General features: G+C 73.5%; 47 protein-coding genes and 1 tRNA gene (2 of these 48 only partly in view). 18 read left to right on the top strand and 30 right to left on the bottom strand.

Annotated features, from left to right (window positions below; translation table 11 throughout):
* Window positions 1-2237: the 5' portion of a PKD domain-containing protein gene (locus tag ABD944_RS07330; RefSeq protein ID WP_345173581.1), read on the bottom strand. The gene continues 604 nt to the left of window position 1, outside the view; 2237 of the gene's 2841 nt are visible here — the first part of the coding sequence; it begins with the start codon at window positions 2235-2237; its stop codon lies beyond the left edge, outside the window.
* Window positions 2238-2636: 399 nt separating this feature from the next.
* On the opposite strand from ABD944_RS07330, the gene ABD944_RS07325 reads away from it, so the two are divergent.
* The 8 genes from ABD944_RS07325 (at window position 2637) to ABD944_RS07290 (ending at window position 14134) form a co-directional block, all read left to right on the top strand.
* Window positions 2637-4079 (top strand): hypothetical protein, encoded by a 1443-nt coding sequence (locus ABD944_RS07325; protein ID WP_345173628.1) that lies wholly within the window; start codon window positions 2637-2639, stop codon window positions 4077-4079.
* The gene (locus ABD944_RS07320; RefSeq protein ID WP_345173579.1) at window positions 4076-5302 is read left to right on the top strand and encodes a hypothetical protein; all 1227 of its coding nucleotides are present in this window, start codon (window positions 4076-4078) and stop codon (window positions 5300-5302) included. The genes ABD944_RS07325 and ABD944_RS07320 overlap by 4 nt, the downstream gene beginning before the upstream one ends.
* Complete coding sequence (locus ABD944_RS07315; protein ID WP_345173577.1) at window positions 5299-6162, top strand: sulfotransferase domain-containing protein; 864 nt, start codon at window positions 5299-5301, stop codon at window positions 6160-6162. The genes ABD944_RS07320 and ABD944_RS07315 overlap by 4 nt, the downstream gene beginning before the upstream one ends.
* A gap of 7 nt (window positions 6163-6169) precedes the next feature.
* Entirely contained in the window at window positions 6170-7645 is a 1476-nt protein-coding gene (locus tag ABD944_RS07310) for a GumC domain-containing protein (protein ID WP_345173575.1), read from the top strand.
* A gap of 89 nt (window positions 7646-7734) precedes the next feature.
* Window positions 7735-9846 carry a tyrosine-protein kinase domain-containing protein gene (locus ABD944_RS07305; protein WP_345173573.1) on the top strand — a complete coding sequence of 704 codons (2112 nt, stop codon included), beginning with the start codon at window positions 7735-7737 and terminating at the stop codon, window positions 9844-9846.
* Window positions 9833-11491, top strand: a complete 1659-nt coding sequence (locus ABD944_RS07300; RefSeq protein ID WP_345173571.1) for a polysaccharide biosynthesis C-terminal domain-containing protein — start codon at window positions 9833-9835, stop codon at window positions 11489-11491. The genes ABD944_RS07305 and ABD944_RS07300 overlap by 14 nt, the downstream gene beginning before the upstream one ends.
* Window positions 11475-12794, top strand: a complete 1320-nt coding sequence (locus ABD944_RS07295; protein ID WP_345173569.1) for a hypothetical protein — start codon at window positions 11475-11477, stop codon at window positions 12792-12794. Before ABD944_RS07300 ends, ABD944_RS07295 begins: the two co-directional genes overlap by 17 nt.
* On the top strand, window positions 12791-14134 hold the full coding sequence (locus ABD944_RS07290; protein WP_345173568.1) for an RCC1 domain-containing protein: 1344 nt from the start codon (window positions 12791-12793) through the stop codon (window positions 14132-14134). The genes ABD944_RS07295 and ABD944_RS07290 overlap by 4 nt, the downstream gene beginning before the upstream one ends.
* Window positions 14135-14147: 13 nt before the next feature.
* Here ABD944_RS07290 and ABD944_RS07285 read toward each other — a convergent pair whose 3' ends face one another.
* The 11 genes from ABD944_RS07285 to ABD944_RS07235 form a co-directional block, all read right to left on the bottom strand.
* A complete protein-coding gene (locus ABD944_RS07285) occupies window positions 14148-14999 on the bottom strand; it encodes a hypothetical protein (RefSeq protein ID WP_345173566.1) in 852 nt (283 codons plus the stop codon).
* Between the two features lie 93 nt (window positions 15000-15092).
* The gene (locus ABD944_RS07280) at window positions 15093-15989 is read right to left on the bottom strand and encodes a glycosyltransferase family 2 protein (protein ID WP_345173564.1); all 897 of its coding nucleotides are present in this window, start codon (window positions 15987-15989) and stop codon (window positions 15093-15095) included.
* Between the two features lie 81 nt (window positions 15990-16070).
* Complete coding sequence (locus ABD944_RS07275) at window positions 16071-17333, bottom strand: sulfate adenylyltransferase subunit 1 (protein ID WP_345173626.1); 1263 nt, start codon at window positions 17331-17333, stop codon at window positions 16071-16073.
* Window positions 17334-17395: 62 nt separating this feature from the next.
* Window positions 17396-18313 carry a sulfate adenylyltransferase subunit CysD gene (gene cysD / locus ABD944_RS07270; RefSeq protein ID WP_345173624.1) on the bottom strand — a complete coding sequence of 306 codons (918 nt, stop codon included), beginning with the start codon at window positions 18311-18313 and terminating at the stop codon, window positions 17396-17398.
* Between the two features lie 65 nt (window positions 18314-18378).
* Entirely contained in the window at window positions 18379-19317 is a 939-nt protein-coding gene (locus ABD944_RS07265; RefSeq protein ID WP_345173562.1) for a 3'(2'),5'-bisphosphate nucleotidase CysQ, read from the bottom strand.
* A 110-nt stretch (window positions 19318-19427) separates the two neighbouring features.
* Entirely contained in the window at window positions 19428-20903 is a 1476-nt protein-coding gene (locus tag ABD944_RS07260) for a sugar transferase (protein WP_345173561.1), read from the bottom strand.
* A gap of 399 nt (window positions 20904-21302) precedes the next feature.
* Window positions 21303-21878: an aminoacyl-tRNA hydrolase gene (gene pth / locus ABD944_RS07255; protein WP_345173558.1), complete on the bottom strand. Its 576-nt coding sequence runs from the start codon at window positions 21876-21878 to the stop codon at window positions 21303-21305.
* A 126-nt stretch (window positions 21879-22004) separates the two neighbouring features.
* Window positions 22005-22646 carry a 50S ribosomal protein L25/general stress protein Ctc gene (locus tag ABD944_RS07250; RefSeq protein ID WP_345173556.1) on the bottom strand — a complete coding sequence of 214 codons (642 nt, stop codon included), beginning with the start codon at window positions 22644-22646 and terminating at the stop codon, window positions 22005-22007.
* 281 nt (window positions 22647-22927) lie between these two features.
* Window positions 22928-23908, bottom strand: a complete 981-nt coding sequence (locus tag ABD944_RS07245; protein WP_141578287.1) for a ribose-phosphate diphosphokinase — start codon at window positions 23906-23908, stop codon at window positions 22928-22930.
* Between the two features lie 194 nt (window positions 23909-24102).
* Window positions 24103-25548, bottom strand: a complete 1446-nt coding sequence (gene glmU / locus ABD944_RS07240; protein WP_345173553.1) for a bifunctional UDP-N-acetylglucosamine diphosphorylase/glucosamine-1-phosphate N-acetyltransferase GlmU — start codon at window positions 25546-25548, stop codon at window positions 24103-24105.
* 166 nt (window positions 25549-25714) lie between these two features.
* A tRNA-Gln gene (locus ABD944_RS07235) sits at window positions 25715-25786 on the bottom strand.
* Window positions 25787-26164: 378 nt separating this feature from the next.
* On the opposite strand from ABD944_RS07235, the gene ABD944_RS07230 reads away from it, so the two are divergent.
* Together ABD944_RS07230 and ABD944_RS07225 are read left to right on the top strand one after the other, a co-directional pair.
* A complete protein-coding gene (locus ABD944_RS07230) occupies window positions 26165-27118 on the top strand; it encodes an acyl-CoA desaturase (protein WP_345173550.1) in 954 nt (317 codons plus the stop codon).
* Between the two features lie 17 nt (window positions 27119-27135).
* Window positions 27136-27918, top strand: coding sequence for a TetR/AcrR family transcriptional regulator (locus tag ABD944_RS07225; RefSeq protein WP_345173548.1), 783 nt, complete (start codon window positions 27136-27138; stop codon window positions 27916-27918).
* On the opposite strand, the gene ABD944_RS07220 is transcribed toward ABD944_RS07225, so the two are convergent.
* Both ABD944_RS07220 and ABD944_RS07215 read right to left on the bottom strand, forming a co-directional pair.
* The gene (locus tag ABD944_RS07220) at window positions 27910-28272 is read right to left on the bottom strand and encodes a VOC family protein (RefSeq protein WP_345173546.1); all 363 of its coding nucleotides are present in this window, start codon (window positions 28270-28272) and stop codon (window positions 27910-27912) included. The two genes, ABD944_RS07225 and ABD944_RS07220, sit on opposite strands and share 9 nt — an antisense overlap.
* 173 nt (window positions 28273-28445) lie before the next feature.
* The gene (locus ABD944_RS07215; protein ID WP_345173544.1) at window positions 28446-29234 is read right to left on the bottom strand and encodes a trans-aconitate 2-methyltransferase; all 789 of its coding nucleotides are present in this window, start codon (window positions 29232-29234) and stop codon (window positions 28446-28448) included.
* 115 nt (window positions 29235-29349) lie between these two features.
* Here ABD944_RS07215 and ABD944_RS07210 point away from each other — a divergent pair, with 115 nt between their 5' ends.
* Together ABD944_RS07210 and ABD944_RS07205 are read left to right on the top strand one after the other, a co-directional pair.
* A complete protein-coding gene (locus tag ABD944_RS07210; protein WP_345173543.1) occupies window positions 29350-30153 on the top strand; it encodes a patatin-like phospholipase family protein in 804 nt (267 codons plus the stop codon).
* 44 nt (window positions 30154-30197) lie between these two features.
* Window positions 30198-30686 (top strand): MarR family winged helix-turn-helix transcriptional regulator, encoded by a 489-nt coding sequence (locus ABD944_RS07205; protein WP_345173541.1) that lies wholly within the window; start codon window positions 30198-30200, stop codon window positions 30684-30686.
* Window positions 30687-30893: 207 nt separating this feature from the next.
* Here ABD944_RS07205 and ABD944_RS07200 read toward each other — a convergent pair whose 3' ends face one another.
* The 10 genes from ABD944_RS07200 to metG all read right to left on the bottom strand — a co-directional run bounded on the left by ABD944_RS07200 (window position 30894) and on the right by metG (window position 41439).
* Window positions 30894-32012, bottom strand: coding sequence for an amidase (locus ABD944_RS07200; protein WP_345173538.1), 1119 nt, complete (start codon window positions 32010-32012; stop codon window positions 30894-30896).
* Window positions 32013-32058: 46 nt separating this feature from the next.
* Complete coding sequence (locus ABD944_RS07195; protein WP_345173537.1) at window positions 32059-33822, bottom strand: ABC-F family ATP-binding cassette domain-containing protein; 1764 nt, start codon at window positions 33820-33822, stop codon at window positions 32059-32061.
* Between the two features lie 60 nt (window positions 33823-33882).
* Window positions 33883-34296, bottom strand: coding sequence for a hypothetical protein (locus tag ABD944_RS07190; RefSeq protein WP_345173535.1), 414 nt, complete (start codon window positions 34294-34296; stop codon window positions 33883-33885).
* A 90-nt stretch (window positions 34297-34386) separates the two neighbouring features.
* On the bottom strand, window positions 34387-34629 hold the full coding sequence (locus ABD944_RS07185; protein WP_345173534.1) for a hypothetical protein: 243 nt from the start codon (window positions 34627-34629) through the stop codon (window positions 34387-34389).
* 128 nt (window positions 34630-34757) lie between these two features.
* Complete coding sequence (locus ABD944_RS07180; RefSeq protein ID WP_345173532.1) at window positions 34758-35687, bottom strand: 4-(cytidine 5'-diphospho)-2-C-methyl-D-erythritol kinase; 930 nt, start codon at window positions 35685-35687, stop codon at window positions 34758-34760.
* A 21-nt stretch (window positions 35688-35708) separates the two neighbouring features.
* Window positions 35709-36881: a glycoside hydrolase family 26 protein gene (locus tag ABD944_RS07175; protein ID WP_345173531.1), complete on the bottom strand. Its 1173-nt coding sequence runs from the start codon at window positions 36879-36881 to the stop codon at window positions 35709-35711.
* Window positions 36878-37783, bottom strand: coding sequence for a 16S rRNA (adenine(1518)-N(6)/adenine(1519)-N(6))-dimethyltransferase RsmA (gene rsmA, locus ABD944_RS07170; protein ID WP_345173529.1), 906 nt, complete (start codon window positions 37781-37783; stop codon window positions 36878-36880). The genes ABD944_RS07175 and rsmA overlap by 4 nt, the downstream gene beginning before the upstream one ends.
* A gap of 58 nt (window positions 37784-37841) precedes the next feature.
* Window positions 37842-38666 carry a resuscitation-promoting factor gene (locus tag ABD944_RS07165; RefSeq protein WP_345173528.1) on the bottom strand — a complete coding sequence of 275 codons (825 nt, stop codon included), beginning with the start codon at window positions 38664-38666 and terminating at the stop codon, window positions 37842-37844.
* A 158-nt stretch (window positions 38667-38824) separates the two neighbouring features.
* Complete coding sequence (locus ABD944_RS07160) at window positions 38825-39649, bottom strand: TatD family hydrolase (RefSeq protein WP_345173526.1); 825 nt, start codon at window positions 39647-39649, stop codon at window positions 38825-38827.
* Window positions 39646-41439, bottom strand: coding sequence for a methionine--tRNA ligase (metG, locus tag ABD944_RS07155; protein ID WP_345173525.1), 1794 nt, complete (start codon window positions 41437-41439; stop codon window positions 39646-39648). The genes ABD944_RS07160 and metG overlap by 4 nt, the downstream gene beginning before the upstream one ends.
* 93 nt (window positions 41440-41532) lie before the next feature.
* Here metG and ABD944_RS07150 point away from each other — a divergent pair, with 93 nt between their 5' ends.
* Entirely contained in the window at window positions 41533-43149 is a 1617-nt protein-coding gene (locus ABD944_RS07150; protein WP_345173523.1) for a glycosyltransferase family 39 protein, read from the top strand.
* Here the strand turns inward: ABD944_RS07150 and ABD944_RS07145 are convergent.
* A complete protein-coding gene (locus ABD944_RS07145) occupies window positions 43146-44972 on the bottom strand; it encodes a hypothetical protein (RefSeq protein WP_345173522.1) in 1827 nt (608 codons plus the stop codon). The two genes, ABD944_RS07150 and ABD944_RS07145, sit on opposite strands and share 4 nt — an antisense overlap.
* Before the next feature lie 103 nt (window positions 44973-45075).
* On the bottom strand, window positions 45076-46431 hold the full coding sequence (locus tag ABD944_RS07140) for a glycosyltransferase family 2 protein (RefSeq protein WP_345173520.1): 1356 nt from the start codon (window positions 46429-46431) through the stop codon (window positions 45076-45078).
* Window positions 46432-47211: 780 nt separating this feature from the next.
* Between ABD944_RS07140 and ABD944_RS07135 the strand changes: the two genes are divergently transcribed.
* Complete coding sequence (locus ABD944_RS07135; RefSeq protein WP_345173518.1) at window positions 47212-48660, top strand: hypothetical protein; 1449 nt, start codon at window positions 47212-47214, stop codon at window positions 48658-48660.
* Between the two features lie 10 nt (window positions 48661-48670).
* On the opposite strand, the gene ABD944_RS07130 is transcribed toward ABD944_RS07135, so the two are convergent.
* The gene (locus ABD944_RS07130; RefSeq protein WP_345173516.1) at window positions 48671-48973 is read right to left on the bottom strand and encodes a hypothetical protein; all 303 of its coding nucleotides are present in this window, start codon (window positions 48971-48973) and stop codon (window positions 48671-48673) included.
* Window positions 48974-49111: 138 nt separating this feature from the next.
* Window positions 49112-49957: a 16S rRNA (cytidine(1402)-2'-O)-methyltransferase gene (gene rsmI, locus ABD944_RS07125; protein WP_345173515.1), complete on the bottom strand. Its 846-nt coding sequence runs from the start codon at window positions 49955-49957 to the stop codon at window positions 49112-49114.
* 97 nt (window positions 49958-50054) lie between these two features.
* On the opposite strand from rsmI, the gene ABD944_RS07120 reads away from it, so the two are divergent.
* The gene (locus ABD944_RS07120) at window positions 50055-51887 is read left to right on the top strand and encodes a dolichyl-phosphate-mannose--protein mannosyltransferase (protein ID WP_345173513.1); all 1833 of its coding nucleotides are present in this window, start codon (window positions 50055-50057) and stop codon (window positions 51885-51887) included.
* Between the two features lie 15 nt (window positions 51888-51902).
* On the opposite strand, the gene ABD944_RS07115 is transcribed toward ABD944_RS07120, so the two are convergent.
* Entirely contained in the window at window positions 51903-53111 is a 1209-nt protein-coding gene (locus ABD944_RS07115; RefSeq protein WP_345173512.1) for an MFS transporter, read from the bottom strand.
* 122 nt (window positions 53112-53233) lie between these two features.
* On the opposite strand from ABD944_RS07115, the gene ABD944_RS07110 reads away from it, so the two are divergent.
* From ABD944_RS07110 to bla, 3 genes are all read left to right on the top strand, one after another.
* Window positions 53234-54247: a LacI family DNA-binding transcriptional regulator gene (locus tag ABD944_RS07110; RefSeq protein ID WP_345173510.1), complete on the top strand. Its 1014-nt coding sequence runs from the start codon at window positions 53234-53236 to the stop codon at window positions 54245-54247.
* Between the two features lie 47 nt (window positions 54248-54294).
* Window positions 54295-55329: a magnesium transporter CorA family protein gene (locus tag ABD944_RS07105; protein ID WP_345173508.1), complete on the top strand. Its 1035-nt coding sequence runs from the start codon at window positions 54295-54297 to the stop codon at window positions 55327-55329.
* 107 nt (window positions 55330-55436) lie between these two features.
* Window positions 55437-56390 (top strand): class A beta-lactamase, encoded by a 954-nt coding sequence (gene bla / locus ABD944_RS07100; RefSeq protein WP_345173506.1) that lies wholly within the window; start codon window positions 55437-55439, stop codon window positions 56388-56390.
* 73 nt (window positions 56391-56463) lie between these two features.
* Here the strand turns inward: bla and ABD944_RS07095 are convergent, their stop codons facing one another.
* Window positions 56464-57671, bottom strand: partial view of a penicillin-binding transpeptidase domain-containing protein gene (locus tag ABD944_RS07095; protein ID WP_345173505.1) — the 3' portion only. Its footprint extends 442 nt past the window's final position; only the last 1208 of its 1650 coding nucleotides appear in the window; its start codon lies off the right edge, out of view; the stop codon is at window positions 56464-56466.

Here is a 57671-nt window from a genome sequence, read left to right as displayed (position 1 = left end):
GCCCCGCCGCGGTAGCCGATGTTCACCTGGTTCGACGCGACCGTCACGTCCTGGGACCGGGTGCCCTTGCCGCCGCGGTCGTCGGTCACCGTCAGCTTGACCGTGTAGGTGCCGGCCGCGGCGAACGCGTGCTGCGGCGCGACGCCCGTGCCGGTGCCGCCGTCGCCGAAGTCCCAGGCGTAGGAGGCGATCGAGCCGTCGGAGTCGGACGAGCCGGCGGCGTTGAAGGTGCAGGTGAGCCCGTCGCAGTCGCCGGTGAACGCGGCGGTCGGCGGCTGGTTCGGCGTCCCCGCGTACAGGAAGACCGTCCGGCCGCGCCAGTCGGCGGTGCTGACCTCGGTCGGCGAGCCGGACGGCACTCCCGCCGCGGAGAACGCGACCCGGTAGAGCCGGCCGTTGCCGTTGTTGACGTAGTAGAGGTTCGCGCCGTTGACGAACATGCCGCCGACCGAGCTCCAGCTCATGCCGGGCAGGTTGCCCACCGCGGTGAACTCCTGCGCGCCGACGACGTTGCTCTCCGGGTTGAACGTCCGGTAGTAGAGCGAGGACTGCCCGCGCGTGTAGTAGATCCGGCCCTTGGCGAAGAACATGCCGGTGATGTTCGGCACCTGCGAGTGCCAGGTCGTCATGGCGGTGAGCTGGTCGGCGGTGTCGATGGTGGTCGGCGTGCCGAGCGCCGTGCCGTCGAAGGACCGGCGCCGGAACGCGCCGTCCGACGACCCGTAGAAGAGCTCCCCGTTGACCATGAAGGCGCCGCGCGCGGTGCGCCAGTCGACGCCCGCCGTGCCGTCGTCGACCGCGGCGCCGGCGGTGGTGCCGTCGAACGAGCGGTGCCTCAGGTAGTTGGCGGCCCCGAAGCCGATGCCGCCGCCGGAGTAGACGTTCCCGGGCAGTTCACCGGTGCTGTAGGCGGGGATGACCGCGCCCCCGGCCACGGGGAACAGCGCGAGCTTCTGGTGGAACTCGCCGCCGACGTTGTCGGTGTCGCTGCCGATCCACAGGCCCTCGTCGGTGGCCAGCATGTCGAAGACGCCGACGCCCTTGTCGCGGCCGGGGTTCCAGCTGAACGGCAGGCCGCTGACCGGGTCGAGCGCGACGATGCCCTCGCGTCCGACGGCGCCCTGGCCGGGGTTGTCGCCCGCGAACGGGTTGTTCGCCCACCGGAAGTGGCCGCCGGTGTAGACGGCCGTGTCGGTGATCTCCACGGCGTAGGTGGTGTCGCCCCCGGTGTAGTTCACCCAGGTCGGCTGCTGGCCGCCGCCGGAGGCGGCGCTCTCCCAGCGGGCCTGGGTGTCGCACAGCTTCGCGGAGCCGCCGTACGCGCCGGTGGTCGTCACCACGAAGTACGCGCCGTCGGGAGAGAACTCGACGTCGCGCATGTACGTGTCGAACGACTGCGAGCACTGGTCGGCGTAGCGGGTGGTGTCCCAGTTCGCGAGCTGGGCGGACGGGCCGGTGAGGTCCACCATGACGATCTGGCGCCGGGTGCTGCCCGCGACCGAGCTGAAGTTGCCGATGCCGACGAGCTTGGAGCCGTCAGGGCTGACGTCCATCTTGTAGATCTGGGTGACGCCGTCGCCGGTCTGGGTGCCGGTGACGTCGAGGTTCAGGAAGTCGTCGCGGGCCCCGGTCTGCGGGTCGAGGGCGGCGAGGGCCGGCCGCGCGACGCCGCCGACGGTCGCGAAGGTGCCGCCGACGTACAGCCGGCCGCCCGCCAGCCGCAGGTCGCGGACCTTGGCGTCGAACTGCGGGTCGAACGAGGCGATGGGGGCGCCGGTCTGGGCGTTGATCCTGGCGAGCACGAAGTGCCGGACGCCGTTGATCTGGCCGAAGCTCCCGCCGACGTAGATCGACTGGCCGTCGGGGGCGGGCAGCAGCGCGCTGGCCTCGCCCTTGTCGAGGCTGGGCGCGAAGTCGGGGTCGATGGCGCCGGTGGCGGCGTCGAAGGCGAACAGCCGGTTGCGGACCAGCGTCGGCTTGTTGGCCCCGGGCTCCTTCACCTGGGTGAACGAGCCGCCGACGTAGATCTTGCCGCCGATCTTGATGATCGACTTGACCTCGCCGTCCAGGACGTTCGGCGTGTAGTTCGCCGGGTCCGCGTTGACGACCTTGCCGTGCGCGGGCTCGGATCCCCTCTGGTCCGCGCTCGCCGGGGCGCCCGCGGCGAGGCTCCCCGTCAGCGTCCCCAGCGCGAGCACCGCCCCCACGGCCAGAGGCCCCCACCTGCGTCTGCCCATCGACCCCTCCGTGCAAGATAGAAGTAAGCCGCCATGTTCCTCGTGAAGGCACATAGCGCCGCGCAATCGTAGCCAGCGGGCAGCCGGGACCGCCGTTTGATCACTAACTATTCGGTTTCGGCCACCGGCCCGCCCGATGATCGGCCTGCGGCAGGCCCCCCGGACGCGCCCCGGCGGGCACGCCCATCACGTCTCGCGAGGTACGCTGCGCACCTCGAAAGGACGCTTGCCGGGTCTCACCGGACGACCGGATCGCGTGGCCGAATTCGGCCATCATCCGCTGTCGCCCCTGGTAAGAGACAGGACGTCCTTCCATGGGCGACGTGCGTCCGGAACCGGACGGCGCGGTCCGCGCGCCCGCAGGCGCGTCCCACGGAAACGGAGCGGTGATTGGCCGGGATGCGAGGGATCGCGGGGAGCACACCTCTCGCGACGCCGCGGCTGCTGCCCTGGCGCCTGCGGCCGGGCTGGCCGCTCGCCGTCGCGCTCCTCGGCTTCCCCGTGTGGTGGATCCTCGGCCTGGCGAACATCGTGCTGCTGGTCATCAGCGTGCCCATGGCGATGACGCTGTGGCGGCGGCGCGGCACCCTGGTGGCGCCCGGCGGCTTCGGGACGTGGCTCTTCTTCCTGCTCTGGGTCGTGCTGGGCGTGCTGGTGCTGTGGGCCGACGCCCCCCTCGCCGAACCGGGCGGCGGGTTCAGCCGGCTCCTGGTGTACGGCTACCGGCTCGCCTGGTACCTGTCGTCCACCATCGTGCTGCTCTACATCGGCAACATGAGCGAGCGGGAGCTGCCGTCGGGCAAGATCGGCCGGCTCCTCGGCTACATGTTCATCGTGACGACCGTCGGCGGGCTGGTCGGGTCCTTCTTCCCCTCGATCCAGCTCACCTCGCCGGTGGAGATGGTGCTGCCGCACGGGCTGACCGCCAACTCCTTCGTCCGCGACATCGTCCACCCGAAGGTCGCCGACATCGAGTCGATCCTCGGGTTCGAGCAGTCCCGGCCGATGGCGCCGTTCGCGTACGCCAACACCTGGGGCTCCGCCTACGCCTTCTTCCTCCCGTACTTCCTGCTGACCTGGATCGTCCGCGCCGACATGCGGCGCCGCGCGTTCGGGCTGGCCGTCCTCGCCGCGTCGCTGTGGCCCGTCGTGTACTCCCTGAACCGGGGGCTGTGGGGGGCGCTCGGCGCGATCGGCCTGTTCGGCGTCGCGAAGCTGCTCCAGGTCGGCGGCCCCCGCGTGATCGCCTGGACGGCCGGGATGGCCGCGGCGGGCGCGATCGTCGTGGCGCTGTCGCCGCTGCCCGGCCTCGTCCAGGACCGCCTCGACAACCCGCACAGCAACAACCGCCGCACGCTGCTGGCCGAGGAGACCACCCGCAGCGCCCTGAGCGGCTCCCCGCTGGTCGGATTCGGGTCCACCCGCAACGTCCAGGGCGACCTCGGCCAGGTGTCCGGCGGCGACAAGATCGGCTGCAAGGCGTGCGGCTCCCCGCCGCTCGGCACCCAGGGCCATCTGTGGCTCCTGCTGTTCGCCAACGGCGTCGTCGGGACGATCGCGTTCTGCGCGTTCTTCGCCGTCCGGTTCCTGCGGCACTGGCGGGAGCGCGGCGCGTACTCGCTGGCGGGCTGCGCCGTCCTGATCGCCTGCGGCCTGTTCATGATCACTTACGACATGGTGGAGGTACCGCTGTACACGGTGATGATCGCTGTGGGGCTGATGTGGCGGGCGAGCAGGGACGCCCGCGCCGAGGCCCGGCCGCGCGCCCGTGCCCGCGTCGCGGCGCCGGCCGACACCGCCGAGGCGGCGCCCGCCGGCACCGCCGAGGAGGCGTCGCTGTGAGCGCCCCGGAGGAGACGCGCGCCGCCTGGATCGCGGCGGTGCGGGACCTGTGGCCGGACGCGCGGGTGGAGGCCGTCGGACCGGGACGCTCCGAGGGGGCGCGCCGGGAACTGGCGTTCCTGCCGGACGCGGAGCGGCCGCGGCTGCTCGTCCCGGCGGGGATGCCGCGCGCCACCGCGGCCGCGCTGCGCCGCTACAGCCACGACCTCGGCCCGAAGCAGCGCGCCTCCCGCGGCCTGACGGCGGCGGCGGTGCGCACCGGCCTGCCGGAGCGCACGCTGCGCGACCGGCTCAGCATCACCGGCGGCGGCCCCTCCATCGAGGACCGGCTGGCGGAGCTGCTCGGGCGGCCGGTGGTGGTCAGCGTGGGGCTCGGGAGCGCCCGCGCCAACCGCAAGCCGATCCTGCACGTGCTGACGCCGCGCGGCGAGCCCGCGGCCTTCGTCAAGATCGGCGACACCGGCACGGCCCGCGCCCTCCTGGAGGGCGAGGCCGCCGCCCTCACCTACCTGAACGCCCACCTGCCCGCGCCGGGGCCGGGCGGGCGCCTGCACGTCCCGCGGCTGCTGCACCACGGCACGTGGCACGGCCTCGACCTGCTCGTCCTCGAACCGCTCCCGACCAGCGCGCTCGGCTGGCGCCCGCGGGGGCGGGCCCCCGTCTCGGAGATGCGGGCGCTGTTCGAGGTCGGCGGCGTCGAGCGGGCGCCGCTGCGCGCCAGCGCCTACTGGGAGGAGATGGCCGCGAGCCCCGGCCTGGTCCGGGACGAGCGGCAGCGCGCCGTCTTCGGCGAGGTCGTCGAAGGCGTCGGCAAGGCGCACGGCGACCTGGTCCTGGACTTCGGCGCCTGGCACGGCGACTGGACGCCGTGGAACATGGCCTGGCACCGCGGCGTGCTGCGCCTGTGGGACTGGGAGCGGTTCTCGCGCGGCGTCCCGAACGGGTTCGACCTGCTGCACTACCGCCTCCAGGAGGCGATGCGCACCGCGTCCGGGCCGCCCTACGCCGCCTGGCCGGACGGCGCCGCCGCCCTCCTGGAGCCGCTCGGGCCGACGGGCCCCGCCGCGGAGGCGACCGTCCGGCTCTACCTCCTGGAGCTGTGCCGCCGCTACCTGCTGGCCGCCCAGGAGCCGATCGGCGGGCCGCTGCGCGCCGACACCGAGCGGCTGCTGACGCTCCTGCACACCACTCCACCGGACACGCCCTCGGGAGGAACCCCGTGATCTCACGCCGTGACGCCCCTCCGTGGGTCAAGGAGGCCGGACGGGCCGCGACCCGCGCCGGAGGGCGGCTGACCTCGGGCGCCCGGATGCTGCCCGACTTCCTCATGGTCGGCACGCAGCGCGGCGGCACCACCTCGCTGTTCCGCGCCCTGGCCGCGCACCCGGCGACCGTCCAGCCCAACTTCCACAAGGGTGTGCACTACTTCGACGTCAACTACACGCGCGGCCTCGGCTGGTACCGGGGGCACTTCCCGGTCCGCGCGCTCGCCGAGCGCCGCGCCCGGGACGCCGCCCCCCAGGCGTTCGAGTCCGCCGGCTACTACATGCACCACCCGCTGGCGCCGGAGCGGATCGCCCGCGACCTGCCCGGGGTGAAGCTCGTCGTCCTGCTGCGCGACCCGGTGGTGCGGGCCTACTCCGCCCACAAGCACGAGCTGGCGCGGGGGTTCGAGACCGAGCCCTTCGAGCGGGCCCTGGACCTGGAGCCCGAGCGGCTCTCCGGCGAGATCGACAAGATCAAGGCCGACCCCGCCTACGTGAGCCACAGCCACCGGCACCACTCCTACCTCGACCGCGGTCGCTACGCCGAGCAGATCGAGCGGCTGTTCGCCCTCTTCGGACGGGACAGGGTGCACGTGGCGTTCGCGGAGGACTTCTTCACCGAACCCGAGCCCTGCTACGACTCCATCCTGGAGTTCCTGGGGCTGCCGGCCTGGCGGCCCGCGTCGTTCGAACGGCACAACGCGCGGCCGGGCTCCCCGCTGCCGGACCACCTGCAGCGCCGCCTGGCCGAGTACTACGCCCCCTGGGACGACAAGCTCGCCGCGCTCCTCGGCGCCGAGCCCGCCTGGCGGCGATGAGGCGGCGATGAGCAAACGCACCCTCGGCCCGGCCAGCGTGCAGGCGGAACCGCCGCTCGCGCCGGACTCCGTCCCGGTCACCCGGTACGCGGGCGTCGTCCGCCGCCACCTGGCCGCGCTGCTCATCGCGCTGCTGGCCGGGTGCGCGCTCGGGGTCGTGAAGATCGTGCTGACGCCGACGACCTACACCGCGCAGATCTACGTGCTGGCGCCGCCGGTGGCGCTGCACCCCTCCATCGACATCGGCTCGGCGATCGACACCAACACCCGAGCCCCCCGCGAGACGACGATGGACACCGAGGCCCAGCTCGTCTGGTCCCGCCCGGTGCTGTCCAAGCTGGCGGAGCGGCCGGGCTTCGACGCGTCCGACGCCGAACTGCGCGACCGGATCGGCCTGACGGTGCCGTCCAACACCCACGTGCTCACGATCTCGGTGCGGGCCGGAACGCCGCGGACCGCCCAGGACGGCGCCCGGGTCGTCGCCGACTCCTACCTGGCGCTGCGGAACCGGATCCTCGGCCAGGTGCTGGAGCACAACCGCCAGGCGCTGGAGAACAACGCCGAGCTGCTGAAGAAGCAGCTCGCGGCGCTGCCCGGCGACGAGGACGAGCTGCGCCGGCTCACCACCCGCACCCGCCGCCAGGCGCTGGTGAAGCAGATCCGCGACGTGGAGAAGCAGGTGGCGGCCATCAAGAGCAAGCAGGAGCAGCCCGGCGAGGTGCTGCGCGGGGCCCCGCTCCCCCGGCGGGGCGACGATCCCGGACGCGACGTGGCCGTCGCGTCCGGAATCGGCATCGGCCTGCTCTGCTGGATCGCCTACGTGGTGGTCCGCGAGGTGCGGCCGCGCCGCATCCGGCGCCCCGCCGACCTGCGGCTGCACAGCCGGCTTCCGATCATGGTGGAGGGGGCGGCGCTCGGCGCCGGGCACCGCGAGGTCGCGCGGCGGCTCCGCAACCTGGTCTTCGACGCCGACGCCGCCACCGTGCTCGTCACCGGGGTCCCGGGATCGGCCGGCACCGAGGTGGCCTACGAGCTGGCCGAGATGTGCACCGAGGGCGGATCGGCCACGACGGTCCTGCGCATCGTCGCCGACGGCGAGCCCTTCCACGAGCCGCCGGCCGCGGCCGGGACCGGCCACTCGTTCACCGTCCGGCTGGTGCGCAGCGACGACGACCGCCAGCTCACCCGGGCCGTCGACAAGGCGGGCCGCGTGTCCCGCATCGTCGTCATCACCACGCCCGACATCAACGGCGCGGACACCATCGCCGCGGCCGCCGCCAGTGACATCGCCCTGGTGGTCGTCGAACGGGGACGGGCCCTGGACCGCGAGGTCGCGAGCGGGGTACTGGCACTCGACCAGGCGGCCAACCCCGCACGCGTGATCGTGCTGACCGCTCCCGTCCTGCGCGGGCCCGCGTCCCCGGCGCCGCGGCGCGCCGCCCGCCCGTCCCCGGTCGGGGTCGCCGCTCCTGGACAAGGTTGAGATGAACAGAACCGTCTTCTTGCAAGGCGCGGTTAAAGTCGAGATGAACACTCCGTCAAGAACGAGCCTGATCGATGAGGGGGATCGTCGTGGGAGCTGACCAGACGGCCGACGCCCAGGGGGGGCACCTGCTCGCCCTGGTCCGGCGCTATCTGGGGGCGCTGATCGGGCTCGCCGTGCTCGGCACCGCGGCCGGCGTCGCCCTGGAGATCGCCGTGCCGCCGCCGTTCAAGGCCACCGCGACGGTGCTGGTCAGCCCGCTGGAGGGCAACCCGTACTCCCCGGAGGGCCGCGGCGACGACCTGGTGAACCTGCAGACGGAGGCGCAGCTGGTCGCCACCGACAGCGTCGCCAAGATCGTCCAGAAGAAGCTCGGGCACGAGGCGGAGGGCGACATCGGGGTCTCGGTCCCGCCCAACACCCAGGTGCTCAACCTGACCTACACCGCGAACAGCTCCGGCAACGCCCGCGCGGGCGCGCAGGCCTTCGCCGACGCCTACCTGGAGTACCGCACGCAGCGCGCGCAGGCCGTGGTGAACAACCAGCTCGCGAAGCTGAAGGCGCAGTCGGCCAGGGTCGAGCACCTGCTGCAGCGGGCGAACAACGAGCTGGCCGCCTCCTCCGGCTCCCGGCGCTCCACCCTCCAGCAGCGCGTCACCGCCTACACCAACCAGCTCGGCGTCATCGACGAGCAGTCCAACGACATCGCCAGCACCCCCCTCGACCCCGGACAGGTGATCACCCCGGCGGACGCGCCGGCCGGGCCCGGCATCGTCCGGCCCGCGATGTACGGCGCGGGCGGCCTCGTGCTCGGGCTGGTCGCCGGGTTCGTGGTCATGCTGCTGCGGGAGCGGCTCAACCAGCGGCTGCGCAACGCCGAGTCGATCGAGGGGCTCGGCGTCCGGACGCTGTCCACCATCCCGGCGGGCGGCCCGCCCGGCGACACACTGGCCCTGGTCAGCGCGCCCAAGAGCCCGGTCGGCGAGGCGTACCGGCGGCTGCGCGCCGCGGTCGTGGCGACCGCGCCGCAGACCCCGGTGGCGTTGCTGATCAGCAACGCCACCCCGGGGGGCAGCGCCCGCATGGCCAGCGCCAACCTCGCGGTCTCGCTCGCCTTCGCCGGCGCCAAGACCATCATGATCGACGCGACCACCGAGGACGCCGACGTCAGCACCCTGTTCGGCGCGCGGCCCGGCGGCAAGGGGCTGTCGGACACCCTGCTCAGCGGCACGGACCCGGCGACCCTGCTGATCCACACCGACTCGCAGCTGCGGCTGCTGCCGCGCGGCCCGCGCGCCCGCGAGGCCGCGCACCGGTTCAGCGGCCCGCGGATGCGCGAGACCGTCAAGGTGCTGCGCCGCCGCAGCGAGTACCTCATCGTGAACGCGGCGAGCCTGCACGACGCCGACGCGCAGGCCCTGTGCACCTTCGTGGACGCGGTCGTGCTCGTGATCAACCAGGGCGTCACGACCCGCGAGGAGCTGCGGCAGGCGTACGTGGAGGCCGAGCGCGCCGGCGTCACGGTGCTCGGCGCCCTGCTGGAGCCGCCGGAGCCGCGGGGAGGGCGCGCGGCGCGGCAGGCTCCGCCCGCCCGCCAGCCCCACCCGCCTCAGGGCTCCGAGCCCCGCCAGCCGGAGGCGCGCGCCGGCCGGCGCCGCGCCCCGGAGGCCCCCCTCGCGTGGGCCGAGGACCCGTCGCGCGGCGGGCAGGACGAGCCCGACGAGGAGCCGGCCGACTCCGGGTCCCTGGTCACGCAGGCGCTGCCGCAGGTCAAGCAGCCGCCCCGCACGGGCGAGGCGCGGCCGGCGCCGTCCGGGCGGCGCGGCGCGCCGCAGCCGCAGCCAGAGCCGCGGCGCCGTCCCCTTCCGCCCGCGCTCGAACCCCCGGCCGGGCCGGGCAAGCCCGTCGCCCCCAAGCCCGTGTCCCCCACGGAGGTCACCCAGGGCACGGGGACGGCGCGTCCGCGCCCGGCGGCGCCCGCCGGCGCCGAGCCCGCCGAGCCGGCCGACGCGGCCGCCGACGACGGGCTGGAGTCGGCCGCGACGCGGACCCAGGAGGACATCTCCAAGTTCATGCCGCCGGATCTGCCGGAGGACGGCGCGGACGGCAAGCCCCCGGCGGGGCCGAAGGACGCCGCGCCGGACGTCTCGCCCCGCTACGGCAAGAGTCCGCACAAGGCCGGCCGGCATGCCGGCCCCTGATTCCGACGGAGCAGCGGCGGACGAGCCGAAGCCGTCCGGTCCGGGCGGGCCGAACCTGAACAGGCTGGCGAGGGGCGGCGCGCTGAACCTCGTCGGCGCCGCCGTCGCCGGCGTCCAGGGCCTCGCGCTCGTCTTCCTGGTCGCGCACCTGTACTCGCAGCGGATCGCGGGCACCTTCTTCGCGGCGACGTCGCTGTTCATCATCCTGCAGGCCGTGTCGGGGCTCGGCACCGACGCGGGCCTGCTGCGCTGGCTGCCCCGCCACCTGGCGCTCGGCGACCGCGGCGCGGCGCGCCGGACGGTGCCGGTGGCGCTCGTCCCGGTCGCGGCGACGGCGCTGGCCGCGGGTCTCGTGCTGGCCCTCACCGCGCCGTGGACGGCGGGCCACATCGGCGCCGACGATCCCGGCCAGGCCGTGGGCATGGTGCGGGTGCTGGCGCTGTTCCTGCCCCTCGCGGGGGCGCACGACGCGCTGCTCGCGGCGACCCGCGGGCACGGCTCGATGCGGCCGACCGTCCTCGTCGACAAGATCATGCGGCAGACGCTCCAGGTCGCCGGGGTCGTCGTGGCGGCGCTGCTGACCGACGACGCGGTGTGGCTCGCCCTGGCGTGGGCGGCGCCGTACCTGCCGTGCCTGGTCGTCGCCCTCCTCTGGTACCTGAAGATCAGCCGCCGGGGCCGCGCCGAGGCGCCGGTGGCCGCGGAGGCCGGGACGCCGTCCGGCTGGCGGCCCCTGGCCGGCGACTTCTGGCGCTTCACGGCGCCGCGCGCGTTCGCGCAGATCTGCCAGACGGCGTTCCAGCGCGCCGACATCGTGCTCGTCGCGGCGCTCAGCTCGCCGCGCGAGGCGGCGATCTACACCGCCGCGACCCGGTTCATCGTGATCAGCCAGCTCGTCACCCAGGCCGTGCAGAACGTCATGCAGCCCGCGGTGAGCCGGCTGATGGCGCTCGCCGACCGCGCGGGCGCGCAGCGGGTGTTCGCGGTGTGCGCGTCCTGGAACCTCGCGCTCGCCTGGCCGGTGCACCTGTCGATCGCGGTCGGCGCCCCGGTGTACGTGGGCTCCTTCGGCGAGGGCTACCGCGGGACCGGCGAGGTCGTCACGGTCATCCTGGCGATGGCGATGCTGGTGGCGACCGCGACGGGCGCCCGCGACGTGATGCTGCTGATGGCGGGCCGCAGCGGGCTCAGCCTGGTCAACCAGAGCGCCGCGCTCGGCGTGAACCTGGTGCTGAACGTGCTGCTGATCCCGCCGTTCGGGATCGCCGGGGCGGCGGTCGCGCGGGCGTGCGGGCTGCTCGTGCGGACGCTGCTGGCCCTGGTCCAGGTCCGGCGGATCCTCGACATGACCCCGGCGAGCGCCGGGCTGTTCTGGGCGGGCGGCTCCGCGCTGGTCAGCTTCGCGGCGGTGCCGCTGGCCGTCCGGCTGGCCGCCGGCTCCAGCGAGGCCGCCCTCGCCGGCGGGCTGATCCCGGGCGCGATGCTGTACCTCGCCCTGCTCTGGGCCGGCCGCGAGCGGCTGTCCCTCACCGCCTTCGCCTCCCTGCTGCCGGGGAGGCGCGGCCGTGCCGCACCCGCGGGCGCCGCCGCCGCGCCCGCCACCGAAACGACATCTGCCAGGAGCATGCATGCCCACGGGAATTGACCAAGTGCGCCGCAAGTCCCGCGCGGTGCTTCGCAAGAGCGGGCTCGCCCCGAGCGGCCCGGTGTACGGCCGGCTGGTCGACGCCGGGCGCTCGCTGCCGATCCCGGCCGCGGCGCGCGTCGCGGTGTCCACCGCCGTGCTGCGGCGCCCGTGGAAGGTCCCGGTCCGGTTCGACCAGCTCCTCGTCGGCGCGCAGGGCGGCTGGACGGCCCGCGAGTTCGCCGACCGCACCGGCGACCTGCTGTGGCCCTCGACCCCGTTCCTGGACGGCCCGCACGTCGGGCTGCTGCGGCTCGCCGACGAGCGGCCGGAGCTCACCGACGCCGAGATCCTGTCCAGCGCCTACGGCCGGCTCGGGATGCGCTGCATCGAGGCGGGCGGCGCCTACTTCGGCGGCACCGACGAGGCCGGCGTCCTCGCCGCCGCCCGCGCGTTCGTCGCGCGGTACCGCGGCGAGGAGGCGCCCGGCGCGGCGCCCCGCCCGCAGCAGAGCGGGCCGCAGGACCCGGTGCTCGTCGCCCCCGTCCGCGGCTCCGACCAGTACCAGATCCTCGACGGCCACCACCGGCTCGCCATCGCCGCGATGGGCGGCGCCGACGGCGCCAACGTCGTCGCCAAGTGGCTGCCCGTCACCACGCCCCTGCAAGACCTCCTGCTGAAGATGAGCTGGCTCGACGGCACCCACGAGCTCTACCAGCCGATCGACGCGCCCGAACTGAGGACCGGCTGGACCACCGTCCGGCAGTGCACCGACCGGCTCGGAAAGATGGACGCGTTCCTCGCCGAGCGCGGCATCGCCGGGGGCCGCTACCTGGACGTCGCGAGCTGCTACGGCTGGTTCGTCGCGAAGATGGCCGAGCGCGGCTTCGACGCCGAGGGCATCGAGCGCGACCCGCTGGCCGTCCCGCTCGGCCGGGCCGTCTACGGGCTCCCGGACGGCGCCGTCTCCACCGGCGACTGCGTCGACTTCCTCGGCGGGCACGACGCCGGCCGCTGGGACGTGGTGTCCTGCTTCAGCCTCCTGCACCACTTCGTCCTCGGCCGCGGCTCGGTGAGCGCCGAGGAGCTGATCCGGCTGCTGGACCGCGCCACCGGACGGGTCCTGTTCTTCGACACCGGCCAGGACAACGAGGCGTGGTTCGCCGAGTCGCTGCGCGGCTGGGACCCCGCCCGCGTCGCGGCGTTCCTGCGGGAGAACACCGGGTTCGACGAGATCGTCGACCTCGGGCCCGACGACGACGCCCGGCCGCCCTACGAGGACAACTACAGCAGGCACCTGTTCGCCTGCGTCCGCTCGGCGTGACCCACCGGAGGCGACCGGCGGCGCGCCGCCCGGTCGCCGCGCTCATCGCCCTCCCGGCGCTCCTCGCGGCGGCCGCGTGCGGCGGCTCGTCCGCTCCCGCGAGCGTGCCGCGGGTCTCCCCGCCGCCCGCCGCCGGCACCGCCGGCGCGCGCAGCGGCACCGTGTGGACGAGCGGGTTCAACTCCGACGGGCAGCTCGGCCGGCCGGGGCCGGCCGCCGACCCCCGGCTCGCCCCCGTCACCGGCGTCGGCGGCCGGGGGCGGCTCGACCGGGTCGTGGCCGTCGCCGGGGGCGCCCGCCACTCGCTGGCCGTCCTCGACGGCGGGCAGGTCGTCGCGTGGGGCGCCAACGGCGACGGCCAGCTCGGCGACGGCACCACCCGCGGCAGCGGCGTGCCCGTGCGCGTCCGCGCGCCGGACGGGCGGCCCGGCCGGCTGGACGACGCCGTCGCGGTCGCCGCCAACAACGACTTCTCCATGGCGCTGCGCCGCGACGGCACCGTCGTGACCTGGGGCGAGGGATCGTCCGGCCAGCGCGGCACCGGCGCGCGCACCACCCCTCCCGTCCCGACGACCGTGCGCGCGCCGGACGGGCGCGGCGCGCTCACCGGCGTCACGGCGATCGCCGCGGACGGGCACACCGAGCTGGTGCTGCGCGGCGACGGGCAGGTGCTCGCCTGGGGCGCCAACGCGGGCGGCATGGTCGGCGACGGCACCCGCGAGGACCGGGCCCTGCCCGTCCCGGTACGCGGGCTGGGCGGCGCCGCGCGGCTGGACGGCGCCGTCCGCATCGCGATCGGCGGCCAGCACGGGCTGGCGCTGCTGCGGGACGGGCGGGTCGCGTCATGGGGCCGCAACGAGCTCGGCCAGCTCGGTGACGGCACGCGCCAGGACCGGCTCACGCCCGTCCTCGTCTCGGGGGTGGGCGGCGAGGGCGTCCTCGACGGCGTCACCGCGGTCGCCTCGGCGGAGAAGCACAACTACGCCCTCCGCGGGGACGGCACCATCGTCGCCTGGGGCAACAACACCGCCGGCCAGCTCGGCGACGGCACGGTGAAGCCGCGGACCGCCCCGGTCACCGTCGTCGGGCGCAGCGCCCCGAAGCTGCGCGGCGCCGCCCGCGTGTTCGCCGGGGAGGCCTACGGCGCGGCGATCCTGGCCGACGGGACGCTGCTGACGTGGGGCGCGGGCGGCAGCGGCCAGCTCGGCTCGGGGAAGAGGGCGCCCCGCAGCCGTCCCGGCACGGCGCTGACGGCCGCGGGCACGGTGCCGGCCGACGCCCTGTCGGTGGGCGTCGGCGAGCGCCACCTGATCCTGCTGCTGGGGTCCGGAGCGCCGTAGCCCTCCGGAGCCTTCAGGACTCCTTGGGCGGTTCCGGCCTGGCGTCGCCGGGCCGGGGACCGTCCACCGGGGGCTGGGGCGCGGGAGGCTGGGCTCCGGGCGCGGGAGGCGCGGGAGGCGCGGCGGCCGCGCCCGGGGCCCCGGTCCCGCCGGCGGGAGCGGGGGTCGCGGAGCGGCGGCGCCACAGCAGGAACCCGCCGCCGGCGGCCGCCACGGCCACCAACCCGGCGCCGCCGAGCACGTACGGCATGGGCGATCCGTCGTCCTTCGGGGGCTCGTATCCGGCGGCGGGAACGGTCGGCTGCGACTGGGCGAGCGTGCGCTCCTCCTGCTCCTGCTGCTTGACCGACGCCTCCGGCGCGGGCTTGCCGTTGTTGCCGCGCTTGCCGGGCTTCGGCGGCGCGTACTTCGACTCCGGGAGCGTCTGCACGAAGCGCAGCAGCGCCAGGTCGGGCTTGCCCTTGCTGCCCTTCACGGCCCCGTCGTAGATGGACTTCACCCGGGCGCCCGGCAGCGCCGTGGAGGACACCCGGAGCTGGTCGCCCGCCAGCACCGCGTAGGTGCCCTTCCGCTTCATCAGGCCCGGCAGCCGGCCGAGGACCTGTCCGGGGTCGTTCCCGGGCGGCAGGATCGCGATGAACACCGCGACGGACCGGCCCTGCGCGCTGCGGAGCAGTTCCTGCGCGCCGTCCGACTGGTAGTACTTGGCGTGGGAGTCGACGTAGTAGCCGCTCTCGCTGATGCCCTCGGCGACCGCGTCGAGGTCGACGCCCGCGAAGGCGGGCGCGGCGGTCATTCCGAACGCCGGCACGAGGGCCAGCGCCAGCGTCCCGGACGCGACGATGCGGCGGGAGAAGTGGTTCACGGAAGAGGCTCCTTCAACGCTGGGATGGCCATCGACATTACCGGCGCCACTTGGGGAAAGGTGGCCAAAGCAGGGGAATCGGCATCGCCGCGGTCAGATGCCGCGGCCTCGGGTGTGCAGGGCCAGCAGGACGCGTTTGCCGGACACGACCCCCGACGCCACGGCCAGCGCGAACGGGACGCGGCGCTCGGCCGGGTTCGCCCTGAGGGCGCGCGCCGACCAGCGCAGCGCGTCCCTGCGGCGGCCCACGGTCGCGCAGCCGAAGGCGAGCTGCCCGTAGACGCGCCCGGCCGCGCCCGGCTCCTCGCCGATCTCCGGGTAGTGCTCCAGGAACCACTCCAGCGCGGCGACCTTCGTCTCCCACGCCTGCGCGTAGTAGGACGTCAGCCCCCACAGGACCCGCACGTACGGCTCGTCCACGTTCACCACCGGGTGGCGGCGGGCGGCGCGGAGCGCGAGGTCCCAGTCCTCGCCCTGGCTGCCGGGGATCGTCTCGTCCACCATGCCGATCTCGATGAGCGGTTCGCGGCGCGCCACGTAGGTGGAGGAGTGGACGCTCATCATCCGGTCGCGGATCAGGGCGTCGTAGGTCACCCGGTCCGTCCCGGCCAGCCGGGGCAGCTCCCGCCCGTCGAAGTCGATCAGGATGCCGGAGCTGCACAGCACGGCGTCCGGCTCGCTCTCCAGGGCCTTCACCTGCGCGGCGAGCTTGCCGGGCAGCCACAGGTCGTCGTCGTCGCAGAACGCGACCAGATCGGTGTCGAGGGCAAGGATCCCGGAGTTGCGGGCGCCCGCCAGCCCCGGCGCCCGGGTGTTGCGGATCACCTCGACGCGGTCCCCCGCGAGGGACGCGTCGGGCTCGGCCCGGTCGAAGACGACGACCGCGCGGACCTCGCCCTCGTACTCCTGGGCCAGCACCGACTCCAGCGCGCGGCGCAGCAGCTCCGGCCGGTCGTGCGTGGGAAGCACGACTCCGACGGATGGGGGCATCCAGGGCCTGCCTTGTCGTAGGGGGTCGGGAGGAGGCGGACCGGCGGCCGCCGCGGGGCCCGCCGGCCCCGCGGAGCCGGGTCAGCGCGCGCCGGTGATCATTCCGGCGGCGACGGTGTTGTTGGTGGCCTCGTCGATCAGGATGAAGCCGCCGGTGAGGCGGTTGCGGCCGTAGTCGTCGACGAACAGCGGCTGCGTCACCCGCAGCGAGACGCGGCCGATCTCGTTCAGGCCGAGGGAGGCCGCCTGCTCGTCGCGGTGCAGCGTGTTGACGTCCAGCCGGTAGTGCAGCTGCTTCACCATGGCCTTCGCGGTGCGGGTCGTGTGCTTGATGACCAGCTTCGAGCGCGGGGTGAGCGTGCGGTCCGGGGTCATCCAGCAGACCATCGCGTCGATGTCCTGCGCGACCTCGGGCCGGTTGTTCGGACGGGCGATCATGTCGCCGCGGGAGATGTCGATGTCGTCGGCGAGGCGCAGCGTCACCGACATCGGCGCGAACGCCTCGTCGACCGGCCCGCCCGGCCCGTCGATATGGGTGATCGTCGTGGTCAGCCCGGACGGCAGGTGCACCACCTCGTCGCCCGGCTTCAGCACGCCGCCCGCGACCTGGCCCGCGTAGCCGCGGTAGTCGTGCAGGTCGGGGTCGGTGGACGCGTGCGGCCGGACCACGTACTGCACCGGGAACCGCACGTCGATCAGGTTGCGGTCGGAGGCGATGTGCACGTGCTCCAGGTGGTGCAGCAGCGACGAGCCCTCGTACCACGGCATGTTCACGCTGCGCTCGACGACGTTGTCGCCGTGCAGCGCCGAGATCGGGATGAACGTCAGGTCCGTGACCTCCAGCTTGGAGGCGAACGCCGTGAACTCGTCCACGATCCGCTCGTACACGCCCCGGTCGTAGTCCACCAGGTCCATCTTGTTGATCGCCACGACCAGGTGCGGGACCTGCAGGAGCGTGGTGAGGAACGCGTGCCGGCGCGACTGCTCCAGGATGCCCTTCCGGGCGTCCACGAGGATGATCGCCAGGTCGGCGGTGGAGGCGCCGGTCACCATGTTCCGGGTGTACTGGATGTGCCCAGGCGTGTCGGCGATGATGAACTTGCGGCGCGGCGTCGCGAAGTACCGGTACGCCACGTCGATGGTGATGCCCTGCTCCCGCTCGGCCCGCAGGCCGTCGGTCAGCAGCGCCAGGTTCGTGTACTCCTCGCCGCGGTCGGCGCTGGTCTTCTCGACCGACTCCAGCTGGTCCTCGAAGATCGACTTGGAGTCGAACAGCAGCCGGCCGATCAGTGTGGACTTGCCGTCGTCGACGCTGCCGGCGGTGGCGAACCGCAGGAGGTCCATCTGCTTGGCCGGCCGGGCCTCGGCCGGCCGGTCCCCGGCGAGCCGGTCGTTCGCGCTGGCCATCAGAAGTAGCCCTCCTTCTTGCGGTCCTCCATCGCGGCCTCGCTGGTGCGGTCGTCGGCGCGGGTCTGGCCGCGCTCGGTGATCCGCGTCGCCGCGATCTCCTCGATCACCTCGTCGAGCGTCACCGCGTTCGACTTCACCGCGCCCGTGCAGGACGCGTCGCCGACCGTCCGGTACCGGACGGTCGCCGTGAACTCGGGCTCGTCGTCGCCGCGGTTCGCGAAGCCCGTCTCGGCGTCCAGGAGCAGCCCGTCGCGCTCGAACACCTGCCGGGTGTGCGCGAAGTAGATCGGCGGGAGTTCGAGCTCCTCGCGGCGCACGTAGTCCCAGATGTCGAGCTCGGTCCAGTTCGACAGCGGGAACACCCGGACGTGCTCACCCTGCACGATCTTGGTGTTGAACAGGTTCCACAGCTCCGGGCGCTGGTTCTTGGGGTCCCACTGCCCGAACTCGTCCCGGAAGGAGACCACCCGCTCCTTCGCGCGGGCCTTCTCCTCGTCCCGGCGGGCGCCGCCGAACGCCGCGTCGAACTGGTGCTCCTCGATGGCGTCCAGCAGCGGGGTGATCTGCAGCCTGTTGCGGGACGCGCGGCGGCCCTTCTGCTCCACCACCCGGCCGCTGTCGATCGCGTCCTGCACCGACGCCACGACCAGCCGGACGCCGAGCTCGGCCACCCGGCGGTCCCGGTACTCGATCACCTCCGGGAAGTTGTGGCCGGTGTCGACGTGCATGACCGGGAACGGGATCGGGGCGGGCCAGAACGCCTTCTGGGCCAGGCGCAGCATGACGATGCTGTCCTTGCCGCCGGAGAACAGCAGCACCGGCCGTTCGAACTCGGCCGCCACCTCCCGGAAGATATGGATCGACTCGGCTTCGAGGATGTCCAGCTGAGACAGTAGGTAATCGCGACGCTGCATGGTCATGGGGCTCTTTCACGCTGTTCTGGCAGTGGCAACCGATGGCACGGAGACGGGCGGACCGGTCAGGGCAGCGCGCCGCTCACTTCCCGAATGCCGGTCAGCAGCGTTGACGCCGACATGGGATGGCACACCAGGATATCCGGGAGCCGGGGGTCCTCACGGTTGTAGCGCAGCGGCGACCCGTCGATCCGGGACGCGTGCGCCCCGGCGCCGAGCGCGACGGCCGCCGGGGCCGCCGAATCCCACTCGTACTGGCCGCCCGCGTGCACGTAGGCGTCCACCTCGCCGAGCAGCACCGCGGAGATCTTCGCCCCCGCCGACCCGATCGGGACCAGCTCCACGTCCGGCTCGATCACCTCCGCCAGCCGCCGGACGAACTCCGGCGGCCGCGTGCGGCTCACGGCGATGCGCAGCTTCCCCGCGTCCGGCGCCGGGACGTGCAGCGGCACCTCGCGGGGCGGCGGCGTCCCGGCGGGCCCGGCGGTGACGGGGTCGGGCTCGGCGAGGTCGGTCCGGACGAGCGAGGCCCCGCCCACCGCGTCCGTGCGGAGCGTCAGGCCCTGCGCCGGCAGCGCGACGGCGCCGGCCGCCAGGCGGCCGGCGCCGGACGCGTCGCGCTCCCACAGCGCCACGTGCACGGCCCAGTCGCGGCGGCCCTCCTCGGAGAACTCGCGGGTGCCGTCCAGGGGGTCCACGATCCACACGCGGGAGGCCGTGAGCCGCTCCGCGTCGGCGGTGTTGCGGGTCGGTGCGCGGTCGTCGCCCTTGGACCTCTTCCCGGCGACCGAGGACCGCCCCTCCTCGGACAGGACGGCGTCGCCGGGACAGCGCTCGGCGAGCGCCGCCATCAGGTACTCGTGCGCCCGCAGGTCGCCGGTGTCCTTCAGGGCCCCCGCGTCGGCGAAGCCCATCTCGTCCCGCACGCCCAGCAGCAGCCGGCCCGCCGTCCCGGCGAGCTCGGCCGCGAGCGAATGATCGTCTCTGGCCCCTGGCTCGGTCATCTGAGATCACATTCCCGACTCGACTGGTCTGCTCGGTCTACTTTCTCATGCGGCCCGCACCGGCCACGGGACGAGGTCTCGCTCAGCGGCCCGCCTGCGGCGGCGGGCGCTCAGTACGCGCCGGAGCCCCGGAAGACGGCCGACCAGGTCTTCCACATGATCTGCAGGTCCAGGGCGAGGGACCAGTTGTCCACGTACCGCAGGTCGAGGCGGACCGACTCCTCCCACGACAGGTCCGAGCGGCCGCTCACCTGCCACAGGCCGGTCAGGCCCGGCTTGACGACCAGGCGGCGGTAGACGTCCCCGCCGTACTGGGCGACCTCGTCCGGCAGCGGCGGGCGCGGCCCCACCAGCGACATCTCGCCCCGCAGCACGTTGAACAGCTGCGGCAGCTCGTCCAGCGAGTACCGGCGCAGCCGGCGCCCCACCCGCGTGACGCGCGGATCCTGCCTGATCTTGAACAGCACGCCGTCGTGGTCGTTGGCGGCCAGCAGCTCCAGCCGGCGCGCCTCGGCGTCGGCGACCATCGTGCGGAACTTCAGCACCGTGAACTCCCGGCCCCCGCGCCCGACGCGCGTCTGCCGGAACAGCACCGGTCCCTCCCCGGACATCTTGATCAGGACCGCGATCAGCAGCAGCAGCGGGCTCAGCGCCACGATCCCGCCGAGCGCCGCCACCCGGTCGACCAGGCCCTTGAGGACCTTGCGGCCCCCGTCCAGCTCCGGGTGCTCCACGTGCAGCAGCGGCAGGCCCGACACCGGGCGGATCGAGATCCGCGGGCCGGTGACGTCCATCAGCGCGGGCGCCACGACCAGCTCGACGTCGTTGCGCTCGATCTGCCACGCCAGCCGGCGCAGCGCCACCCCGTCCATCTCCGGGCACGCCAGCACGGCCACCGAGTCGGCGCCGATCCGGTCGGCGACCGCCGCCGCCTGGCCGAAGTCGCCCAGCACCGGGACGCCCTCCACCTCGGCGACCGCGTCCTCGCCCGCCGCGAGCGCGGGCGGCAGGCACACGGCCACGATGTCCATGCCGTGGTAACGCTTCTTCTGCAGCAGGCGGATCAGGTCGGACACCGACGTGCGGTGCCCGACGGCGACGACCCGCCGCATGCACTCGCCGTGCCACCGCTTCTTGTGCAGCCACTTGCGCAGCCGGTACCGCGCCAGGAGCGCCAGGAACGTCCCGAGGGGCAGCGCCATCACCACGTAGCCGCGCGCGACGTCGGTCTTGGTGGCGTACGCCACGATCGCGACCACCGCCGTCAGGATGAACCCGGCGCGCAGCACCCGGTGGAACTCCTCGTACCCGACGCCCACGTACCGCGGCTGGTAGGCGCGGCACAGCATCAGCGTCGGAACCCACACCACCGGCAGGGCCACGGTCAGGACCACGTACGGCGCGTCCAGCTCCGTCGGGACGCCCGGGAACCTGAGCACGAAGGCGATCACACCGGCCATCAGCATGCTGGTGAAGTCGAGAACCCTCGCGATCCGCCGGTAGGAGCGGCTCCAGTTCTGCGACGCCGCGCGCTCGTGCTCATGGCGGATCGATGACTCGGCCTGAACCTTGTCAACGACGGCCATAAATCACTCACCAATCCTGTGTAACGCGCGCCTCGTCAGCGCGATTCACACCGAAGACGGCTGAACGTCGCCCGAGGTTCACATTGAACCTGAACCTCGATCGGCCTGCATCTTACGGTCGCTTTGCCATGGTCACGGACGGAACGCGGCCCCCACATGGACAACGCGCCCAAACCGCCCCGACCGCACACGAAAATGGCGCCACTGCGCCTTGATCACAGCCGTTCACCGATCGTGAGGCCGGATGCGGTCACCCGACCGAACGCAACCGGTCACCCCGGGTGAACGGATTTCCGGCCCGACACCGTCAGTTATGTCACAGTGACGCAATTGCAGGGCCGAAAAGGCGGGTCGCCCTCGATTCAACCCTCTTCACCGCCCGCCGCGCGGCGAAATCGGTCAACCCGCGTGGAACGTGTTCTGCGCGGCCGCCAGCCCCTCGGTCAGCAGCGCCTCGACCGCGTCCGCCGCACGGTCCACCTCGAAGTCGAGCTCCTTGCGCTCCCCCGCGGAGAAGTCCTTCAGCACGAACGCCGCCGGGTCCATACGTCCCGGGGGGCGCCCCACCCCGAACCGCACGCGCGGATACTCCTTCGAGCCCAGCGACCGGGTGATGGACCGCAACCCGTTGTGGCCGTTGTCACCGCCGCCCTGCTTCAGCCGCACCGCCCCGAAGGGGATGTCCAGCTCGTCATGGACGACGACCACCCGCTCCACCGGCACCTTGTAGAAGTCGCGCAGGCCCTTCACCGGACCGCCCGACTCGTTCATGAAGGTGCGGGGCTTCGCCAGCACCACCCGCTTCCCCGCCAGCCGGCCTTCGAGCACGTCCGCCCGCGCCCGGTGCGACCTGAACCTGCCTCCGGCGCGCGCCGCCAGGACGTCCAGCACCATGAACCCCGCGTTGTGCCGGTTCTTCGCATACGACGGCCCCGGGTTGCCCAGCCCCACCACGAGCCAGAGATCCGCGTCCACCCGCACTCCTCACACGCGAGCACGGCCCCCGCCGGTGCGCGCACCCGCGGGGGCCGTGGAAGTACCCTGCGGCCCGCCGTCCGGGGCGGCCGCGCGCCGGGCCTCCGAGGCCCGGCGGCACCGCCGTCACTCGGCGGCGGCCTCGCCCTCGGGGGCCTCGGTCTCGGCGGCGGCCGCGGCCTCGGCCGCCTCGGCCGCCTCGGCCGCGGTCTCGGTCGCGCCGGCTGACGCGGTCGCGTCGGCGATCTGCAGGACGAGGGCCTCCGCGTCGACCTGCAGCGTGACGCCCGACGGCAGCTTCAGGTCGCCGGCCAGCACCTGCGTCCCGACCTCCAGGCCCTCGATGGACAGGTCGACGGCCTCGGGGATGTGCGTCGCCTCCGCCTCGACCGACACCTGGACCAGCTCCTGCTGGACGACGCCGCCCGCGACGACGTCGCCGACCAGGTTGACCGGCAGGTCGACGACGACCTTCTCGCCGCGCTTCACCAGCAGCAGGTCGACGTGCTCCAGGAAGCCCTTGACCGGGTCGCGCTGGACGTCCTTCGGCAGCGCCAGCTCGGAGCCCCCGGAGAGGCCCTCGATGGTCAGCAGCACGTTCGGCGTCTTCAGGGCGAGCATCAGGTCGTGGCCCGGCAGCGCGATGTGCTGCGGGTCGGTGCCGTGACCGTAGAGGACGGCGGGCACCTTGCCGGCCCGGCGGGTGCGCCGCGCGGCACCCTTACCGAACTCGGTGCGCGGCTCGGCGGCAATGCGTACCTCGGACACGGCGAAAACTCCTCGTTGTTGCTTCCACGGCCGTCCGGCATCGGACGTCCGCTACGGACGATGCGTTGCGTTCCTCGCGCGCCGTCGAAGGCGGGCGCGCTCAAAGATTCGTTTGCGTTCCCCGGGGAGTGCGGGCCCTTCGCGGGCACCGCACTTGAACGTCCTGGGGCATACGCGGTTGCACAAGTCTAGCCCAACACGGCAACGCCCAACGCCACGGCCCTGCCGGCGCCATGGCCGCCGCCATGCCCGCCGGCACGCGCCGTGCCCGAGGTCGAGGTCTAGCTGTGGCCGCCGAACAGGCTCGTGACCGAGCCGTCGGAGAACACCTCGTTGATCGCACGCGCGACCAGCGGCGCGATCGACAGCACCGTGAGCTTGTCGAACTGCTTCTCCTCCGGGATCGGCAGCGTGTTGGTCAGCACCACCTCGGAGATCCGGGAGTTCTTCAGCCGGTCCACCGCCGGGCCCGACAGCACCCCGTGCGTCGCCGCGACGACGACCTTGGTCGCGCCCTGGTCGAACAGCGCGTCCGCCGCCTTCACGATCGTCCCACCGGTGTCGATCATGTCGTCCACCACGACGCAGGTGCGGCCGGCGACCTCGCCGACCACGTCGAACACCTTGACCTCGTTGGCCACGTCCGGGTCGCGCTTCTTGTGGATGATCGCCATCGGGACGCCGCCCAGCCGGTCGCTCCACCGCTCGGTGACCCGCACCCGGCCCGCGTCCGGCGCGACCACGGTGACCTGGGAGGTGTCCAGCCGGCTCTCGAAGTGCCGGGCCAGCAGGTCCAGCGCGAACAGATGGTCCACCGGGCCGTCGAAGAAGCCCTGGATCTGCGCGGTGTGCAGGTCCACGGTGATCAGCCGGTCGGCGCCCGCCGTCTTGAACAGGTCGGCCATCAGCCGCGCCGAGATCGGCTCGCGGCCGCGGTGCTTCTTGTCCTGCCGTGCGTAGCCGAAGAACGGCGCGACCACCGTGATCCGCTTGGCCGACGCGCGCTTGAGCGCGTCCACCATGATCAACTGCTCCATGATCCACTGATTGATGGGAGCCGTGTGACTCTGGACCACGAAGGCGTCGGAGCCGCGGACCGACTCCAGGAACCGCACGAACGTCTCGCCGTTGGCGAAGTCGTACGCGGACGTCGGCGTCAGCTCGACCTGGAGGTTGTCGGCTACTTCCCTGGCCAGGTCAGGGTGGGCTCGGCCGGTGAAGAGCATCAGCTTCTTCTGGCCGCTCGTTTTTATCCCACTCACCTCTGACAACTCCCCCTCAATGGAACCGTGCCCTGCATGTGGGTTGTCGTCCCCACTCCCGCGCACCAAAGAGCCGGCGCGCGGGTCGTCTTGTCGTCGAGCCGCTCTCCGGTCGGGCGGCCCTGTGTTGTTCCGGAAGACGCCGTCGTCCTCCACCTCCCCGCCCTGAGGCGGGGCAGTCCTCTTCGGGCGCGCTAAGTCGCGCTCTCCTCGCCGGCCCGGGCCCGGCGGGCCGCCTCGGCCGCCGGCGTCCCCGGCCGCTTCCGCTCGACCCAGCCCTCGACGTTGCGCTGCCGTCCTCGCGCGACCGCCATCGCCCCGGGCGGGACGTCCTGGATGATCACCGAGCCGGCCGCGGTGTAGGCGCCGTCCCCGATCGTCACCGGCGCGACGATCATGTTGTCGCTGCCGACCTTCACGTGCGACCCGATGACGCTGCGGTGCTTCTCCACACCGTCGTAGTTGACGAACACCGAGCTCGCGCCGATGTTCGAGCCGGCGCCGATCTCGGCGTCGCCGACGTAGGTCAGATGCGGCACCTTCGTGCCCTCGCCGATGTCGGCGTTCTTGGTCTCGACGTACGTGCCGACCTTGGCCCCGGCCGCGAGCGTCGTCCCGGGCCGCAGGTAGGCGTAGGGCCCGACCGACGCCTCCGGCCCGATCCGCGCCCCGACGCACACCGCGTTCGTCACCGACGCGCCGGCGCCGACCGTCGTGTCGGTCAGCGTGCAGCCGGGACCGACCCGCGCGCCCTCGCCGAGGTGCGTCCTGCCGTGCAGCTGCGTCCCCGGGTGGATCTCCGCGTCCGGTTCGGCGGTCACGTGCACGTCGATCCACGTGGAGGCCGGGTCGATGATCGTGACCCCGGCGCGCATGTGCGCTTCGAGGATGCGGTCGTTCAGCTGCCTGCGGGCCTGCGAGAGCTGGACCTTGTCGTTGACGCCCTGGGTCTCCACCCAGTCGGCGGCCAGGTGCGCCCCCGCCCGGTGGCCGTCGCCGCGCAGGATCGCCACCACGTCGGTGAGGTACTCCTCGCCGCCCGCGTTGTCGGTCGTCACCCGCTTCAGCGCGTCCGCCAGGAGCGCGCCGTCGAACGCGTACATCCCGACGTTGATCTCGTTGATCGCGCGCTGCTCCTCGGTGGCGTCCTTGTGCTCGACGATCGCCTCGGCGCTGCCGTCCGCCGCCCGGATCATGCGCCCGTAGCCGGTCGCGTCCGGCATCTCGGTGGTCAGCACGGTGACGGCGTTGCCCTCGTCCTCGTGCGCCCGGACCAGCGCCCGCAGCGTCTCGCCCCGCAGCAGCGGGTGGTCGCCGTTCGTCACGACGACCGTCCCGTCCAGCGCGCCGGTCTGCTCCAGCGCCATCCGCACGGCGTGGCCCGTCCCGCCCTGCCGCTCCTGCACGGCGGCCTCGGCGTCCGGGGCGTGCTCGGCGAGATGCCCGACGACCTGCTCGCGCCGGTGCCCGACGACCACGACGAGCCGCTCGGGCTCCAGTTCGCGGGCGGCGGCGAGCACGTGGCCGAGCATGCTGCGCCCGCACAGCTCGTGCAGCACCTTCGAGGTACGGGACTTCATCCGGGTGCCCTCGCCCGCGGCGAGGACGATGACGGCGGCCGGGCGGCTCGCAGCGCTCACAAGGAGGCTCCTCGGCATCGCGGACGGGGATCGGTCGCGGGCCCGCCCACCTGCGACATCACGACACGGCAGGCCGGGGCGAACCCGACACCGGCAGGATACCGCCCACCTCGCTCCTGTCACCCCACCGCCCACCCCGGGGGACCCGGTCGGGCGTCTCAGACAGCTCCGGCGCAAGGACTCGAACCTTGTCTAAGGGCACCAAAAACCCTTGTGCTGCCAATTACACCACGCCGGATCAAAGCAGACGGGTCCGGACAGAGCCGCGAACCGACCGGCCCCCACGATACCGACACGGGCCCGGGAGGGCCCACCTCATATGGCCATCCACCCGGACGCGCCCACCGTCGCCCTCCATGGTCGTTTTGTCCGGATCGGTTTAGAACGTGTATCACGGAGCAAGCACACTGCGTGCCGGTCGGCCCGGGCCCGGTCGAGCGGCCAGGGCCCACCGCCCCCGGCGGGCGGCCGACGACCCCCGTTACGCACGAGTGTTATGTGGCCAAAGGGGCAGTTTCCCGCTGATTTTACTGTTCGGATCTGCACAACCTACGGACTCGTAGGTTACGTTGGCGTAGGTAAGGCTGCCCCGAGTCACGGGAAGAAGTGATGACGCATGACGACAGCTCCGGCCATGGATCCACCTCGCCCGCAGCGGCGTCCCGAACTCGCGCCCCAGCAGCGCGGCAACGGAGAACGGGTGCTGATCGCCACGTTCACCGCGCTGCCCTTCCTGGCACTGTTCGCCGCCGTCCCGCTGGCCTGGGGACGGTTCCTCGGCTGGACGGACGTCGTCCTCACGGCCGTCTTCTACCTGGTGTCCGCGGGCGGCATCACGGTCGGCTACCACCGGTACTTCACCCACGGCTCCTTCAAGGCCACGCGCGGCCTGAAGATCTTCATGGCGCTGGCCGGGAGCCTGGCCATCGAGGGGCCGGTCATCACCTGGGTGGCCGACCACCGGCGGCACCACAAGCACTCCGACAAGGAGTTCGACCCGCACTCGCCGTGGCGGTTCGGCGACGACTGGAAGGCCCTCGCCAAGGGGCTGGCCTGGGCGCACTACGGCTGGCTGTTCGACGCCAACAGGACCTCCAAGCAGCGGTTCGCCAAGGACCTGCTCAACGACCGCGACATCCGGCGCATCCACCAGGCATTCCCCGGCCTGGTCGCGGTGTCGTTCCTGCTCCCGGCCGTGATCGGCGGCCTGGTCACCATGTCGTGGGCGGGCTTCCTCACGGCGCTGTTCTGGGCCGGCTTCGTCCGGATCACCCTGGTGCACCACGTGACCTGGTCCATCAACTCGATCTGCCACACCTTCGGCAAGGAGGAGTTCGAGGTCCGGGACAAGTCGCGCAACGTGTGGTGGCTGGCGATCCCCTCGCTGGGCGAGTCGTGGCACAACCTGCACCACTCGGACCCGACCTGCGCCCGGCACGGCGTGCTGAAGGGGCAGGTCGACATCAGCGCGCGCATCATCTGGGCGTTCGAGAAGATGCGCCTGGCCCGCGACGTCCGGTGGCCGAACCCCGACAGGCTGGCCGCGAAGCGCACGAAGCAGGCGGTTTGACCGCCACAATTGATCCCGTGACAGATCCCGCTCCCAGGACCCGCAGAAAGCGGATGACCGGCAAGGAACGCCGCGAGCAGCTCCTCGACATCGGCCGGACCCTTTTCGCCGAGCGCGGGCTGGACGGCACCTCGGTGGAGGAGATCGCGTCGGCCGCCGGGGTGTCCAAGCCGGTGGTGTACGAGCACTTCGGCGGCAAGGAGGGGCTCTACGCGGTAGTCGTCGACCGGGAGTTCGAGCGGCTGCTGAGCCTCGTCACCGACTCGCTGAACTCGGCCGTCCACTACCGGGGCAAGCTGGAGAAGGCGGCCCTGGCGCTGCTGGAGTACATCGAGGAGCGCCCGGAGGGGTTCCGCATCCTCGTCCGCGACTCGCACGGCGGGACGGGCACCGGCAGCTACGCCAGCCTGCTGAGCGAGATCGCCGGCGAGGTGGAGCACATCCTGGCGCAGGAGTTCGACCGGCACGGCTACGACGACAAGTTCGCGCCGCTGTACGCGCAGAGCCTGGTCGGCATGGTGGCGCTCACGGGCCAGTGGTGGCTGGACGTCCGCAAACCGCACCGGGAGGACGTGGCCGCGCACATCGTGAACCTGGCGTGGAACGGCCTGTCCGGGCTCGAACCGAGGCCGTCGCTGGACCCGCGCCGCCGCCGCAAGGAGATGGAGCGGCAGGAGAAGCGCGCGGAGAAGGCCGCCGCCAAGGCCGAGCGGGCCGAGGGGAAGGCCGCGGCGAAGGCGGAGAAGGTCCACCGCCGGACGCTGCGCGACTTCGACGAGATCGCCGACCCGTCAGCCTGAGGGCCGCAGGAACTCCAGCCGGTTCCCCACGGGGTCGTCGGTGTGGAAGCGGCGGTGTCCGGGGAACAGGTCGTCCGGCGTGACCTCGTGGCCGGCGGCCCGCAGGCGCGCCGCGAGGGCGTCGAGGTCGTCGACGAGCAGGCCCGGGTGGGCCTTGCGGGCGGGCCGGAAGCCGGGCTCGACGCCGAGGTGGATCTCGACGCCCGGGCCGCGGAACCAGGCGCCCCCGCGCTTGGCGAGCTCGGGCGGCTTGGCCACCTCCTCAAGGCCGAGGACGCCGCCGTAGAAGGCGCGGAGCCGGTCCTCGGCGCCGGGCGGGGCGGCGAGCTGGACGTGGTGGACACCGATGATCATGGTCGCCTCCGGACATGGCACCGGCGGCCGCCCGGAGTTCGTCCGGGAGGCCGCCGGCAGGGTCGCCGGTCTCGGGTCGCGAGCCGGGTTTCGCGGACGCCGCCCGTCCGCCGGAGATGGCACACCGCAGGGGAACGAGTCGCTTCCCTCGGGCGGGGCGGGCGGCATCCCGTCTAGGGGGTGGTGGCGATCACGAAGATCCTCCGGAACGGGAACACGGTGCCGTAGGGGGCGGCGGGGTAGGCGCGCCTGAGCCGCTCGCGGTACTCGGCGAGGAACTCGTCCGCCTCCGCGGGCGAGAGGGCGGTGAGGACGGGGCGCAGCGCGCTGCCCTTGACCCATTCGAGGACCGGGTCCTCGCCGTGCAGCACCTGCGCGTAAGTGGTCTCCCAGGCGTCGACGGCGCATCCGAGCCGGGCCAGGAGGTCCACGTATCCGGCCGGGTCGAGGACGGGGGCGTCGTGCTGGAGGTGGGCGAGCTTGCCACGCCACCGTTCGGAGCGGCCCATCTCGCGGAGCAGGACATGGCTCGGCGCGTCGAAGTTGCCGGGCACCTGGAAGGCGAGGCGGCCGCCCGGGGCGAGGGCGCCGACCCAGCGGGGCAGCAGGCGCGGGTGCTCGGGGAGCCAGTGCAGGACGGCGTTGGAGATGACGAGGTCGAGGGGCCGCTCGGGCTCCCAGGCGGCGACGTCGGCGACGCGGAAGGCGAGGCGCCCCGGGATCTCGTGCGCGCGGGCCGCCGCGATCATCTCTGGCGAGCTGTCGAAGGCGTCGATGACGGCGTCCGGCCAGCGGGCGGCGAGGGTGGCGGTGAGCTCTCCGCTCCCGCAGCCGAGGTCGGCGACGCGGGCGGGCGGGGCGCCGCCGAGCCGCCCGGCGAGCTCGGTGAAGGGCCTGGCGCGCTCGTCGCCGAAGACCCCGTACTGCGCGGGGTCCCACACGGCCGCAGTTTGTCTCGACATCAAGAAACATCATGCCCGGCGCATATCTTGATGTCAAGAGTCTTGGTGCGCGTGTCCCGCCGGCCGGTCGCCTGACGGATGCGCCCCCGCCCGCGGCGCTCCTAGGCTCACCGGCATGACGGACGACGAGAGCGGATGGGCGCTGGTGCTCGGCCCCGGCGGGCCGGTCGGGACGGCGTGGCTGATCGGGCTGGCGGCGGGGCTGCGCGAGGCGGGCGTGGACCCGGCGGCGGCGGGCCTGGTCGTCGGGACCTCGGCGGGCGCCATCGCGGGCGCGGCGATCACCACCGGCAGGGACCTGGCGGCGCTGGAGGAGCTGCCGCCGCGCGGCGGCCCACCGGCGCCGGCGGACGGCTCGGTGATGGCGCGGGTGTTCGAGGTCGGCAGCGCCCCGGGACTGGAACCGGACGAGGCCAGGCGGCGGATCGGGCGGCTGGCCCTGGAGGCGGACGCGCTTCCCGCCGAACGCCACCACGCGAGCATGCGGTACCTGGTCGGGACCGACACGTGGCCGGACGCACGGCTGCTGATCACCGGGATGGACGCCGCGTCGGGCGAACCGGTGCTGTGGGACGCGTCGAGCGGCGTCCCGCTGTCGCTGGCGGTGGCCGCGAGCAGCGCGGCGCCCGGCTTCGCCGAGCCGGTGCCGATCGGCGGGCGCCGCTACATGGACGGCGCGTTCGCCGGATGGTCGGAGGCGGAACTGGCGCGGGGAGCCGGGCCGCTCGTCGCGGTGGAGCCGATGCCCAACATGCGGGGCGGCGGCGGCCTCCGGATCGTCCCGGACGCGCGGGCACTGGAGGCGTTCGGGCCGAGCCTCGGGGACCGCTCGCGGTGGACGCCCGTCTACCGGGAGGGGCTCCGGCAGGCGCCGGAGGCGGCCGAGCGGATCACCGCCGCGCTGGCCGCCCACCGCTGATCACGCCCCGTCTTTCTCGATATCAAGACAGGTAGGGTGGCGGCATGCGCGATGAGGTCGACAGGCTGGTCGAGGCGTGGAACACCGAGCGCCCGGACCTGGACGTCCGGCCGCTGCAGGTCCTCAGCCGCGTGTCCCGCCTGGCCCGGCACCTCGACCGCGCCCGGCGCGCCGTGTTCGCCGACCACGGCCTGGAGCCGTGGGAGTTCGACGTGCTCACCGCGCTGCGCCGGGCGGGCGCCCCCTACCGGCTGAGCCCCGGCCGCCTCCTGCACGCGACCCTGGTGACCTCCGGCACGATGACGAACCGCATCGACCGGCTGGCGGCGGCGGGGCTGGTGGAGCGGCATCCCGACCCGCAGGACAAGCGCGGCGTGCAGGTCCGCCTCACCGAGGCGGGCCTGACCCGCGTCGACGCCGCCTTCGCCGACCTGCTCCGCCGCGAGCAGGCGATCCTGGAAGGCCTCTCCCCCGACCAGCGCGAAGCCCTGGCCGACCTCCTGCGCACCCTCCTCATCCCCTTCGACGCGTGATCTCCCAGGGGGGGCATCTCCCAGGGGGGCGACCCCCTGGAACCCCCGTCACGAGCCGGGCGATCCTCACGCCACGGTGCTGGTGTGCTGTGCCCGTGCGGGTTCTCGTCGTGTCGCTCCGGTCGCCCGGCTCGGCGGGTCGTGCGACCTCCAGGCGCCTAGAGCGCCTTCCGGCCGCCCGGCCCGCGCCCGGCTGAGGGCCCTGTTTCAGGGGGTCAGGGCGGCTTCCAGGGCGGCGGCCAGGGCGCAGAGGCGTTCCTCGCCTCCGGCGGGGCCGATGAGCTGGACGGACGCGGGCAGGTGCGAGCCGGGCACCGGGACGGGCAGGGCGAAGGCGGGGAGCCCGGCGACGTTGACCTGACCCACGAGCGTCGTGAGGACGAGGTCGGACTCGTCCGCCTCATCGGGCTCCGGGGGCAGGCACGGCAGGACCGGCAGGGCGATGGCGGCGTGCCGGGCGAGGATCGCGTCGAGCTCCGCCCTGATCGCCTTCCGCACGCCGAGCGCCCGGTCGAGCATCCCGGCGCCGGACACGTCGATCATGTGCTGGACGCGGCGCGCGATGCGGCCGCTCAGCTTGTCCGGCTCGGCGAGCAGGCGCCCGTTCCAGCGCGGGGCCTCGTCGCTGATGATCAGGCCGTTGGCGGTGGCGGCGCCGGCATAGTGCTCGGACGTGACGTCGGTGACGGGGCCGAGGCGGCGCAGGGCCTCGTCGACGGCGGCGTCGATCGCCGGGTCCACGCCGTCGACGCGGAGGCGCGCGACGGTCATGGACGGGTCGTAGGGGGCGGGCGTGAAGCCGGGTTCGAGCAGGCGCATGCCGAGCACCACGGCGGCGACGTCGCGGCCCATCGGCCCGACGACGTCCAGCGTCGGCGACAGGGGATACACGCCGTCCAGGGAGACGCGGCCGTTCGTGGTCTTCAGGCCCGCGATGCCGCAGCAGGCGGCCGGGATGCGGATCGACCCGGAGGTGTCGGTCCCGAAGGCGACGTCGGCCTCGCCGGTGGCGACGGCGACGGCGGAGCCGCTCGACGAGCCGCCCGGCACCCGCGACGGGTCGAGCGGGTTCACCGGCGTCCCCGACCAGGGGTTCACGCCGTCCGCGGCCATGCACAGCTCGTTCAGGTTGGTCTTCCCGGCGATGCGGGCACCCTGCGCGCGGGCGGACGCGACGGCGGGCGCGTCCGCGGCGGCGGGCTCGGCGCGCTCGGCGACGGCCCGGCAGCCCGCGGTGGTGGGCAGCCCGGCCACGTCGATCGCGTCCTTGACGGCGAGCCGCGGGCCGTCGCCCGGCTCGTCCGTCCTGATGATCCAGGTCGTCATTCAGGGATGATGCCCGGTGCGCCCGCGAACCGCCAGGAACGTCCTGCTAGCCGAGATCCTCGGCGAGCATGAGCCACTCCTCCTCGACGCCGGCGGCCTCGGCCTGGACCTCCTTGAGCCGGGCGTCCAGCTCCTGGAGCTTGGCGTAGTCGGTGGCGTGCGCGGCGAGCTGCTCGTGGAGGGCGGCCTGCTGACCGGCGAGCTTCTCCAGGCGGCGTTCGAGGCGGTCGAGCTCCTTGCGGGCCTTCCAGTCCTGGCCGCCCGCCTTGGGCTTGGGCGGCGCCGCGGCGGGCTCGTCGCGGACCGCGCCGGGCTTGGGCGCGGTCCCGGCGGCGCGGCGTTCGAGGTACTCGTCGACGCCGCCGGGCAGCAGCGACACGCGGCCGTCGCCGAGCAGCGCGACGACGTGGTCGGTGATGCGCTCCAGGAAGTAGCGGTCGTGGCTGACGACGACGAGGGTCCCGGGCCAGCCGTCCAGGAGGTCCTCGACCTCGGTGAGGGTCTCGATGTCGAGGTCGTTCGTGGGCTCGTCCAGCAGGAGGACGTTGGGCTCGGCCATCAGGAGGCGCAGCAGTTGCAGGCGGCGGCGCTCACCGCCGGACAGGTCGCCGACGGGCGTCCACTGCCGGTCGCCCGCGAAGCCGAGCCGTTCGAGGAGCTGGCTCGCAGTCCATTCGCGCTTGCCGACGGTGATGCGGCGGCGGATCTCCTCGACCGACTCCAGGACGCGCCGGGCCGGGTCGAGCTCCTCCAGGTTCTGCGACAGGTGCGCGAGCTGGACGGTCTTGCCCTGCACCACCGTGCCGGAGACCGGCTGGACGGAGCCGTCGAGGAGGCGCAGCAGGGTGCTCTTGCCGCTGCCGTTGACGCCGACGAGACCGACCCGGTCGCCCGGGCCGAGCCGCCACGTCATGCGCTGGAACAGGTCACGGTCGCCGAGGCGGACGCTGACGTCCTCGATGTCGTAGACGGTCTTGCCGAGCCGCGCGGTCGCGAACCGGGTCAGCTCCACCGAGTCGCGCGCCGGCGGCTCGTCGGCGATGAGGGCCTGCGCGGCGTCCACCCGGAACTTGGGCTTGGACGTGCGCGCCTGCGGGCCGCGGCGCAGCCACGCCAGCTCCTTGCGGAGCAGGTTCTGCCGCTTGGCCTCGGTGGCGGCGGCGATCCGGGAGCGCTCGGCCTTGGCGAGGACGTAGGCGGAGTAGCCGCCCTCGTAGCGTTCGACGCGCCCGTCGACGACCTCCCACGTGCGGTCGGTGACCGCGTCGAGGAACCAGCGGTCGTGGGTGACGACGAGCAGCGCGACCTTGCGGCCCCTCAGGTGCCGGGCCAGCCAGTCGATCGCCTCGATGTCGAGGTGGTTGGTGGGCTCGTCCAGCAGGAGCAGGTCGGACTCGGGGACCAGGAGCCGGGCCAGCGCGACGCGGCGGCGCTCCCCGCCGGACATGCCGGCCAGCGGCGCGTCCAGGTCGAGGTCGGCGAGCAGGCCGCCGAGGATGTCGCGGGCCCGGACGTCGCCCGCCCACTCGTGCTCGGCGCGGTCGCCGAGCACCACGGACCGGACGGTCGCGTTCTCGGCGAACGCGTCCCGCTGGGTCAGGTAGCCGAGCCGGATCCCGCGGGCGTGGGTGACGCGCCCGTCGTCGGGCTCGGTCTCCCGGGCGAGGACGGACACGAGGGTGCTCTTGCCGCCGCCGTTGCGTCCGACGACGCCGACGCGGTCGCCCTCGTCCAGGCCGAGGGACACGGCGTCGAGCAGCGGTTCGGGCCCGTAGGCCTTGGCGACGTTCTCAAGATTGATCAGATTCACGGCGCCTTCAAGCGTAGGGCCCCGCGCGCACCGCTCGCACGGCGCGCCCCGCTCAGACGATCAGTTCGGTGGCGCCATGCCCGAGGACCCGGGCTGCTCCGGCCGATCCGGCTGATCCGGTTGCCCGTACTGACCCGGCTGACCCGGCTGATCCGGTTGCCCGTACTGGCCGGGCTGGCCGGGCGGCCCGTACTGGCCCTGCTGCCCGTACTGACCGGGTTGGCCGTACTGACCGGGCTGGTCCGGCTGCCCGTACTGGCCCTGCTGGCCGTACTGGCCGGGCTGGCCCTGCTGGCCGTACTGACCCGGCTGCCCGTACTGGCCGGGCGGCTGCGGCGGGTACGGGGCGCCGGGCGGCCCGTACGCCGCGCCGGAGTTCTTGGTCTTCGACGAGTTCGCGGCGAGCACCACCACGACCACCACGACGACGCCGACGACCAGGAGCAGGAGCAGGAGGATCAAGGGGGTCAGCATGCCAAGACGCGCCATTTCGCTAGGTTCCGAAATCCGTGGGAGGCGAACCGATCGATCAGGGCGGCCCGGGTCTCCGGCCGCGCGGCGAGCCTACTGCCCGCCCGCCTCCCCCGGCACCACGGAGCCGGGCGCCACGGGCCCCGGCACGACGGGGCCCGGGACCCCGGGGCCCGGCACGGCGGAACCGGGCAGGGAGCCCGTTCCCGCGGAGGCCGCCACCACCTTGTCAGGGGCGTTGCGGCGCAGAGCCCGGTCGCGGCGCACCGCCAGCAGAACAAGCGTCGCCATCACGACGATCGCCACGAGGCTCAGCATCCCGGACAGATACGTCATCGCTCCACCTCGCCGGTCGGGTCAGTCCCGGAGGAACCGGTGTCACGCATAGAAGACGCGCTCTGCGACAGCAAGGTTCGCTTGTGTGACGATGGCAGCTACCGGGACAGGGGCGTCCCACCGTCCCGTCAGACGACTGTGGCCCCGGGGACGGGTCCGTGAGCCCGGACGATCTGCTCCGCGACGCCGGCCGAGTCCAGCGCGTCCGCCAGCTCCGCGGCGTCCTCGTCGGTCTCGGCGAGGAACGCGCAGGTGGGACCGGAACCGGAGACGAGCGCCCCGATCGCGCCGAGCTCGCGGCCGGCGTCGAGCGTGCGGCGCAGCGACGGGCGCAGCGACAGCGCGGCGGGCTCCAGATCGTTGGACAGCGCGGCGCCGAGGGCCTTGGCGTCCCCGGTGGCGAGCGCGGTCATCAGCGCCTCGGACACGGTCGGCCAGGCGGCCGCCTCCCCCGCCGCCAGGCGGAGCCGGTCGCACTCGCCGTAGACGGCCGGCGTGGACAGGCCGCCGTCGGCGGTCGCGAACACCCAGTGGAAGGCGCCGCGGGTGAGGGCGGGGGTGAGCCGCTCCCCGCGCCCGACGCCGACGGCCGTGCCGCCGAGGACCGCGAACGGGACGTCGCTGCCGAGGTCGCCGCCGAGCTCCATGAGGTCGTCGCGGGTGAGGACGGGCTCCTCGCGGTCGTCCCAGAGCCGGGCGCACGCGACGAGCGCGGCGGCGGCGTCGGCGCTGCCGCCCGCCATGCCCCCCGCGACCGGGATCGCCTTGCGGATCGAGAGCCGCACGGCCGTCTCGACGCCGAGGCGCGCCGCGACGAGCCGGGCCGCCCTGGCGGCGAGGTTGTCCTCGCCGGTGGGGACGCCGCCGACCGCGACGCGCGAGTGCGGGGCCGCCCGGACCTCCACCGCCAGCCGCTCGGCGGGCTCGGCCGTCACCTCGTCGAACAGCGACACGGCGTGGAACACGTTGACGAGGTCGTGGTAGCCGTCGTCGCGGATCGGCCCGACGCCCAACTGGAGGTTCACCTTGGCGGGGACCCGCACCGTCACTGCGTTCACTCGCGAAACCCTACGGGACCCTCAGCCGCCGCTTGTGACGGGGAGGTTGCGGGGGTTGAAGTACGGCGTCGTGGCGAGTTCGCGCAGCGCCGACATCGCGTGCGTGTCGCCGGTCACCGAGTAGGAGCGGCGCCTGTCGCGGGCGTTCTTCGCCTGCTCGTCGGAGTTGAAGTACACGACGGCCTTGACCTGCGGGTCCTGCAGGGTCTTGGCGGCCTCGCGGAGCCATTCGGCGCGGCGCGGGCCGTAGGACTTCGGCACCCCGAACTCGGCGATCATGATGGGCTTGTGGCGTCCCCGGGCCCACTCGGTGAAGAGCTTCAGCGCCTCCGACAGGTCGCGGTAGTCGTAGTCGGCGCCGGGCTGGGCGTCGGCGCAGATCCAGTCGACCTGGTCGTCGCCGGGGTAGTACGAGCCCGCGTTCGCGCCGTTGAAGCCGCGGGCGGTGGGGCACCACACCCAGGCGACGTTGTCGACGCCCTCCCGCTTGAAGATCGCCCGCAGGTGCTTCCACGCGGCCGTGAAGTCGGCGGCCGAGTGGACGCGCTTCTGCTCGGACGCCCTGTCCATGTCCCGCGACCAGCGCAGGAACACGGGCTTGCCGAGGGCCTTGACGGCGCGGGCGCGCTTGGCGATCAGGTCGTCGTGCTCGCCCTGGACGATCTCGCGGGCGTCGCCGCCGTCCCAGGTCAGCAGCAGGTAGCGGTTGCCGTCGGCGACGGACTTCTCCAGCGCGCCCGGGAAGTCGCTCTTCCAGCCGCGGTAGCTCTGCACGATGTCGAGCCGGCGGCCGAGCCGCTGCTCGAAACCGGCGACGGGCGCCATGCCCGGCTTGCCGGCGTCCTTCCCGGACGGCGACCCCGAAGGCGCCCCGGAGTCCGGCGGCGACTCCGACGGCGACTCCGACGGCGAGCCGGACGGGGACGGCGAGGCGGAGGCGGACGGCAGGCCGCCCTCCGGCGGCACCCACGCCCCGAAGTAGGCCCCCTGGCCCGGCGGGACCGGCGCCACGCCCGCCCGCGCCGTCGTCGTGATCTTGGGTGCCGCGCCGGCGCCGCCCCCGCAGCCCGCCGCGACCGTGGCGATCGTGCCCGCGATCGCGAGCAGTGCCGTCCCCACGATCGGCATCCGGGTCCGCGCCGCCCGCGAACGCGCCTTCACATCGACCTCCGGCTCGTGCTGATGCTGTCTCATCCCCCGCGGGGAGCTCTGGCCTCGGGGGGTCGAGAGAGATCACCCCGGCGAGAAGGACCATACTCGGCAATTCGGGCGAAGGCGGCCACGTCCAGCGCTTCGCCCCGGGTCCGCGGGTCGACGCCCGCGGCGCGCAGCGCCTCCTCGGCGGCGGGCGCCGACCCGGCCCATCCCGCGAGGGCCGCGCGCAGCGTCTTGCGGCGCTGCGCGAACGCGGCGTCGACCACGGCGAACACCTCCTCCCGGGTCGCCCCGGTCGGCGGCGGGTCGCGGCGGGTGAACGCCACGAGCCCGGAGTCGACGTTCGGCGCGGGCCAGAACACGGCGCGCCCGACGGCCCCGGCCCGCCGGGCCTCCCCGTACCAGGCGAGCTTCACCGACGGCACCCCGTAGATCTTGGAGCCGGGCGCGGCGGCCATCCGGTCGGCGACCTCGGCCTGCACCATCACCAGCGCGGACCGCAGCGACGGCAGCGTCGCCAGAAGGTGCAGCACGACGGGGACGGCGACGTTGTAGGGCAGGTTCGCCACGAGGGCGGTCGGCGCGGGCCCCGGCAGCTCCGCGATCCTCATCGCGTCGGCGCGCACGACCTCAAGGCGCCCCGCGAGGTCCGGCTCCCGGGCGGCGGCCGTGGCCGGCAGCTCGGCGGCCAGCACCGGGTCGATCTCCACGGCGACGACCCGCCGCACCTGCGGCAGCAGTGCCAGCGTGAGCGACCCCAGCCCGGGCCCCACCTCGATGACGACGTCGCCCGGGTCCAGCTCGGCGGCCCGGACGATCCGCCGGACGGTGTTGGCGTCGATGACGAAGTTCTGCCCGAGCGTCTTCGTCGGCCTGATGCCGAGCCGCCCGGCCAGCTCCCGCACGTCCGCCGGCCCGAGCAGGCCCCTGGTGTCCCCCATGCGTCAAGTCTCTCCTGTCATCGCGCGGGCCCGGTCCCCAGGGCCCCGCGGGCGCCGGTCAGGAGAACAGGAACTTCCCGCAGTTGGGCCACTGGCCCTGCCAGCGGCCGTTCACCCGCTTGTAGAGCAGCTGGGCCCGGTAGGTCTGCTCGGCCGAGCTGGCGTCCGACGGCTTCCCCGAGCCGCCGACCGACGCCCACGACGCCAGGGAGAACTGGTAGAGGCCGTAGTACCCGGCCGGGTTCACGGCCTTGGGGTTGTTGTGGGACTCGCAGTTGGCGAGGCCGTGCCAGTTCAACTGCGTCACCGAGCCGCTGTTCGCCGACTTCGGCCCCACCGCGATGATCTGCGCGACGGGCTTGCGCTTGACCTTCCTCGCGAGAACCTTCACGACCTTGCGGCCCTTGCGCCGGACGTAGGCGACCTTCACGATCGTGATGCCGGGACGGCCCTTGCGCAGCTCCTTCTCGCTCCACGGCGCGACGGACGAGCTCTTCTTGCGGACCGTCGGGGCGGTCGTCTTCACGACCTTGGTCACCGGCTCCGACAGCAGCCGCATGATCTTGATGACGTCGCCGGCGGGCTTGTCGGCGGCCGGCTCGACCAGGTCGTGCGGGCCGAGCGCGATCTTCGCCTGCTCCAGCACCTGGCCGACGGTCGCGCCGGTCGTCATGGTCTCGGTCTTCTTCGCGTCGACCACGATGACGATCTTGCGCGGCGCGGGGGCGGTGGTGCGCGGCGCGTCCGCGACGACGCCGCGCTTCGGGGCCGCCGAGCCGCCGTCCCCGCCGCACGCCGAGGCGAGCAGCGCGGACGCCAGCAGGACGGCGAGGGGCGCGAGCGCGCGGGCGGCGCGCTCGCGCGGCACGGATGGGGAAGGCACGGGGAGTTCCTCCAGGGAGCCGGGCTCGGGGGGCGCCCGTCCAACGGCCAGAGATTAGAGCTCCCCGCCCGTCTCCGCCACCGGAACGCCGCCACTCGCCCCATTTGCCCGATATGCCCACCCCGGGATCCGCTCCGCCCCGGCCGGACCCGCACCGGTCACCAGGGACCGAAGGCGCGCTCCCCGTTCGCGGCGATCGCGGCGCACAGCTCCGCCAGGTCGACGCCCTTGACCTCCGCCATCGCGCGGACGGTGTGCGGGATCAGGTACGAGGCGTTCGGCTTGCCACGGTGCGGGATCGGCGTCAGGAACGGCGCGTCGGTCTCCACCAGCAGCAGGTCGAGCGGCGCGGCGCGCAGCGCCTCCCGCAGGGGCTCGGCGTTCTTGAACGTGACGTTCCCGGCGAAGCTCATCAGGTAGCCGCGATCGGCACAGACCCGCGCCATGGCGGCGTCACCGGAGTAGCAGTGGAAGACGACCGTGTCGGGCGCCCCCTCCTCCTCCAGGATCGCCAGCACGTCGTCGTGTGCCTCCCGGTCGTGGATCACCAGGGCCTTGCCGGTGCGCTTGGCGATGTCGACGTGGGCGCGGAAGGAGCGGTGCTGGTCCTCCTTCGGCGCCCAGTCGCGGTAGTAGTCCAGGCCCGTCTCGCCGATCGCGCGGACCTTGGGGTGCGCGGCGAGCAGGGCGACGTCGGCCAGGACGGCGTCGCTGACGCCCGTCGTCTCGTTCGGGTGGATCGCGACCGCGGCGTACACGTCGTCGAACTCGCCCGCGGCGTCCACCGCGAACCGGGAGGACGGCAGGTCGCAGCCGATCGTGACGATCCGCGCGACGCCCCCGGCCTTCGCCGACCTCAGCTGCTCGTCCACCGGCGTCTCGACGATGTCGAGATGGCAGTGGCTGTCGAAGACGTCGACGGGCAGGCGCTCGGGCAGCGGCGGGTAGGAACGGGACGCCTGCCCGTCCCCCTCCTGGGTCACGCCTTCTCCAGCCGGGCGAGCTCCTCGTCCACCACGGACGTCTCCAGCTTCTTGAACAGCGGCACCGGCTTGGCCAGCGGGACGCCCGGCTTGATCGGCATGGACTCCCAGCGGGCCTCGGTCGCGTAGTCGCCGGTGAGGACGCGGTAGTCGGGGCCGCCCTCCTCCGACACCGTCTCCAGCCTCGGCATGCCGCTCCACACGCCCTGCCCGCCGAGCATCTCGTAGACCTTCTGCGAGGAGTTCGGCAGGAACGGCGTCAGGAGCGTCTTGGCGTCGTCGACGACCTGGAGGGCGGTGTGCAGGATCGACTTGACGCGCTCGGGGTCGTCCTTGAGCTTCCAGGGCGCCTGGTCCGACAGGTACTTGTTGGCGTCGCGGACGACGTCCAGCGCCTCGGTGATCGAGTTCTTGAACCGCGACCGCCCGAGCTCGGCGCCCACGGCCCCGAACGCGGCGCGGCTGCGCTCCAGCAGCGCCCGGTCGGCGTCGGTGAGGTCGCCCGCCTCGGGGATCGCGCCGAAGTTCTTCGCCGCCATGTTCACCGAGCGGTTCACGAGGTTGCCCCACGCCGCCACCAGCTCGTCGTTGTTGCGGCGGACGAACTCCGACCACGTGAAGTCGGTGTCCTGGTTCTCGGGGCCGGCGACCGCGACGTAGTAGCGCAGCGCGTCCACGTCGTAGCGCTCCAGGAAGTCCTTCACGTAGATGACCACCTGGCGGGACGAGGAGAACTTGCGGCCCTCCATCGTCAGGAACTCCGACGACACGACCTCCGTCGGGAGGTTCAGCGCGCCCAGCGAGCCGGGCGTGCCGCCCTTGTCGCCCTGGCCGCTGTAGCCGAGGAGCATCGCCGGCCAGATCTCGGCGTGGAAGACGATGTTGTCCTTGCCCATGAAGTAGTAGGACAGGGCCTCCGGGTCCTGCCACCAGGCGCGCCATGCCTCGGGGTCGCCGGAGCGCCGCGCCCACTCCACCGACGCGGAGAAGTAGCCGACGACGGCGTCGAACCACACGTACAGCTTCTTGGCCGGGTTGTCGCGCCAGCCGTCCAGCGGGATCGGCACGCCCCAGTCGAGGTCGCGGCTGATCGCCCGCGGCTGCATGTCGTCGAGGAGGTTCAGCGCGAACTTCAGCACGTTCGGCCGCCACTGGCCCTGCTTACCCCGCAGGTACCGGCCGAGGACCTCGGTGAACGCGGGCAGGTCGAGCATGAAGTGCTCGGTCTCGGTGAACTTCGGCGTCTCGCCGTTGATCCGCGACACCGGGTTGATCAGGTCGATCGGGTCGAGCTGGTTGCCGCAGTTGTCGCACTGGTCGCCGCGCGCCCCGTCGTACCCGCAGATGGGGCAGGTGCCCTCGATGTAGCGGTCCGGGAGCGTCCGGCCGGTGGACGGCGAGATCGCGCCCATCGTCTTGGTCGGGAAGATGTAGCCGTTGTCGTACAGGCCCTTGAAGACCTCCTGGACGACCGCGTAGTGGTTCAGCGTCGTGGTGCGCGTGAACAGGTCGTAGGACATCCCGAGGCCGTACAGGTCCTCGGCGATCACGGAGCTGTAGCGGTCGGCCAGCTCGCGGGCCGTCACGCCCTCCTTGTCGGCCTGCACCTGGATCGGCGTGCCGTGCTCGTCGGTACCGCTGACCATCAGGACCTTGTTGCCCGCCATCCGCTGGTAGCGGCTGAACATGTCGGCGGGCAGCGCGAAACCGGAGACGTGCCCGATGTGACGGGGCCCGTTGGCGTACGGCCATGCGGGCGCGGTCAAGATATGACGGCTTGACGAGGACATGGAATCAAGGGTAGTCGCGTCACGGGGGCCGCGGCACGCGAGTAACCTGGCTCGGCGTCACAGCACGGACCAGCGGAGGCGGGAACTCAAGGCATGGCCCAGACCACGTCCGACCAGGCGGTCGCCCGGGAAGCCGACGACGCGGGGCCGGACGCGCCGTCCGCCCGCACCGGCCCGCTGAGCCGGCTGCGGCGGACCCGGCGGGTGGTGTGGCTGTCGCTGCTGGTCGCGGCGTCCGCGGTGCTCGCCCAGTGGGTGATCATGACCCCGCCGCTGTACTTCGACCCGTACTACGTGTGGCTCGCCGCCCGCGACTGGCCGCACATCCCCCTCACCCAGTGGCCGTTCGACGAGGTCCCGCACCAGGTCACCCGGATCGGGCTGGTGCTCCCGGCCCGGCTGGTCCAGGAGGTCCTCGGGGACGGCCAGGCCGCCTACTTCACCGTCGCCGCCCTCGGCGGGGCCGCCTTCTTCGTCGGGACCTACCTGGTCGTCCGGTCCCTGTTCGGGGACGTGGCGGGCCTGGCGTCCGCGGCGGTCATGCTGGTCCACCCGTTCTTCACCATGACCAACCCGTTCGGCCACGAGATCACCTGGTCGACCGGGGTGATGCTGCCGGACATGCCGGGCGCGGGGCTGTTCACCCTCGGGATGGCGGGCCTCGTCGTCGCGAGCCGCAGGTCCGGCCGGGCCCAGACGCGGATGCTGCTCGCCGCCGGGGTGCTCCTCGGCGCGTCGTTCCTCGTCCGGGAGTTCCTGGCCTTCCTCTTCCTCGCCATCCCCGCCTATCTGGCGCTGCTGCGCATCCCGTGGCGCCGCAACGTCACGGTCGGCGCGCCGATGCTGGCGATCCTGCTGCTCAACTTCGTCCACAACCAGCTGGTGTGGGGCAGCCCGCTCGCCGGGCTCATGTCGGCGGCCGAGCACGGCGGCCAGTCCCGCGACTACGTCACCCGCTCGCTCGCCGCGCGGTCGTTCCTGCGCGCGATGCACGACTGGAACCCGCTCGGGCTCGTCTTCACCGGGGCACTGGTCCTCACCATCGCCGGCTGGGCCCTCACCCGCGACCGGCGGCTCGCGCTGGTCCTGGTGTGGTTCTTCACGCTGGCGGTGCCGCTGACGCTGTTCTCCGGCGTCCTCGACCCGAACGACATCTCGCTGCGCGCCTGGCTCCAGCGGTACTGGTTCGCGGTGCTGCCCGCGCTGCTCGCCGGGGGCTCCGGATCGCTGATCCTGATGTTCCGGATGCTGCCGCCCGGCCTGGTGTCGCGGCTGCGGCTGCGGACGGTCGCGGCGCCCGTCCTGGCGGTCGCGCTGGGGGCGACGTACGCGGTGGCGGCCGTCCGCGCCGTCCCCGAACTGCCGCGCGACAAGGCGTGGAACGAGCTGCGCGGGTACCTCGGCGGCCACCGCGACATCACGCTGATCTGCGCCGACCGGCGGCTCGCGCAGACCCTCACCTTCTACACGCGCGACATGTGGGGGCGCCCGGTCTGGCGCGGCGAGATCCGCGACTTCCCGCACTACATGCCGATCCCCCGCAACGCGACCGAGGGGCCGATGCTCTACACGCGCTGGCGCGGCATGGAGTCGCAGATCGGCGGCGGCTGGCGCCCCGACCCCGCCCAGGGCTGGACGCTCATGTGGCGCTCGTCGGACGGGGTGCTCCAGCTCTGGAATCCCCCCGCGAAGGCCGCCGCCGGAAGCTAGCGGGCCCAGGCGACCCAGTCGCCCTCGACCGTGCGGCGGCTGGCGACGACGTGCCAGCCGGGCGGAGCGCCCTTCGGCCAGGACGCGGTGGGAGGGGCGTTCTTCGGCCAGGCCAGGACGACCATGTCGGCGTCCTGGGGCGGCGCGGTCCAGCGGGCGTCGAACACGCTGCCGTCGCTCCACCAGGCCCAGTAGTACTGGGAGAGCCGGATCGTCCACCAGATGTTCCAGTCGACGGCGATGGACCGCTGCTTCGTCAGGTCGACGGTGCCCCGCAGGTCGGTGTAGGCCGTCTCGGCGCGCACCAGCGGCTGCGCGATGCGTTCGGTCGCGGTGACGCACATGGCCAGCGCGACGGCGGCCAGCAGGCCCGCCAGCAGCAGCCGGCCGGTCGGGCGGTGGGGCCGCCGCAGGACGGCCGCCGTCGACAGGACGAGCAGAAGCAGCCCGGCGGACGTGGCCCGCCAGAGGTGGAACGCCGTCCAGTCCCAGGTCAGGAGCGACGTCTCGGGGAAGTCGTAGGCGGTGTAGGTGTACCGGGTGAGCAGGTCGCCCGCGTACCACTGGACGACGCACGCGGCGACGACCGTCAGCACGGCCGCCGCGCCCGCCGCCCACAGCAGCGTGCGCCGCGAGGCGCGCATCAGGACCGCGACGCCCACCGCGAACAGCGCCGGCGTGACACTGGCCAGGTAGCGGCCGTACACGTAGTTGCCGATGCGGTACTCGACGGGCAGGGCCGCCGACGTGGCGAACGCGATGCCCGCCACGAGCGCGACGACCGCGAGCGCCAGCGCCCGCACCGGCCCCGGGGTGGCGCGGCGCACCGCGAGGAACGCGACGGCGAGGAGCCCGAGCGCCGCCACGCCGCCGGTCGCGACGGACTGGTACCAGACCTGGCCGGTGCCGAGCGAGAGCATCCAGCCCCACCCGTCCAGCGTGGTGAGGCGCTTCACGACGTTGCCGCCGAGATCGTTGTCGCCCTGCGGGTACATGTGGGGCAGCAGCGTTCGGTTCAGCAGCATCCCCGCGGCCGTCGCGGCGGCGAGGGCGAGCGTGGCGGCGGACACGGCGCGCCAGGACCGCCACCGGAACACCAGGGCGGCGCCGAGCAGCGCGGCGTGCACGAGCAGCAGGATCGCGCCGCGGGTGTGGCAGGCGTAGGCGTAGGCGACCAGCAGCGACGCGCCCGCCCCGGCCGCTGTCAGCCGGAGGGACGGGCGGCGCCCGTCCGGGGGCGGGGCGGTCAGCCAGGTGTGCGCCAGGAGCAGCCAGCCGGCCACGAGCACCGGCAGGATCGCGTCGGTCAGCACGAACCCGGAGTAGAACAGCACGCACGGCAGCAGCGCCGTGACGTGCCCGAAGACGTACGCCCAGCGCCGCCGCACCGCCAGCCGGCGCAGCAGCAGGTAGGCCAGCGGCAGCATCGCCGCGCTGACCAGCGCGTTGATCGCCAGGGCGGCCCGGTAGACCGCGACCGGGCCGTCGCCGATCCAGAAGGCGGGCGTCAGCAGCAGCGGGTAGCCGCCGCGGTACACCGTCCCGAACGACATGTCGGCGTCGGGCCCGCCGGTCAGGACGCGGGCGGCGAACAGGTACCCCGACTCGTCCGGCGTCGCCACCGGAAGCGTCTGCCCCGACGCGAGCCAGAGCCGCACGGCGACCTGCGCGAGCCACCCGAGCGCGAACAGCCAGGCCCAGCGGCGGCGGTCCGCCCGCGGCGGGGCGGCGGCCGGGCCGGCCGGAAAGGCCGGAGGCCGCGCGGCGCCGCCTTCGTGCGGGGCGTCCGGGCGCGCGGCGTCCTGCGGCGCGCGCGTGCTCACCGGCGGGCGGCGCGCCGGGCGCGCACTACCGGGGGAAGAAGCTCCATCGACGGTCAAGCCTGTCATATCGCGGGCGGAGCGCCCGGGCCCGGCCCGGAGACGCTCAGCGAGCGTCCTCGTCGCCGGCCTCGGCCGGGGTGGCGCCCGCCTTGCCCGCGGTGACCTTCTCCGGCTCGTCCTCGGCCGCGCCCTTCTCGTTCTTCTCGGCCTTGGCCGCCTTCGCCGCCTTCGCCGCCTTCTCGGCCTCGGCGACCTTCTGCACGGCGGCGTCGACGACGCCCGCGGCCTCCTCGGCCGGGTCCGTGAGCGGCGGGTGCTGGCGGCGCCGGATGCCGAGGATGCTGACGAACAACGAGGCGAAGATGGCCTGGAAGCTCATCACCAGCGCGGTCGCGGCGGGGACGACGATGCGCAGCGAGTGCCGCGGGTCCAGCTCGCCGAAGCTGTTCACCCGCCAGTGCAGCAGGGACGCGACGAGGCCGCCGAGGCCGGCGACGGCGAGCAGCCCGCCGAGCAGCAGGCCGCGCTCCAGGCTCCACCAGTCGATGAGTTTCTGCACGCGGCGGTCGTGCGGCAGGAATCCCTCCTGCATCGCGTAGACCTTCGTCAGCAGCGCGAACAGCACCGCCTGGAAGCCGATCACCAGCGCGGCGGAGGCGCCGACCAGCGTGTCGACGTCGAAGGCGATGTCCCCGACGGTCACGGGGCCGGTCGACAGCGCGACGCCGGCGACCAGGCCGAGCATCATGAAGACCAGGCCGGGGATGAGGAACAGCCAGCGGGGGCTGTAGAGCATGAGGAAGCGCAGGTGGCGCCAGCCGTCGCGCCAGGTGTTGAGGTGCGGGGCGCGGGTCCGCCCGTCCGGCGACAGCGTGGTCGGCACCTCGCGGATGTCGTAGCCCTGCAGGGTCGCCTTGACGACCATCTCGCTGGCGAACTCCATGCCGCCGGTCTGCAGGCCGAGGCGCAGGATCGCGTCCTTCTCGAAGGCGCGCAGCCCGCAGTGGAAGTCGCCGATCTTGCTGCCGAAGAACAGCCGGCCGACGAAGCTGAGCACCGGGTTGCCGAGGTAGCGGTGCAGCGGCGGCATGGCGCCGTCGGCGATGCCGCCCTTGAACCGGTTGCCCATGACGAGGTCGGCGCCGTCGCGCAGCTCGTCCAGGAACGGGCCGAGGGTGGTGAAGTCGTAGGAGTCGTCGGCGTCGCCCATCGCGACGTACCTGCCGCGCGCGGCCCGGATCCCGCCCATGAGGGCGTTGCCGTAGCCCTTGTCGACCACCGGCACGACGCGGGCGCCCGCGTCGCGGGCCAGCTGCTGGCTGCCGTCGGTGCTGCCGTTGTCGGCGATGACCACCTCGCCGTCGATGCCGCTGTCCTCGAAGAAACCGATGGTCTTGCGGACGCAGGTCTCGACCGTCTCGGCCTCGTTCAGACATGGCATCACTACGGAGAGTTCCACGCGATCTCCTTCATTACCCCTGGTGGCGTCGTTACCCTTGGTGACCCTGTTACACCTGCTGACCGTCTGCGGCGTTTTCCACTAATCTCTGTTGTTCCGCGTGTTGTTCATCGGGACGGCCCGTCGGCGTTCATGATGCCCGCCGAGGGCGGGGCATGATGGCCGCTCTCGTCAAGAGCACCCGTATCGTGTTGCCCACTTGCAACCGGAAAACCCTATCCGGCACCGTCGCGGGCGGCATGTTAGGACGTCAAGCATACGGGCACGGCGGCCCGGAAAGGGTGGGCGGCTGTGACGCGCGCCGCAGGACGCAGTGCCGTGGACGAACGTAGTGCCCTGGACCAACGCAATGCCACCGGACCGGGGGCCGGACATCGAAGGGAAGGTGCGGCCGTGGCGGGGGAAACGCCGCAAGGCACCGCGCTCGACGGGTCGGCGCAGGGCGGGACGGCCCTCGCGACGACGGCCGGGGCCGCCGCGGCGCCGGGCGCACCGGACGCTCCGGCCGGCGCGTCCGGGGACGCGACGACCGCCCCGGACTCGGCCAAATCTTCGTCAGAGGCCGGCAACGGCACGCCCGATTCCGGCACAGAAGGTCTGGAATCCGGCATAACGGCCACGGTGTCCGGCGAGTCCATTAAGGGCGCGCCCGAAACCGGTTCACAAGTTCGTCCGGAATCGGGGGACGCGCCGGACGACGCGCCCGGAGAGAGTGCGGAGGCGGGTCGCGGACGCGGCCGCGGGTTGTGGACGCTGGCGCGCCGAAACCCGGTCTTCAGTGTGATCATTGCCATAGCGGCGCTTCTCCGTCTGGTGGCGATGCTCGGCTACCAGCCGGTGATGTTCTTCAACGACAGCTTCGACTACCTGAACGTCGCGATGGACCCGTATCCGCACCCGCTGCGGCCCGACGGGTACTCGTTCCTGCTGCTCGTCCTCAAGCCGTTCCACAGCTTCGCGCTGGTCGCCGGGCTCCAGCACCTCATGGGCCTGGCCATGGGCGTGATGATCTACGCGCTGCTGCGGCGCCGGTTCGGGCTGCCCGGCTGGGGCGCCGCGCTGGCGGCCGCGCCGGTCCTGCTGGACGCCTACCAGCTCCAGCTCGAACACCTGGTGCTGTCGGACACGACGTTCACCTTCCTGGTGATGTGCGCGGTCACGCTGCTGCTGTGGCGCGACCAGCCGTCCTGGAAGATCGCCGCGGGGGTCGGGCTGATCGTCGGGATGGCGTGGCTGACCCGCTCGGTCGGGATGCCGGTGCTCCTCGGCGTGCTGGTGTACATGCTGGTCCGGCGCAGCGGCTGGCGGCTCATGGCCGTCACGCTGGCCGCCTGCCTGCTGCCGGTGCTGGGCTACATGGGCTGGTACAAGGCGGAGAGCGACAAGTTCGCGATCACCGAGAGCAACGGGATCTTCCTGTACGCCCGGGTCTACAAGTTCGCCGACTGCCACCGGATGAAGGACCTGCCGGTCAGCGAGTACCCGCTGTGCACCGAGCCCGCGAACCGGCTGCCGAACTCGCAGGACGGCATCTGGAACGCCCGCTCCCCGCTCAACCGCTACACCGGCACGCGGTTCAGCCCCGAGAACAACAAGCTCGGCAACGACTTCGCCAAGCGGGCCATCGTCGCCCAGCCACTCGACTACTCGCGGGTCGTCGCGCACGACTTCTTCCGCGTCTTCCAGTGGAAGCGCACGGTGTTCCCCGACCCGGCGACGTACGCGCAGTACGAGTTCGAGAAGAAGAGCCGGCCTCTGCCCGACTGGCACATGCCCGGCGGCGGGACGGCCGCCCAGGACGCGCGCGGCTACGAGCGCGGCAACGCCCGCACGCAGGTCGTCGAGCCGTTCGCCGGGGCCGCCCGCGGCTACCAGGACGTCTTCTACCTGCGCGGCACCATGGTCGGCGCCATCCTGCTCCTCGGCCTGGCCGGGCTGGTCCCGCTGTGGCGCCGGTTCGGCGGCGAGGCGCTGCTGCCGTGGACGCTCGCCACGGGGCTGCTGCTCGCGCCCGCGGCCACCGCCGAGTTCGACTACCGGTACGTGCTGCCCGCCGTCCCGCTGGCGGCGCTCGCCGCCGGGCTGGCGTTCAGGCCCGAGGCCCGCGCGACGGCGGCCGGCTGGACGCGCCGCCTGACCGGCCGCGGCAGGAGCGGGGCGACCCCGCCGGCGCCGCCGGCCGAGCCGGTGGTGCAGGAGGCCCCGGGGGCCACCCGCGTCACCGCCTGACCGTCGCGCGCTACCAGGCGTGCATGCGGCGGAGGTGGAAGACCATCGCCACGTCGCTGCCGTTGCGGACCATCGGCACCTCGTCGTGCCTGCCGTGCGTCGCCGACAGCGCCTTGACGTTCTGGCCGCCGCAGTCCGGGCAGCACCGGTCCATCCAGGGCGTCGTGCAGGGCTGGCCCTGGCGCACGTAGATGACGGCCTGGTTGCCATGCCCGTCACCGGAGTGCCGGACCTGGAACTCCTCGTTCCAGGACCCTTCGCAGCCCAGGCACTCGAAGACCCACACTTCGTGGTGCGTCCATGCCTCGTGCATGGCACTCACCCCCTCACAGACCGTCTTCCGCGCGTCTCTTCGGCGCCCCTGGTCTGCTTCACTGGGATGCCCCGGCCGGAGGCTACCGGGGCAGTTATGCCCCGGAGGCGCCCCTTTGGACCGCTCTGAGGGGGGTGACTATTTTCTGGCCTTGACAACGGCGTCGTAAACGAGGCGCTTCTGGGCGCCGTTGTCCCGGGCGACCTCGGCGATGGCCTGCTTGCGCGGCGTCCCGGCCGCCTCCCGCGCGGCGACCGCCGCCGCCAGGTCCGCCGGGTCCGTCAGCCCCCGCGGCTCGGGCGCGCCGCCGACCACCACCGTGATCTCGCCGAGGACGCCGTCCGCCGCCCACGCGGCGAGCTCGCCGAGCGTCCCCCGGCGGACCTCCTCGTAGGTCTTGGTCAGCTCGCGGCACACCGCGGCGGGACGGTCCGCGCCGAACGCCTCCGCCATCGCCGCGAGGGTGACGGGCAGCCGGCGCGGCGACTCGAAGAACACCATCGTGCGGGGCTCGCCCGCGAGCGACTCCAGCCGGCGGGCCCGCTCCCCCGGCTTGCGCGGCGGGAACCCCTCGAAGCAGAACCGGTCGGTCGGCAGCCCCGACACCGCCAGCGCGGTCGTGACGGCGGACGGCCCGGGCAGCACCGTGACCGGGACGCCCTCGGCGACGGCGGCGCGCACCAGCCGGTACCCGGGGTCCGACACGCCCGGCATCCCGGCGTCGGTGATCACCAGCACGTCCCGTCCGGCGAGCAGGTCCTCCACGAGCCCGGCGGCCCGCTCCCGCTCGTTCAGGTCGTTGTAGGACACGACGCGGCCGGGCAGCTCGACGCCGAGATCGCCCGCCAGCCGCCGCAGCCGCCGCGTGTCCTCGGCCGCGATGACCGGCGCCTCCGCGAGCGCGGCCCGCAGCCGGGCCGAGGCGTCCTCGGGCCTGCCGATCGGCGCCGCCGCGAGCCGCAGCGTCCCCGTTCCCGCCTCCATCACGGCCCCCATCCCGCTCGTCCCGTCACGCGGATCATTGTCCCAGGGAAGGCGCCAAGGTCCTCAAGGAGGAGGGAAGTGCAAATAAACTCGCAGGATGTCGACGACGGATCTGGCTCCGGTCCCGGCCATGGCGTCCCGGCGCAGGCCCCCTGCGCTGCGGGAATGGCTCGCGCCGGCGATCCCCGGCAGCCCGCTGCTGTCCTGGCTGGGCCCGCTGCTGGTGACCGCGCTCGCCGCGTACCTGCGGTTCGACCGGCTGGCGACGCCGAAGACGGTGGTGTTCGACGAGACCTACTACGCCAAGGACGCGCTCGCCCTGCTGAGGTTCGGCTGGGAGCACAACACCGTCGAGGGCGCCGACAAGATGCTCATCGCGGACCCGGACGCCCGTATCTGGGGCAGCGGGCCCGCGTTCGTCGCGCATCCGCCGTTCGGCAAGTGGATGATCGCGATCGGTGAGTGGATGTTCGGCGCGACGCCGTTCGGATGGCGGTTCATGCCCGCCCTGATCGGGACGCTGTCAGTGCTGATCCTGTGCCGCCTCGCCCGCCGGATGACCGGCTCGACGCTGCTCGGCTGCGCCGCCGGGCTGCTGCTGGCGCTGGACGGCCTCGCGTTCGTGACCAGCCGCGCCGCGCTGCTGGACGTCTTCGTGATGTTCTGGGTCCTGGCCGGGTTCGCCTGCCTCGTGAACGACCGGGACCGCTCCCGCCGCGTCCTCGCCGAGCGGATCGAGCAGGGCCGGACCTCGGTGTACGGGCCGTTCCTCGCGCACGGATGGCGCTGGGGGGCGGGCGTCTGCCTCGGCCTCGCCTGCGCCACCAAGTGGACGGGGGTCTTCTACGTCGCCGCGTTCGGGCTCATGACCGTCCTGTGGGACTACGGCGCCCGCCGCGCCGCCGGGGTCCGGGCCCCGCTGCAGGGGACGATGCTGCTGGAGGCCGTCCCGGCGTTCGTGCAGATCGTCGTGGCGGGGCTGCTCGCGTACCTGGCGACCTGGTGGGGATGGATCTTCAAGCCGGGCGGCTGGGGGCGCGGCGAGGTCTCGGGCAACCCGCTGTGGCGGCCGTTCGAGGCGATGCCCAAGCTGTGGCACTACCACTCGGAGATGCTCGGCTTCCACACGGGTCTGGACGCCAAGCACCCCTACCAGTCGTGGCCCTGGGACTGGCCGATCCTGCGCCGTCCGGTCGCGTTCTTCTACACCGAGCCGAAGGGCGCGTGCGGCGCTGCGACCCGCTGCTCGCGCGAGATCCTCGGGATCGGCACGCCGGCCCTGTGGTGGGGGGCGCTGGTCGCGCTGGTCGTGGTCGCGTTCATCTGGCTGATCCTGCGCGACTGGCGGGCGGGGGCGATCCTGCTCGGCTTCCTCGCGGGCTGGCTGACCTGGTTCCCGTCGGCGTTCGCCGACCGCACGATGTTCCTGTTCTACGCGACGCCGCTCATCCCGTTCATGGTGCTGGCGGTCGTCCTGGTGCTGGGATACCTGATCGGACCGGCGCCCGCCTCGGCGGCGGGCGCGCACGCGGCGCGCTCCGGCGAGAGCGGCCGGGACGCGGGGCCCGCCCTTCCGCCGCGCGCCTCTGCCGACGGGCCTCCCGCGCTGCCGTGGGACCCGCCCGCCGGAGCGTCGCCGGCCCTCGCGCCGTATGACGAGCACGGGCCCTATGACCAGCACGATCCGTATGACCAGCACAGCGCGTATGACCAGCACGGCGCGTATGACCAGCACGCGCCGTTCGACGAGCGCGGGGCGCACGCGTCCTCCCAGACCGCCGGGGCCCGGCGGCTGATCGGCGCCGCCGCGGCGGGAGCCTTCCTGCTGGTGGTGCTGGCCAACTTCGCGTACTTCCATCCGATCCTGTCCGCGCAGACGATCCCCTACGAGGACTGGCAGGCGCGGATGTGGTTCGACCGCTGGGTCTGACGCGCGGCCGGACCGTCACAGCCGGGCGGCGGCGTCCGCGGTGACGGCCGGGGCCGCGGCGGGGCGCAGCGTCCGCGCGCCGAGCAGGCACAGGGCCAGGGCGAGGACGCCCCCGACCCCGGCTCCCGCGAACGCGCCGGGCACGCCCGCGGCGTCCTGCCCGACCCCCGAGACGAACGAGCCGACGGAGCCGCCCGCGCCGATCGCCGCGACGATCCACGCGAACGCCTCGGTGACGGTCCCGGCCGGGGCGAGCCGGTCGACGAGCGTGAAACTGCACGCCAGCACCGGCGCGAGGAAGACGCCGGAGACGAACGCGAGCACCGACATGACCGGCAGCCCCGGCGCGAGGACGAGCGGGAGGTACCCCGCGGCGAGCGCCGCGAGCAGCCAGGGCAGCCGCCGGTGCGCGGCGCCCGCCCACCTGCGGGCGCCGTAGACGATCCCGCCGGTGAGGGCGCCGCCCGCCATGCACGCCAGCAGCAGTCCGGAGGCGAGGTCGCGGCCCAGGTCCTCGGCGTAGGCGACGACGGCGACGGAGTAGACGCCGAGCGCGATCCCGGCGCAGGCGAGCGACAGCAGCAGGACCCGCAGGCCGGGCGAGCGCAGCGGCCCGGCCCAGTCGGAGGCGCGCGGCTCGCCCCGCCACCGGCGCGACGGCCCGGACAGCGCGACGACGAGCGTCCCGGCGATGCCGAGGGCGCCGGTGATCAGCAGGGCGGTCTCGGTGTTCACGACGGCCGCGGCGACGACGAGCAGCGGCCCGACGGTGAACAGCAGCTCCTGGGCGGCGGCGTCGAGCGCGTAGGCGGCGTCGACCTGCTCAGGGCCGTCCAGGACGTCCGGCCACAGGGCGCGCAGCCCGGCTTCGAGGGGCGGGGTGGCGAACCCGGCGGCGAACACGGCGGCGACGGCCAGCGGGAGGGGGGCCGCGCCGACGGCGGCGAGCAGCGCGAACCCGGCCGCGGAGGCGCAGGCGGCGGGCAGCAGGACGCGCGGCTGGCCGAACCGGTCCATGGCGCGGCCGAGGACGGGCTGCCCGGCGGCGGTCGACAGCCCGAGGATCGCGGCGAGGGTCCCGGCGAGCGGGTAGCCGCCGTCGGCGGCGCGGACGTGCAGGACGACGGCGAGCATGCCCATCCCGTTGGGCAGGCGGCCGAGGAGGGTGCCGCCGAGCAGCCGTCCCGCGTACGGCCTCCGCAGGAAGACGACATAGCCGCGCATCGATGGCCCCCGAGTCCTGTCTGGATTTGTCAGTCATACGTATTACCTCCGTCATACGTACCACTTCTGAGTCCTCCCGTTCTAGTCTGATTTCGTTAGAACGATCCGCCAGGGAGGCGCAGGTGCCGGCGATCAGCCGTCCCACCAGCAAGGACGTGGCTCAGGAGGCCGGGGTCTCGCAGTCCACGGTCTCGCTCGTGCTGGGCGGCAAGTGGAGCGGGCGCGTCTCCCCCGCGACCGCGCGCAGCGTGCGGAGCGCCGCCGAGCGGCTCGGCTACCGGCCCAACCAGGCGGCCCGGAACCTGCGGCTCGGCACCACCCGGACCGTCCTGCTGATGGTGCCGACCCTGACCGCGCCGTTCTTCGGCCCCGTCTACACGGGCGCCGCGCGGGTCGCGGCACGGCACGGCTTCGGCGTCGTGGTCTCGACCTGGCCGGACGGCACGGCGGGGCCCGCCGACGGCCCGTTCGCGGCGCCGGGCGAGGCGATCGACGGCGTCCTCGCGTCCTCGATGGCCGCGGAGACGCTCGGCGGGTTCGGCGAGACGCCCGTCGTGACGCTGGACAGCGGCCCGGCCGGCCTTCCCGGCGCCCCCGTCCCCACCGTCGACTTCGGCGTGGCCGACGGGATGCGGGAGATCGCGGAGCACCTCGCGGGCCTCGGCCACCGCCGGATCGGGCACGTCGCCGCCGCCCTGGACCAGTGGACGTTCCACGCCCGCGCGGACGCCCTCGCGGAGGTCGTCGCGGGCCTGCCGGGCGGCGTCCTCGACCGGGCGGGCTGCGCGATCGACGTCGCCTCGGCCAAGGACGCCGCCACCCGGCTGCTCACCGGTCCCGAGCCGCCGACCGCGCTGGTCTGCGACGACGACCTGATCGCGGCGGGCGCGTACAAGGCGGCCCGCGCGCTGGGCCTGGACGTCCCGTCCGACGTGTCGGTCACCGGGTTCGACGACGTGCTGCTGGCGACGGCGCTGGAACCCGAGCTGACGACCGTCCGGCTGCCGGCCGAGGAACTGGGCGCGCAGGGCATGGCGGCGCTCCTCGGCCTCCTCGACGGGCGCCGTCCCGCCTCCCGCGTCCTGCCCGGCGAGCTCGTCGTCCGGGGCTCGACGGCGCCGCCGCGCGCCCGCTGACCGCCCCGGCCCCTCATTTCCTGGGAAAGCAGGGGTATAAGGCGCGCATGGGATCCCATCCATCCGAGACCGACTTCGACGAGGACCCGGGCAACCGGATCGGTTCGGCGCCCCCGCGGACGCGGGCCTGGCGCGGCGGCGAGATCGAGGCGGAGGGCTTCCCCGTCTCGCGGCTGAGCGACTACCTGGAGCGCCCGGACGTCGTCGTCTGGCTCGACCTGTGCGCGCCGCGGCGCGAGGACCTGCACGTGGTCAGCGACGAGCTCGGCCTCGATCCCGTCGCCGTCGAGGACGCGGTCTCCCGGCACGAGCGGGCGAAGCTCGACCGCTACGAGGGGTACGCCTTCCTCAACGTCTACGTCCCGGTGGTCACCGACGGCGAGCTGGCGATGCACGAGGTGTCGGCGTTCGTCAGCGAGCGCGCCCTCGTCACGGTCCGGCAGGACTGCGGGTTCGACGTCGACGCGCTGGTCCGGCGCTGGGACCAGACCCCGCACGCCGGGTTCGACGAGCCGACCTCCGCGTTCCTGCTCTACGGCCTGCTCGACCTGGTCATCGACCTGCAGCTCACGGCCGTCCAGGCGCTCGACGACGAGGCCGACGAGGTCGAGGACCTCGTGTTCGACGACGCGTTCCCGGTCAGGGAGATCCAGAAGCGCAGCTACCGGCTGCGCAAGAACCTGTCCGCGCTGCGGCGGATCGCGCTGCCGATGCGGGAGGTGCTCAACACGCTGCTGCGCCGCGACCTGATGATCGTCCCGGCGCCGCTCGTCCCCTACTTCCAGGACGTCTACGACCACACCCTGCGCGTCGGGGAGTCGACCGACGCCCTGCGCGACCTCGTGGCCGACCTGCTGGAGACGCGGCTCGCGCTGCAGGGCAACCGGATGAACGAGGTGATGAAGAAGGTCACCAGTTGGGCGGCGATCATCGCGGTGCCGACCGCCGTCACCGGGTTCTACGGGCAGAACGTCCCCTACCCGGGGTTCTCCCAGCACTCCGGCTTCATCGCCAGCACGGTCATCGTCGTCGTCTGCAGCCTCTCCCTCTATGTGATCTTCAAGGTGCGCGACTGGCTCTGACCGCGGCGTCCGGCGAGGTCAGGGCCCTGTCATACGGGTTCGCATATCGCGGCGCACGCCATATCAATATTGGACATGACGTTCGCGGCTCTGGTCTGCTCTCCCGCATGACGACCCACAGCAGGCGCGAGCGGCGGCTCGGCGCCGCCGCTCTCGCCCTGACGACGATCGCCGGCCTGGCCGGCTGCGGCTCCGGCGCGGACCCGGGCGTGCGGAGCGCGGCGCCGCGCAGCGCCGCGTCCACGCTCGCCGTCGATCCCGCGCAGGCGAAGGTCACCAGGCAGATCGGCCGCCTGGAGGCGACCCACCACGCGCGCATCGGCGCCTTCGCGGTCGACACCGGCACCGGGCGCGCCGTCTCCCACCGGCCGGACGAGCGCTTCGCGTTCGCCTCCACGTTCAAGGCGATGGCGTGCGGCGCCGTGCTGAGCAAGGCCCGGCGCTCCGACCCCGGGCTGCTCGACAGGGTGATCCACTACACGAAGGACGACCTGGTCGAGTACTCCCCCGTCACCGAGAAGCACGTCGACACCGGCATGACCGTCGCCGACCTGTGCCACGCCGCCATCACCCAGAGCGACAACACCGCCGGGAACCTGGTGCTGAGGCAGATCGGCGGGCCCGCCGGGCTCACCGCCTTCTTCCGCTCGCTCGGCGACCAGGTGAGCCGGAGCGACCGCTGGGAGACCGACCTCAACGTCTGGAAGCCGGGCGAGGTGCGCGACACCACCGCTCCGCGCCCGTGGGCGGGAGACCTGCGGGCCCTCACCACGGGCCCGGCGCTCGTCCCCGCCGACCGCCGGCGGCTCATCGGCTGGATGAAGGCGACGGTCACCGGGGACAAGCGCATCCGCGCCGGACTTCCCAAGAGCTGGACGGTCGGCGACAAGACCGGCACCGGCGGGACCTACGGCACCGCCAACGACATCGCGATCGCCTGGCCGCCGTCCGGCGCCCCGCTCGTCATCGTGGTCACCACGAACCGGTTCGGCCCCGAGGCCGAGGCCGACGACGGGGCCGTCGCCGAGACCGCCCGCATCCTCGCCGGCGCCCTCCGTTAGAGCCCGCGGGATGACGATCGCCCCTGGCACCGGACGTCCGGTGCCAGGGGCGACGCGCGCCGGGCGGGGACGCTCAGAGCGCCCTGAGGAACTTCGCCGCGATGGGGGCCGCGGCCTCGGCGCCGGTCCCGCCGCCCTCGACGATCACCGCGAAGGCGACGTCCTCGCGGTAGCCGATGAACCAGGCATGGGTCGGCGGGTTGTCGCCCCCGCCGAACTCCGCGGTGCCGGTCTTGCCCGCCGTGCCGGACGGGAAGTCGACGCCGGAGGCGGTGCCCTCGCTGACGACGGCCGGCATGAGGGCGTGCAGGGCCTTCTCCACGGCGGGCTCCAGCCGCTTCGGCGCCTCGGGCTTGCGGCCTCCGGCGTCGGCGGCCTGCGCGGCGAGGGACGGATCGACCAGGCGGGGCGAGCGCCAGGTGCCGTCGGCCGCGGCGGCGGCGACGCTCGCCATGTTGAGCGGGCTGGTCAGCACCTCGCCCTGCCCGAAGGACGCGGCGGCGAAGGCGGTGTCGTCCTTGTTGGCGGGGAACGCGGCGCGGACGGCGGGCAGCCCCGCGATGATCGGGGCGTTGAACCCGAACTGGGCGGCGACCTGGGCCAGCCGCTTCTCCCCGAGCTTGTCGACCGCGAGGCGCGCGAACGTGGTGTTGCAGGAGTGCGCGAACGCCTCGCGGAGCGGGACCGTCCCGAAGTCCTCGTGCTTGTAGTTGTGGAACGACCGGCCGCCGACCGCGGTGGTGGCCGGGCAGGCGACGGCCGTCGTCGGGGACATGCCGCCCGCGACGAGCGCGGCGGCCGTGACGACCTTGAACGTCGAGCCGGGCGGGTACCGGCCCATCAGCGCGCGGTTGTAGCCGCCGGGCTGGTTCGCCACGGCGAGGATCTCGCCGGTGGACGGGCGCAGCGCCACCATGGACGCCGGCTCGGCCGCCCCCGCGACCGCCTGCCCGGCCGCGGCCTGCGCCTTCGGGTCGATGGTCGTCTTCACCGGCTTGCCCGCCGCGCCGCCGAAGCGCTGCAGCGTCTTCACCGGGACGCCCTCGGCGTCCGTGATCTGCACGGCGAGCGCGGGCGTGCCGGAGAGGCGCCGCTCGTACTGCTGCTGCAGGCCGTCCGCGCCCGCCGGGTCGCCCTTGCGGTACGGGGCGCCGAGCTTGCCCGCCGCCTCGGCGGAGACGGGGCCCACCTGCCCGGCGAGCTGCCGGGCGGACCCGGACGGCGAGGACGAGAGGTCGCTGCCGTCCGCCGCGAGGACGGCAGCGCGGTCCGGCCAGGCGC

Source organism: Actinomadura verrucosospora, from assembly GCF_039540335.1.
Classification (GTDB): Bacteria; Actinomycetota; Actinomycetes; order Streptosporangiales; family Streptosporangiaceae; genus Spirillospora; species Spirillospora verrucosospora.
The sequence above is the reverse complement of the archived record's forward strand: the minus strand, read 5'-3'. Positions and strand labels throughout refer to the sequence as shown.

Coding starts and splice junctions, on each gene's coding strand:
- ABD944_RS07325 (WP_345173628.1), top strand. CDS start 2,637: ATGCGAGGGATCGCGGGGAGCACACCTCTCGCGACGCCGCGGCTGCTG.
- ABD944_RS07310 (WP_345173575.1), top strand. CDS start 6,170: ATGAGCAAACGCACCCTCGGCCCGGCCAGCGTGCAGGCGGAACCGCCG.
- ABD944_RS07300 (WP_345173571.1), top strand. CDS start 9,833: ATGCCGGCCCCTGATTCCGACGGAGCAGCGGCGGACGAGCCGAAGCCG.
- ABD944_RS07295 (WP_345173569.1), top strand. CDS start 11,475: ATGCCCACGGGAATTGACCAAGTGCGCCGCAAGTCCCGCGCGGTGCTT.
- ABD944_RS07280 (WP_345173564.1), bottom strand. CDS start 15,989: ATGCCCCCATCCGTCGGAGTCGTGCTTCCCACGCACGACCGGCCGGAG.
- ABD944_RS07275 (WP_345173626.1), bottom strand. CDS start 17,333: ATGGACCTCCTGCGGTTCGCCACCGCCGGCAGCGTCGACGACGGCAAG.
- cysD (WP_345173624.1), bottom strand. CDS start 18,313: ATGCAGCGTCGCGATTACCTACTGTCTCAGCTGGACATCCTCGAAGCC.
- ABD944_RS07265 (WP_345173562.1), bottom strand. CDS start 19,317: ATGACCGAGCCAGGGGCCAGAGACGATCATTCGCTCGCGGCCGAGCTC.
- ABD944_RS07260 (WP_345173561.1), bottom strand. CDS start 20,903: ATGGCCGTCGTTGACAAGGTTCAGGCCGAGTCATCGATCCGCCATGAG.
- ABD944_RS07230 (WP_345173550.1), top strand. CDS start 26,165: ATGACGACAGCTCCGGCCATGGATCCACCTCGCCCGCAGCGGCGTCCC.
- ABD944_RS07220 (WP_345173546.1), bottom strand. CDS start 28,272: ATGATCATCGGTGTCCACCACGTCCAGCTCGCCGCCCCGCCCGGCGCC.
- ABD944_RS07215 (WP_345173544.1), bottom strand. CDS start 29,234: ATGTCGAGACAAACTGCGGCCGTGTGGGACCCCGCGCAGTACGGGGTC.
- ABD944_RS07210 (WP_345173543.1), top strand. CDS start 29,350: ATGACGGACGACGAGAGCGGATGGGCGCTGGTGCTCGGCCCCGGCGGG.
- ABD944_RS07205 (WP_345173541.1), top strand. CDS start 30,198: ATGCGCGATGAGGTCGACAGGCTGGTCGAGGCGTGGAACACCGAGCGC.
- ABD944_RS07200 (WP_345173538.1), bottom strand. CDS start 32,012: ATGACGACCTGGATCATCAGGACGGACGAGCCGGGCGACGGCCCGCGG.
- ABD944_RS07190 (WP_345173535.1), bottom strand. CDS start 34,296: ATGCTGACCCCCTTGATCCTCCTGCTCCTGCTCCTGGTCGTCGGCGTC.
- ABD944_RS07185 (WP_345173534.1), bottom strand. CDS start 34,629: ATGACGTATCTGTCCGGGATGCTGAGCCTCGTGGCGATCGTCGTGATG.
- ABD944_RS07175 (WP_345173531.1), bottom strand. CDS start 36,881: ATGAGACAGCATCAGCACGAGCCGGAGGTCGATGTGAAGGCGCGTTCG.
- rsmA (WP_345173529.1), bottom strand. CDS start 37,783: ATGGGGGACACCAGGGGCCTGCTCGGGCCGGCGGACGTGCGGGAGCTG.
- metG (WP_345173525.1), bottom strand. CDS start 41,439: ATGTCCTCGTCAAGCCGTCATATCTTGACCGCGCCCGCATGGCCGTAC.
- ABD944_RS07150 (WP_345173523.1), top strand. CDS start 41,533: ATGGCCCAGACCACGTCCGACCAGGCGGTCGCCCGGGAAGCCGACGAC.
- ABD944_RS07130 (WP_345173516.1), bottom strand. CDS start 48,973: ATGCACGAGGCATGGACGCACCACGAAGTGTGGGTCTTCGAGTGCCTG.
- rsmI (WP_345173515.1), bottom strand. CDS start 49,957: ATGGAGGCGGGAACGGGGACGCTGCGGCTCGCGGCGGCGCCGATCGGC.
- ABD944_RS07120 (WP_345173513.1), top strand. CDS start 50,055: ATGTCGACGACGGATCTGGCTCCGGTCCCGGCCATGGCGTCCCGGCGC.
- ABD944_RS07115 (WP_345173512.1), bottom strand. CDS start 53,111: ATGCGCGGCTATGTCGTCTTCCTGCGGAGGCCGTACGCGGGACGGCTG.
- ABD944_RS07105 (WP_345173508.1), top strand. CDS start 54,295: ATGGGATCCCATCCATCCGAGACCGACTTCGACGAGGACCCGGGCAAC.
- bla (WP_345173506.1), top strand. CDS start 55,437: ATGACGACCCACAGCAGGCGCGAGCGGCGGCTCGGCGCCGCCGCTCTC.